Here is a 57,671-nt window from a genome sequence, read left to right as displayed (position 1 = left end):
CCCGGACGAGTGTGAGACCACGACGGCCAACCTATAGGGTCGGTGACCATGAGCGCGGTTCTCGACCTGAAGGGCGTCACCGTCCGACGCCACCCCAAGACCATCCTCGACGCGGTGGACTGGCAGGTGAACGAGGGCGAGCGGTGGGTCGTGCTGGGCCGCAACGGCGCCGGCAAGACGACGCTCCTGCAGATCGCGTCCGCACGCATGCACCCCACGGCCGGCACGGCCGACGTCCTCGGCGAGCGGCTCGGCCGCGTCGACGTGTTCGAGCTGCGCCCGCGCGTCGGGCTCGCGTCCGCGGCCCTGGCCGACCGCATCCCCGGCGACGAGACCGTGCGCGACGTCGTGCTCACCGCCGCCTACGGCGTCACCGGCCGGTGGCGCGAGGAGTACGAGGAGTTCGACGCGCAGCGCGCGGACGACCTGCTCGCCGCGTTCGGCGTCGACCACCTCGCGGACCGCACCTTCGGCACGCTGTCCGAGGGGGAGCGCAAGCGCACGCAGATCGCGCGCGCCCTCATGACGGACCCGGAGCTCCTGCTGCTCGACGAGCCCGCCGCGGGCCTCGACCTCGGGGGCCGGGAGGAGCTCGTGGGCGCGCTCGCGGAGCTCGCCGGACACCCGGCGTCGCCGGTCCTCGTGCTCGTCACGCACCACGTCGAGGAGATCCCGCCGGGCTTCACGCACGTCCTGCTGCTCAAGGACGGCGTCGTGCACACCGCCGGCCCGATCCGCGAGGTGCTCACCGCGGAGAACCTCAGCGACGCGTTCGGCGTGCCGCTGCTCGTCGCGCACGGCGGCGGCCGGTGGATGGCGCGCGCCGCGCGGGCGTGACCTCCGCGCGCGGCAAGCGCCCGGGGCGTGCACCGCGGGCGGAAATTCGGTAAAGTACACGTAAAGCGCGCACGTGGGAACGGGGGTCGAGATGGACTGGCTGTGGTGGGTCGGAGCGGCACTGCTCCTCGGTCTCGTGGAGATCATCTCGCTCGACCTCGTGCTCATCATGCTCGCCGGGGGATCGCTCGCCGCGGCCGGCGTCAACGCCGCCGGCGGGCCGCTCTGGCTCCAGATCGTCGCGTTCGCGGTCGTGAGCGTCATCCTGCTGCTCACGCTGCGCCCGTGGCTCCTGCGGCACCTGCGCTCGCGCGTCCCGCTCACGGAGACGAACGTCGCGGCGCACGTCGGCCGCACGGCGCTCGCCGTCGACCGCGTGAGCGAGTTCGGCGGCCGCGTGAAGCTCGTCGGCGAGGTCTGGACCGCGCGGACCGAGCCCGACGCGCCGCAGATCCCCGTGGGCACGGAGGTGCGCGTCGTCCGGATCGACGGTGCGACGGCCGTCGTCGCGCCGCTGCCCGCCCAGCACCCCACCGGGTCGTGACCAGCCGGCACACCCGCACCGCGCCGCCGGGCGACCGGTCGCGCGACCGACGACCAGGAGGCAGTCGATGAACGACCCCAGTCCCGGAACGATCCTCGCGTACGTCGTCCTCGCGCTGATCCTGATCTTCGTGATCGTCGCGCTCGTCAAGGCGGTGCGCATCGTGCCGCAGGCGGTCGCGATCATCGTCGAGCGCCTGGGCCGGTACTCGCGCACGCTCGAGCCGGGCCTGCACCTCCTGGTGCCGTTCATCGACCGCGTCCGCGCCTCGGTGGACCTGCGCGAGCAGGTCGTGTCGTTCCCGCCGCAGCCGGTCATCACGTCCGACAACCTCGTGGTGAGCATCGACACGGTGATCTACTTCCAGGTCACCGAGCCGAAGTCCGCGGTCTACGAGATCGCGAACTACATCACCGCGATCGAGCAGCTCACCGTCACGACCCTGCGCAACGTCATCGGCTCGATGGACCTCGAGCAGACGCTCACGAGCCGCGACCAGATCAACGGCCAGCTCCGCGGCGTCCTCGACGAGGCGACCGGCCGCTGGGGCATCCGCGTGAACCGCGTCGAGCTCAAGTCGATCGACCCGCCCCCCAGCGTGCAGGGCTCGATGGAGCAGCAGATGCGCGCCGAGCGTGACCGCCGCGCCGCGATCCTCACCGCGGAGGGTGTCAAGCAGTCGCAGATCCTCACGGCAGAGGGTGAGAAGCAGGCGGCGATCCTCCGGGCCGAGGGTGACGCGCAGTCCCAGATCCTCCGGGCCGAGGGCGAGGCGCGCGCGATCCTCCAGGTCTTCGACGCCATCCACGAGGGCGACGCGGACCCGAAGCTGCTCGCCTACCAGTACCTCCAGATGCTCCCGCAGATCGCGAACGGCACGGCGAGCAAGCTGTGGGTCGTGCCGACGGAGTTCACCGCGGCGCTCGGCTCGATCGCCAAGGGATTCGGCGGCGTGCCGGGGATCGACGGCGGAGGAGTGCCGAGCGGGGGCCCCGCCGAGGACGCGGAGGCGGCCGAGGCGAGCGCCGAGGCGCGTCGCGAGCGCGACCGCGACCGCGTGAGGTTCGGCGTCCCGTCGCTGACCGACCCCGCCGAGGCCCTGGCCGAGGCGCGGCGTCAGGCGGAGGCCGCGACCGCGGACGCGACGAGCTCGGGCACCCGGTCCGGCCTGCCGTTCGACCCGCAGACCGAGCGGGGCCAGCACCCGGGCGGCCCCGGCGAGCACCACGCGGCCGCGCCGGAGCCCGGGACCGCCACGCCGCGTCCGCTGGGCGGGCCGTCGCAGTACGCGCCGCCGCCTCCGCAGCCGATCGTCGAGGACGCGCCGACCACGGACGAGCCCCCGCGCGACGAGCCGCCCGCCGGCGGCCCGCCGCCGTCCTTCTCGCCGCGGCACTGACGGGGCGCCACCGCGCAGCCCGAGCGGCCGCGGCGGCCCCGGCCACGCACGACGACGCCCCTGCGCCCACCCGGTTGCGGGGGCGTCGTCGTGCCGCGCGCGGGAGGTTCGCCGGGAGCGGACGACCTTGAGAGTGAGTGCTCACTCAGTTACCGTCGAGGCGTGGTCCCCGTCTCCGTGCCCTCGGACGCCCCGCCCGACGCTCCTCTCGACGCGCCCTCGGGCGCGCGGTCCGAGGCGTCCGCCACGGAGCGCACCCGCGCACGGCCGCTCTCGCGCGAGGAGCGCCGCGACGCGATCGCCGCCGCGACGATCCCGCTGCTCGTCCAGCACGGCGCCGCCGTGACGACGCGCCAGATCGCCGACGCCGCGGGCGTCGCGGAGGGCACGCTGTTCCGCGCGTTCGCGGACAAGGACGAGATCCTGCACGCCGCGGTCGTGCGCTCGCTCGACCCGGCGCCCGCCGTCGCCGCGATCGGCACGCTCCCGGACGACGACGGCCTGCGCCCGCTCGTCGTGAGCATCGTCGAGTTCCTGCTCGAGGCGCAGCGCGTCGGGATGCGGATCTTCGCCGCGGCGCACCAGGTGCTCGACCCGCACCGCGCGACGGCGGACCGCGCCGAGGCCGTGCGCCGGATGCGGGCCGGGGGCAGCCGGGACGCTCGTCGGGCCGGGTTCGACGCCCGGGAGCGCTCGGCGCGCGAGATCGTCGCGGCGATCGAGAGCAAGCTCGCGGCGCACCGGACGCAGCTGCGCGTGGACCCGGCGCTGGCCGCGCGGGCGCTGTTCTCGCTCGTCTTCGGAAACGCCTTGCCGCACCTCTCGGGCGGTGACAGGCTCGACGCCGTGCAGCTCGCCGACCTCATCCTCGGCGGCATCGGGGCGGACGTCACGACCGACCCGTCGCCCTGACCGGCGGCCCGTCCACGACGCGCGCGCACCCTCGCCCGGTGCCGCCCGCCCCGCGCACCCGCGTCCCGCGGCTCGCGCCCTCGTCCCGCAGCCCCCTCCCGGACAGGAAGCCCATGCTCGTCAGCCTCTTGCGGACGCGACTGCGTCCCTACCGGACGCCTATCGTCGTCCTCCTCGTGCTCCAGCTCCTCGCGACGCTCGCGTCGCTCTACCTGCCGAGCCTCAACGCCGACATCATCGACCAGGGCGTCACGCAGGGCGACACCGCCTACATCATGCGGACCGGCGGCCTCATGCTCCTCGTGAGCCTGGGCCAGGTCGTGTGCGCGGTCGCGGCCGTCTACTTCGGCGCGCGGGTCGCCATGTCGTTCGGCCGCGACGTGCGCGCCGGGCTGTTCACCAACGTGCAGCGCTTCTCGGCCCAGGAGATGGGCCAGTTCGGGGCGCCGTCCCTCATCACCCGCACGACGAACGACGTGCAGCAGGTGCAGATGCTCGTGCTGCTCTCGCTGACCATCATGGTCATGGCGCCGATCATGCTGGTCGGCGGCGTCGTCATGGCGCTGCAGGAGAACGTCGAGCTCTCCGGCCTGCTGCTCGTCATCGTGCCGGTCCTCGGGGTGAGCGTCGGGCTCATCATCTGGCGGATGGTCCCCTACTTCCGGCAGATGCAGAAGAAGATCGACGGCATCAATGCCGTGCTGCGCGAGCAGATCACCGGCATCCGCGTGATCCGCGCGTTCGTGCGCGAGCGTCGCGAGGCCGAGCGGTTCGACGTCGCGAACGACGCCCTGTTCGACGTCTCGCTCAAGGCGGGCAAGCTCATGGCGCTCATGTTCCCGACGGTCATGCTCGTCATGAACGCGTCGAGCATCGCGGTGCTGTGGTTCGGCGGGCGCCAGATCGACGCCGGCGACATGGAGGTCGGCGCGCTCACCGCGTTCCTGTCGTACCTCATGTACATCCTCATGGCCGTGATGATGTCGACGATGATGTTCATGATGGTGCCGCGCGCGGCCGTCTCCGCGGAGCGCATCACCGACGTCATGCAGACCCGCGCGACGGTCGTCGAGCCCGAGCGGCCGGTCGCCCTCACCACGCGGACGGGCCGTGTCGAGCTCGACGGCGTCGAGTTCCGCTACCCGGGGGCCGAGGAGCCCGTGCTCCACGACGTGTCGTTCGTCGCCGAGCCCGGGCGGACGACGGCGATCATCGGCTCGACCGGCTCCGGCAAAACCACGCTGCTCAACCTCGTCCCGCGGCTGTTCGACGTGACGGGCGGCGCCGTGCGGATCGACGGGACCGACGTGCGCGACCTCACCGGCGCAGACCTCGGCTCCCTCCTCGGCCTCGTGCCGCAGAAGGCCTACCTGTTCTCCGGGACGGTCGCCGACAACCTCCGCTACGGCCGACCGGACGCCACCGAGGAGCAGATGTGGGAGGCCCTCGAGGTGGCGCAGGCGCGCGACTTCGTCGAGGCGCTCGACGGCGGCCTCGACGCACCGGTCGCGCAGGGCGGCACGAACTTCTCGGGCGGGCAGCGTCAGCGGCTCGCCATCGCCCGCGCGATCGTGCGCGACCCGGCGGTCTACCTGTTCGACGACTCGTTCTCCGCGCTCGACTACGCGACGGACGCCCGCCTGCGCGCGGCGCTCGCGCCCCGCACCCGGCGCTCGACCGTGATCGTCGTGGCGCAGCGCGTCGCGACGATCCGGGGCGCCGACCAGATCCTCGTGCTCGACCACGGCCGCATCGTCGGTCGCGGCACGCACGCCGAGCTCCTCGAGTCCAACGAGACGTACCAGGAGATCGTCTACTCCCAGCTCTCGATCGAGGAGGCAGCATGAGCGGCGAGCAGGACGCCTCGCGCACGCCCGCGACGTCGGGCGACGGCACTCCCGAGACCGGCGCACCCGCGGCGGCCGGCGGGCGCGACGTCGCCGCGACCCGGCTCGCGGGCCGACCCCGCGGTGGCGGCGGGCACGGCCCCATGGGCGGCATGGGCGTCCCCGGGGAGAAGGCGCTCGACTTCAAGGGCTCCTTGCGCCGGTTCGTGGGATCGCTGCGCCCCGAGCGCGTGCCGATCGTCGCCGTCGTGATCCTCGGCGTGGTGTCCGTGGCGCTCGCGGTCGCCGGCCCGAAGCTCCTCGGCAACGCGACGAACATCATCTTCGCGGGCGTGGTCGGCTCGCAGCTCCCGGCCGGCGTCACCCAGCAGCAGGCCGTCGAGGCGCTGCGGGCGCAGGGCCAGGACCAGGTCGCCGACCTCGTCTCGGGCGTACCGGGGCTCGTGCCGGGAGAGGGCATCGACTTCACCGCGCTCGCGACCGTGCTCGCGTGGGTGCTCGCCGTGTACGTCGGCTCGTTCCTCTTCGGCTGGCTCCAGGGGCGCATCACGGCGATCGTCGTGCAGCGCACGGTCTACCGGCTGCGGGGCGAGGTGCAGGCCAAGCTGGCGCGCCTGCCGCTGTCGTACTTCGACCGCAACGCGCGCGGCGAGATCCTCTCGCGCGTGACGAACGACATCGACAACATCTCCCAGACGCTCACCCAGACGCTGTCGCAGCTCGTGACGTCGGTGCTCACGGTGGTGGGCGTGCTGGGCGTGATGTTCTGGATCTCGCCGCTGCTCGCGGTCGTCGCGCTCGTGACCGTGCCGCTGTCCGTCCTGGTCACGGCGCAGATCGCGAAGCGCTCCCAGCCGCAGTTCATCCGGCAGTGGGCCGCGACGGGCCGCCTCAACGCGCACATCGAGGAGATGTACACCGGCCACACGCTCGTCAAGGTGTACGGCCACCAGCAGGCCGCGATCGACGACTTCGAGCGGGAGAACGCGGCGCTCTACGACGCGAGCTTCCGCGCGCAGTTCATCTCGGGCACCATCCAGCCCGCGATGGGCTTCCTCGCGAACCTCAACTACGTGATCGTCGCGGTCGTGGGCGGCCTGCGGGTCGCGTCGGGCACGATGACCCTCGGTGACGTGCAGGCGTTCATCCAGTACTCGCGGCAGTTCACGCAGCCCATCACTCAGATCGCGTCGATGATGAACCTGCTCCAGTCGGGCGTCGCGTCGGCGGAGCGCGTGTACGACCTGCTCGACGCGCAGGAGCAGACGCCGGACCCGTCGCCCGCGAAGACGGTCGAGCCGGTGCGCGGCCGCGTCGCGTTCGAGGACGTCTCGTTCTCCTACGACCCGGACGTCCCGCTCATCGAGCACCTCGACCTCGTGGTGGAGCCGGGGCAGACGATCGCGATCGTCGGGCCGACGGGTGCGGGCAAGACGACGCTCGTCAACCTGCTCATGCGGTTCTACGACGTGGACGGGGGCCGGATCACGCTCGACGGCGTGGACACGCGGGACATGACGCGCGACGACCTGCGCTCCGACATCGGGATGGTCCTGCAGGACACGTGGCTGTTCCAGGGCACGATCGAGGAGAACCTGCGCTACGGCGTCCGCGACGGTCGCACCGTGGACGACGAGGCGTTCCTCGCCGCGACGCGCGCGACGCACGTCGACCCGTTCGTGCGCACGCTGCCCGACGGGTACGCCACGGTGATCGACGACGAGGGCTCGAGCGTGAGCGCGGGGGAGAAGCAGCTCCTCACCATCGCGCGTGCCTTCCTCGCCGACCCGGCGATCCTCGTGCTCGACGAGGCGACGAGCTCCGTCGACACGCGCACGGAGGTGCTCGTGCAGCAGGCGATGAACGCGCTGCGCGAGGGCCGCACGTCGTTCGTCATCGCGCACCGCCTGTCGACGATCCGCGACGCGGACACGATCCTCGTCATGGAGCACGGCTCGATCGTCGAGCAGGGGTCCCACGACGAGCTGCTCGCGGCCGGCGGCGCGTACGCCCGGCTGTACGAGAGCCAGTTCGCGGCGCCGCTCGACGCCGAGGCGGAGGACCCGGAGGGCGTGGGCGCTCCCGCGGGACGCTGACACGCCGCGGCCCGCACCACGCCCACCCCGAGGGGTGAGGCGAGGTGCGGGCCGCGTGCGTCCCGGTGCCGTCGCGCTCAGGCGAGCGAGAGGAAGAGCTTCTCGAGCTTGGCCACGTCGAGCGTCGGGTCCTCGCCGTCCTCGGTCGGCTCGGTGAGGCACTGGCGCATGCCGGACGCGATGATCGCGAACCCGGCCCGGTCCAGGGCGCGCGAGACGGCGGAGAGCTGCGTGACGACGTCCTCGCAGTCCCGCCCTTCGTCGAGCATGCGCACGACGGCCGCGAGCTGGCCCTGGGCGCGCTTGAGCCGGTTGGCGACCTTGCTCATGTCGGTGGGGTCGAGCTCCACGGTCGTCCTCCTGCGTTCGTCGGTGTTCTTGTCGGTGGTCGTCGCGGCGCGCCTGGTCAGGCGCAGGTGCAGCGCTGCTCGGGCGGCACCTCGGCCATGACCTCGTCGGCGTGCATGCCGCAGCCGGTCCAGGTGGTCTTGCCGCAGGTGCGGCACAGGGCGGGACTGCACATGGTGGGTCTCCTCGGGTGTGGGGGTCGATCGGGGGTGCGAGGGTCGGGGCTCGGCGGGGCCGGGGCGGCCCGTGCGTGGTGGCGCAGGATCAGCGTCGCACGGCTCCGCCCGCGGCCTGCCACGCGCCGAGCCCGCCGGACAGGCTCGTCGCGGCGTAGCCGAGCGAGCGGAGCTGGCGCGCCGCGGTGCGCGAGCGCATCCCCGACGCGCACACGACGACGACGGTCGCGCCGTCCTTCAGCCGCCGCGGCGCGGCGGAGGGGACGTCGGCGAGCGGCACGTGCACGGCCTGGGGCGCGTGCCCGGCGCGCCACTCGTCGCGCTCGCGCACGTCGAGGAGCGTCGCGCCGTCGCGGACGAGCTGCACCGCGGTGGCGGCGTCGACGGTCGGGCGCACGCCGCCGTCGTCGGACGAGCGGGAGAACAGACGGCGGAGACGGTCGATCATGCGGGGACTCCTTCGAGGGTGCGCGCGGCGCGCGGCGTGGTGGTCAGGGTGAGCCAGCCGCCGGAGAGGTTGCGCGCGTCGAGCCCGGCGGCGAGCAGGACACGGGTCGCGAGGTAGGAGCGCACACCGCTCGCGCAGTGCACGGCGACCGGGCGCCCCGCCGCGGCGGCGCGCACCTCGTCGAGCCGTTCGCGCAGCTCGGTGTGCGGCACGTTGAGGGCGCCGTCGAGGTGGCCGCCGGCGTGCTCGGCGCGCGACCGGACGTCGAGCACGAGGGAGGTCGCGACGACCTCGTCGAGGTCGGCCGCGTGCCACTGCGGCATGGTGCCGTCGAGCACGTTCTGGGCGACGAAGCCCAGCATGTTGACGACGTCCTTGGCGGCGCCGTAGGGCGGGGCGTACGCGAGCTCGAGCTCCGCGAGGTCGTCGGCCGTGAGCCCGGCGCGCAGCGCGGTCGCGAGCACGTCGATGCGCTTGTCCACCCCCGCGCGGCCCACGGCCTGCGCGCCGAGCAGGCGGCCGTCGGGCGCGAAGCTCGCCGTCACGTGGACCGGCTCGGCGCCGGGGAACCAGCCCGCGTGGTGGGCCGCGTGGACGCGGACCTGCTCGTGGGCGACGTCGGCCGCCGCCAGGGTCGCGTGGCTCGGCCCGGTCACGGCGGCGGTGAGGCCGAACACGCGCACGATCGCCGTCCCGAGCACGGGCGCCTGCGGTGTGGTGCGGTGCCCGGTCATCGCGTCCGCGGCGCGCCGCCCTTGGCGGTTGGCCGGGCCGGCGAGCGGGACGGGGCCTGTCGCGCCGGTGACCGCGTGCACGACCTCGACGGCGTCGCCGACGGCCCACACGTGCGGGTCGGACGTGCGCTGGTCGGCGTCGACGCGGATCGCTCCGCGCTCGCCGAGCGCGAGCCCGGCCGCCGCCGCGAGGTCGCTCGCGGGCCGCACCCCGACGCTCACGAGCACCACGTCGGCGTCGAGGACGGTGCCGTCCGCGAGCTCGAGCGCGACGGCGTGGTCCGCGCCCTCGGGCTGCGGCACGACGGCGCTCGCGGAGGTCCCGAGGTGGAGACCGACGCCGTGGTCGCGGAGCTCGTCCGCGAGCAGCGGCGCGAGGTCGGGCTCCAGCGGCGGGAGCACCTGGTCGGCGCGCTCGACGACGTCGACCGTGAGACCGCGGCCGACGAGCGCCTCCACGGCCTCGAGCCCGATGAAGCCCGCGCCGACGACGACGGCCCGCAGCGGGGCCGTGCGGCCAGCGACGACCTCCGCCTCGAGCTGCGCGAGCCGGGCCGCCAGGGCGTCGAGGTCCGCCATGGTCCGCAGCGTGTGCACGGCCGGGTGGTCGAGGCCCGCGACGGGCGGGAGGACGGTGGTCGCGCCGGGCGCGAGGAGGAGCGCGTCGTAACCGAGCTCGTACGTGCCGTCCTCGGCGGCGACGGTGACCGTGCGCGCCGCGCGGTCGACCGCGGTGACGCGGTGGCGCGTCCGCACGTCGAGGTCGAGGCTCGCGCGGAGCGAGGCGGGCGTGTGCAGCAGGAGGGCGTCGCGCTCCGCGATCTCGCCCGCCACCTGGTACGGCAGGCCGCAGCCCGCGAACGAGACGTGGTCGGACTGCTCGAGCACGATGATCGACGCGCGCTCGTCGAGACGGCGGGCGCGCGCGGCGGCGCTCATGCCGCCCGCGACGCCGCCGACGACGACGATGCGGCGGGCGCCGTCGGGGTCGGACGGGTGGGTCGTCGAGCCGGGGGTCGAGGGGATCATGCTCTGACGATACCCCCCGGGGTATCGGTCGACGCAAGCCGACGGGCTGAGAGGTCGGTCACGGGACGCCCCGGGCGCCGCGCGGCCGCTCACAGCGGACGGACAGCCGTGGCATCCGGACAGCACACGCCCGCTCCGTAGACACGGCCCATGAGCACCCCTGCCCCGCACCCCGCCCCTCCCGCCTCGTCCCCGCCGCCCGTGTCCCGACGCCGACGACGGTGGCGTGCCGCGATCGTCACGGCCTTGCCGTGCTGCTCCCGCTGGGTGGCGCCACGGCGTGGGCGCTGGACCGGTTCGTCGTCGAGCACGTCGAGATCGCCGACGTGTCGGCGTACGAGGCCTCGCAGGGTCTCGACGCGAGCGGGGCGTCGGGCCAGGGGGCGACCGCGGACGACGGCGCGGGCGCCTCGACCGGGACCTCGGCGGGCACCTCCGCGGGCACCGGGACGGTCGACGGCGACACGTACACGTCCGACAGCACGAGCATCACGGTCTCCCGGGTGACCACCGGGTCGGGGGACGACACCCTGACGTACTACGTGGCCGACGTCGTGCTCTCCGACATGACGGACCTGCGCTCCGCGTTCGCGCAGGACGCGTTCGGCACGAACATCACGGAGACGACGTCGGACATCGCTGCCGACAACGGCGCCGTCCTCGCGGTCAACGGCGACTACTACGGGTTCCGTGACACCGGCATCGTCATCCGCAACGGCGTCGTGTACCGGGACGAGGGCGCGCGCGAGGGCCTCGCGATCTACCGCGACGGCCACGTCGAGGTCTACGACGAGACGACGACGGACGCGCAGAGCCTCGTCGACGCCGGGGTGTGGAACACGCTGTCGTTCGGGCCCGCGCTCGTCGAGGACGGCGAGGTCGTGGCCGGGATCGACGACGTCGAGGTCGACACGAACGTCGGGAACCACTCGATCCAGGGCGAGCAGCCGCGCACGGCGATCGGGGTCGTCGACGAGAACCACCTCGTCCTCGTCGTCGTGGACGGCCGTCAGGAGGGCTACTCGCGCGGCGCGACGACGACCGAGCTCGCCGGGATCCTGCAGGACCTCGGCGCGACGACCGCCTACAACATCGACGGCGGCGGGTCCTCGACCCTCTGGTTCGACGGCGAGGTCGTCAACAGCCCGTCGCAGGGTCGTGAGCGGGGCACGTCCGACGTCCTCTACGTCGCGGACGGTGCCTGATGGCCGCCGCGACCACGCGCGAGCAGCCCGCGGACCCGGCGACGAGCGTCGCGCGGACCGCCGTCGTGGTGCCTGCGTACCAGCCCGACGCGTGGCTCGTCGCACTCGTCGACGCGCTGCGGGCGGCCGTCCCCGAGTCCCCGGTCGTGGTGGTCGACGACGGCAGCGACCGGCGGTGCGGGGGAGTGTTCCGCGCGGTGCGGGCGCTGGGCGCCGTGGTGCTCACCGTCCCGGTGAACCGTGGGAAGGGCTACGCGCTGCGGACCGGGATCCGGTGGGTGCGCGACCGGCTGCCCGGCCGCGGCGTGGTGTGCGCCGACGCGGACGGGCAGCACACCGTGGTCGACGTGCTGCGGGTCGCTGCGCGCTCGCAGGCCGAGCCCGAGGCCGTCGTGCTCGGCGCGCGGCGCTTCGCGGGCGACGTGCCGGTGCGCAGCCGCATCGGCAACGCCGCGACCCGCTGGGCGTTCGCCGCGACGACCGGCACGCGTGTCCGGGACACCCAGACCGGGCTGCGCGCCTACGGGCCGGGCCTGCTCGGCGACCTCCTCGCCGTGCGCGGGGACCGGTACGAGTACGAGCTGCGCGCGCTCCTCGAGGCGACCCGCACGGGCCGCCGGATCGTCGAGGTGGACGTCGCGACGGTGTACCTCGACGACAACGCGTCCTCGCACTTCCGGCCCGTCGCCGACTCGCTGCGCGTGTGGGCGCCGCTGCTGCGGTTCGCGGCGTCGTCGCTCGGTTCGGCCGCGGTCGACGTCGTCGCGCTGCTCGCGCTGCACGCGGTCACCGGGTCGCTCCTCGCGGCCGTGGTGGGCGCGCGCCTGCTCAGCGCGGGCGTGAACTTCGCCGTGAACCGCCGCCTGGTGTTCCCGGGCGGGCGCGATCTCCCGCTGCGCGTCGCGGCGGCCCGGTACGTGGCGCTCGCGGCCGTGCTGCTCGCGGCGAGCTACGGGCTGCTCGCGCTGCTGACCGGGATCGGCCTGCCGCTCCTCGCGGCCAAGGTCGGCACCGACGCCGTGCTCGTCGCGACGAGCTACGAGGTGCAACGGCGCGTGGTGTTCGCGCCTCTCAGCGCTGAACGGCGTCCCGCTCGACGAGGGCGGGCACGTGGTCGCGCGCCGTCCAGCGCCGGCCGACCCACTTGATGACCTCGACGAGCAGGAAGACGACGAGCGCGAGCCCGAGCGTCTTGCCCCACTCCGCGAGCGCGATGGGCGCCGAGTCGAACCACGAGTGCATGAACGGCGCGTAGACGAAGACGGCCTGCAGCGCGAGCAGCGTCGCCGCCGAGACCCAGACCACCCGGTTGCCGCGCAGCACGTCGAGCGTGAGGCTCGACCGGTCGAGGAACCGGCAGTTGAACAGGTAGGCGAGCTGGCCCAGCGCGAGCATCGTGACCGCCGTCGTCTGCGCCTCGGCGAGCGGGACGCCCTGCGCCCGCTCGACGTAGAACAGCAGGATGGTCGCGCCGCCGATGAGGAGCGACACGAGCAGGATGCGGCGCACGTACGCGCCGTCGAGGATCGACGCCTTCGGGTCGCGCGGGGCGCGGCGCATGACGTCGGGCTCCGCCTTCTCGTACGCGAGCGCGAGCGACAGCGTGACCGCGGTGATCATGTTGATCCACAGCACCTGGACCGGCTGGAGCGGCAGGGTGAGGCCGAACAGGACCGCGACGAGGATGACGAGCGACTGCGCGCCGTTGGTCGGGAGCAGGAACAGGACGGACTTGCGGATGTTGTCGTAGATCCGCCGGCCCTCCTTGACGGCCCGCTCGATGGTCGCGAAGTTGTCGTCGGCGAGCACGACCTCCGCGGCCTCCTTGGTCGCCTCGGTGCCCTTGATGCCCATCGCGACGCCGACGTCCGCCTGGGTGAGCGCGGGGGCGTCGTTGACGCCGTCGCCCGTCATCGCGACGACCTCGCCGTGCGACTGGAGCGCGGACACGATCCGGATCTTGTGCTCGGGGCTCGTTCGCGCGTACACGTCGACGTCGCGCACCACCTGGCGCAGCTTCTCCGTGCTCATCTCCTCGAGCTCGGGGCCGGTGAGCACGGCCGGCGCGGACGAGCCGTCGTGGGCGTCGACGATGCCCATCTCGCGGCCGATCGCGAGCGCGGTTCCCGCGTGGTCGCCGGTGATCATCTTCACGCGGATGCCCGCGTCGCGGCACTCGGCGATGGCCTCGATCGCCTCGGGGCGCGGCGGGTCCACGATGCCGACGAGCCCGCACAGCTCCAGGCCGTCCGCGACGTCGGCGACGTCGAGGTCCGCCGTGTCGTCGGTGGTCGGGCGTCGCGCGGCCGCCAGCACGCGCAGACCCTGCCCGCCGAGCGCGTCGATCTGCGCGTCCCAGAACGAGCGGTCGAGCGGCTCGCTGCCGCCGTCCGGGCCGAGCTGGGTCGCGCAGCGGTCGAGGACGCGGTCCGGTGCGCCCTTGACGTGCACGTGCAGGCCGCCGTCGGGGTCGGCGTCGAGCGTCGCCATGAACTTGTTCTCGGACTCGAACGGCACGACGGCGACGCGCCGCCACCCCGTCGGGTCGACGCCGGCCTTCATGCCGAGCGTGCGCAGCGCGCCCTCCGTCGGCTCGCCGACGAGCCGCCATCCGTCGGTGTCCTCGCCGTCGGGCACGATCCGCGCGTCGTTGCACAGCATCATGACCGTCGCGAGGGCCGCGAGGTCGCGGTCGTCGGCGAGGTCCGCGTGCCGGGTGCCCGACGCCGGTCCCTCGCCCGCGCCGTCCACCTCGCCGGGTGCGCCGGTCGCCCCGGGGCGGGGTGCGTCGTCGGGCACGGTCACGTCTCCCACGGGCGCGTACCCCGCGCCTGCGACCGCGAACGTGCGCCCGCTCGTGCGGACCGTGCGCGCCGTCATCTCGTTCTTGGTGAGCGTGCCGGTCTTGTCCGAGCAGATCGTGGTCACCGAGCCGAGCGTCTCGACCGCGGGGAGCTTGCGCGTGATCGCGCGACGCCGGGCCATCTGCTGCACCCCGAGCGCGAGGGTGATCGTCACGAGCGCGGGCAGGCCCTCCGGCACCGCGGCGACCGCGAAGCCGATGGACGCCGAGATGAGCTCCGGGACGGTGAAGTCGTGGAAGACGCGGCCGATGATCACCATGACGACGGCCATCGCGAGGATGAGCACCGCGAGCAGCTTGCCGAACCGGTCGAGCTGGCGCGTCAACGGCGTCGCGAGGCTGCGGACCTCGGAGATCATCGTCTGGATCCGGCCGATCTCGGTCGCCGTCCCGGTCGCGGTGACGACGCCCACGCCCTGTCCGGCGGCCACGAGCGTGCTCGAGAAGAGCATGCTCGACCGGTCGCCCACGCCCGCGTCCGCACCGACGGCGTCGACCTTTTTCGCCGCGGCCACCGACTCCCCGGTGAGCGCCGACTCCTCGACGCGCAGGTTCGTCGCCTGGATCAGCCGCACGTCCGCGGGCACGCGGTCGCCCGAACGCACGCGCACGACGTCGCCGGGCACCACGTCGTCGGCGTCCACGCGGGCCCACGCACCGTCGCGCCGCACCTCGGCGTTGACTGACAGCATGTTCCGGATGCCCTCGAGCGCGCTCTCCGCGCGCCCCTCCTGGATGAACCCGATCGCCGCGTTGATCACCGCGACCGCGAGGATCACCGTGAAGTCGACCCAGTCGCCGAGGATCGCCTTGAGCACCGCCGAGACGAGCAGGATGTAGATGAGGATGTCGTCGAAGTGGACGAGGATCCGCTTCCACAGCGGGTCGCGCTGCGGCGGCGGCAGCCGGTTGGGCCCCACCTCTGTGAGCCGCGTCGCGGCGTCGGCGCTGGAGAGGCCGCCCGCGTCCGTGCCGAGCTCGGCGAGGACGGCGTCGGGCGGGCGCGACCACGGCGCGTCGAGCGAGCGTTCGGTCGCGCTCGCCGAGGTCGAGGAGGCCGCCGAGGCGGGGGTCGGTGCAGCGTCCGGCGCGGATCCCATGCCCCTATTCGACCCCCGATGCCCGGATCGCGCGAGGGGCGAAGGACCGTGACCCGCGACACGCCAGCGGCCGGCGGTCAGCGGTCAGGGCGAGGAGAACGGGTTCACGACCGGGACGCCGCTGTCGACGAAGGCCCGGGTGTTCCGTGTCGCCACCGTGAGCCCGTGGGCGAGCGCGGTCGCCGCGAGCAGGGAGTCGACGACGGGCAGCGGGCGCGCCGCGTGCACGGCCGGCCATCGCTGCGCGATCTCGAGCGTCACGGGGAGGATGCGGTCCCCGTACGTCTCCTCGAGACCGTGGACCCACGTCTCGAGCGCGGTCGCCCGCGCGGCGTCGCGGGGCACGAGGCGCTGGACCCCGGTGCGGATCTCGCCGACGGTCAGCACCGAGAGGTAGATCTGGTGCGTCCGCAGCCCGCGGAGCCAGGTGACGACCTGCTCGTCCGGTCGGGTTCGGACGAGCTCGGAGACGACGTTCGTGTCGAGCAGGTACCTCACGCGTCGACCCCGAGATCGAGCTCGCGCAACGGAGTCCGGTCACGGGTGAGGTCGAGGTCGTCCGCCGTGGGTGCCTGAAGGAGGTAGTCGGCGAGCTCCACCCGGACCCCGGCGAGCTCGTGGTAGAGGTCGATCCCGACGACGACGGCGATCTCCTTGCCGTGCCGGGTGATGACCTGTGGACCGTTCTCGGCCTCTCGCAAGACCTCGCTCAGGCGTTGCTTCGCGTCCTGCACCTGCCAGCTCATGGGACCCCCGCTCCTCGTCCTGTCTGGACAGACTAGACAGGACGGAGCCGGGGATCAAGGCGCGTGGCATGCCTGGGAGAATCGACGACGTGAGCGAGACCAGCACCCGAGCCGGCCTGCGGGTCGTGCACGTCACCGACCCCGCCGACGGCCGCCTCGCGGACTACAACCGCCTGACCGACGTCGCGCTGCGGTCCAAGCACGAGCCGGAGAAGGGGCTGTACATCGCCGAGAGCTCGACGGTGATCCGGCGGGCGCTCGCCGCCGGGCACCGGCCCCGGTCGTTCCTCATGGCCGAGCGCTGGCTCGACGACCTCGCCGACGACATCGCCGCGCTGCCGGTCGACGACGCCCCGGGCGGCACGGGCGAGCAGGTCCCGGTGTACGTCGGTGCGCCCGACGTGCTCGAGGCGATCACCGGGTTCCACCTGCACCGCGGGGCGCTCGCGGCGATGCACCGCCCGCCGCTGGTCCCCGTGCGCGACCTGCTCTCCGCGGCGCGCGGCGGGACGGGTGCGCGGCGGGTCGCGGTGCTGGAGGACATCGTGGACCACACGAACGTCGGGGCGATCTTCCGCTCCGCCGCTGCGCTCGGCGTGGACGCGGTGCTCGTCTCGCCGCGCTGCGCCGACCCGCTCTACCGCCGCTCGGTGCGCGTGAGCATGGGCACGGTGTTCCAGGTGCCGTGGACGCGGTTCGAGACGTGGCCGGGCGGCCTCGACCTGCTGCGTGACGAGGGCTTCGTCGTCGCCGCGCTCGCCCTCGCCGACGACGCGGTGAGCCTCGACGACATCGTGGCCGACCCGCCCGAGCGGCTCGCGCTCGTGCTCGGCACGGAGGGCGACGGCCTGTCGCACGGTGCGATCGAGGCGGCGGACCGGGTCGTCACGATCCCCATGGCGGGGGGAGTGGACTCGCTCAACGTCGCCGCGGCGTCGGCTGTCGCGTTCTGGGCGACGCGCGTCCCCTGACTCGTCGGTCGCGGCGGGAGCGACGGGAACAACGGTGCTCCCCGACGCGTTGGGCCCGTGTCCGTACGTCGTACGAGAAGAGGTCCCGTGCCGGTCCAGCCCTCCCCGTCCCTGCGTGCCACCACCCGTCCTGACCGCCTGCGCGACGCCGCGGCGCATGCCGTCGCCGAGGAGCAGCAGCACCTCGACGCCGCGCTCGCCCGCCGCGCGGAGCTCCTCGCGGAGCTCGACGCGCAGCTCGCCGCCCCTGCCGACGACGTCGCCGACCGGGTCCCGGCCGCGGGCCCGCCCGGGGCCGAGGCCGTCGTCGAGCGCGCGCGGCACGCCGGGCTGCGCCGCCGTCGCACGGAGCTCGAGCGCGCGGAGAGCGGGCTCGTCTTCGGCCGCGTCGACACCGTCGACGGGGTCACGCGCCACGTCGGGCGCGTCGGGATCACTGCGCCCGAGGACGACGCGGACCCGCTCGTGCTCGACTGGCGTGCTGACGGTGCACGCGCCTTCTACACCGCGACAGCGCGCGAACCGCAGGGTCTCGCGCGGCGTCGGCACGTGCGGACCGCGGGGGACCGGGTCACCGGCGTGGACGACGAGCCGCTCGACGGCTCGGCGACCGGGGCGGAGCAGGAGGACGGGCTCGTCGGCGAGGGCGCGCTGCTCGCGGCGCTGTCGGAGCGCCGTACCGGGCGCATGGGCACCGCCGTCGCGACCCTCCAGACGGAGCAGGACGCGATCGTGCGCGCCCCGGCGGACCAGGTGCTCGTCGTGCAGGGCGGCCCGGGGACGGGCAAGACCGTCGTCGCGCTGCACCGCGTCGCATACCTGCTGTTCACCCACCCGCACCTCGCGGAGCGGGGCGTCCTCCTGCTCGGGCCGTCGTCGCGCTTCCTCGAGTACGTGGCGCAGGTGCTGCCCGCGCTCGGGGAGACGGCGGTCGTCTCGGCGACGTGCGACACGCTCGTGCCCGGCGTCGCGCCGGAGCGTGACGAGGCGCGCGACGTCGCGGAGATCAAGGGGCGCGCGCTGTGGCAGGGCGTCGTCGCCCGGTACGCGGACTCCCTCGTCCCGGACGCGCGAGCCCTGACGGTCCGCCTCGACGGCGAGCCGCTCACGCTCGACGCGGCCCGCGTCGCCCAGGTCCTGCGTGCCTCTCGCGCGGGAGGCCGCAGCGTGCTGGCCGCGCGGGGCCGGGCCGTGGACCTGCTGCTCGACGCTCTCGTGGACGAGGCCGCGGCACGCCACGCCGAGCTGCTCGAACGGGTCGAGGAGGGGTTTGAGGACGTGCTCGGGAAGCTCGACGCCGGGCTCGCCGCGCGCGACGACCGCGCCCCCACGACCGGCGCGCGCGGCGGCGACGTCGACGGCGAGCTCACTGAGGAGGACCTCGACCGGCTCCGGGAGGACCTCGCGCGCGACGCCGGGTTCGCGGCCGCCGTCGACGCCTGGTGGCCCGTCACGGACGTCCGCACCGCGCTCGCGCACCTGCTGGGCGACGCCGCGCTCCTCGCGCGCCACGCGCCCGACCTGACGGCGGCCGAGGTGCGTCGCGTCACGAGCGGGCCGCCCGCGCTCGCACCGAGCGACGTGCCGCTGCTCGACGCGCTCGCCGACGCGCTGGGGGCTCCCGACGCGCCCGGCGAGCAGGGCGAGTTCCTCGCGCAGCGGGCGGCCGCGCGTCGCGACTGGGTCTACGGGCACGTCGTGGTCGACGAGGCGCAGGAGCTCTCGCCCATGCAGTGGCACATGGTGCTGCGCCGCTGCCCGACGCGGTCCGTGACGGCCGTCGGGGACGTCGACCAGACCGAGGCGCCGCACCGTCACACGGACTGGGCGGACGCCGTCGGCCCCGTTCTCGGTGAGCGTTGGCGGCGCGCGGACCTCACCATCTGCTACCGCACCCCGCGCGAGGTCATGGCGCTCGTCGGGCCGGTGCTGCGCGCCGCGGGCAGCCGGAACGACCCGCCGCGCGCGGTGCGGGACGCGGGGGTCGAGCCGCGGGACGTCGTCGTGCCGGGCGGTACGCCGGGACGACTGGATGAGGCGGTCGCCGCCGAGGTCGCACGCCTCGCGGCCCGGTACGACGGCGGGACCGTGGGCGTCGTGGCGCCGCTCGCGCGCCTCGCGACGCTGCGCGCGGCGGTCCAGGGCGTGCCCGTCCTCGGGACGTCCGAGGCGAAGGGCCTCGAGTGGGACGCGGTCGTCGTCGTGGACCCCGACGGCGTCGCCGCCGAGCCGCGCGGGTGGAACGGGCTGTACGTGGCGATGACCCGGTGCACGCAGGAGCTCGTCCGCGTCGCGGTGGGCGAGCCCGCCCGCTCGGCCTGAGGGCCGCGCTCAGTCCGAGGGCGCCGACCGGGCGAACCGGTCGACCTCCCGCACCACGACCTCGACGAGCGCCGGGTCGCCGAGCGGGAGGAAGTGCCCGGCGAGCGGCAGCTCGACGTTCCGTCCGCCCTCGAGGCGGCCGGTCTCGGGGATGTGGGGGTCGAAGCGCGGGTAGACGGCCGTGATACGGGCGTCGACCCCGCGCTCGGCGGCGAGCGCGACCAGCGCGGCGTCGCGCGGCGAGAACGCGCGCAGCGTGCGCCCGAGCAGGTACTGCGCGTAGCGCGAGCCGCGGAACGGCGTCGCCACGGCGACCATGCCGGCGACGCGCGGCCCGGCGGTCGACAGCATGACGCGCTTGCCGACGAGGCCGCCCTTGCTGTGGGCGACGAGGACGACGTCGTGCAGGTCGGACCGCTCGAGGAACGCCGCCGTGCGGTCGGCAGCCTCGGCGAACGGGCGCCGGTTGTAGCCGAGGCCGGGCACGGCGTGCACGGGGTGCCCGGCCCGGGCGAGGGCCGTCGCGATCGGCCCGAGGAGCTGCCACGTCTCGTAGACGCCGGGAAGGAGCACGACGGGGCTCGCACCGCCGGGGCCGGTCGGGACGGGTCGGCGCGCGCGCAGGGCGCCCTGGACCTGGCGCGCGGCGACGTACGCGTAGTCCACCGCGCGGTCGCGCAGCCGCAGCGAGCGGGGCCAGCGGGGCGCCCTCACGGCAGGTCCCGGGGCAGTCCGCGCGGCAGTCCACCGGCAGCACGCACGGCCGCGACGATCCCCTCCGGGTCGGCGTCCATCGCGTGGTGGCGTCCCCGGACCTCGCGGAACATGCCGCGCGGCGCGGCGAGCGCGAGCTCGCGGCACCACCGGCGCGGAGCGATCGGGTCGTGCGCGCCCCGCACGACGACGAGACGCCCCGGCACGTGCGGCACGACGTCCTCGAGCCGGTGCGCCAGCATGTGCCGGACCTGGCGCGCGTAGTGCGGCAGCGAGCATCGCAGCACGTAGTCGACGGCGAGCGTCGCGAGCGCGCGCGGCCGCTCGCCCACCGCGTCGCGCGCGAGCCGCAGCGCCTGGCGCGGCGCGCTGCGGGCGTGGCGGTCCGCCGTCGGCCCGACGAGCACCCCGGCGGGCGCCTCGCGGGGGTGGTCGGCCATGGCCTGGGCGACGACCTGCGCGCCCATCGAGTGGCCGACGAGCACGACGACGGGGCGCGGGGCGCCGTCGGGCAGGTCGAGCACGTGGCGGCGCACGTGCTCCGCGACGACGGCCGCGTGCTCCTCGATCGACACGTCGCGCGGCGCGCGGGTCGCCGCGCCGAAGCCGGGCAGGTCGATCGCGTGCACCGCGACCCGGGGGAGCGCGCCCGGCCGCAGGAGCGCGCGCCGCACCGGGTCGAACGCGCGCGCCGACGACCCGACGCCGTGCACGAGCACGACCACGACGTCGGGCGCGTCCGCCCCGGACACGTGCACGACGGCGGTGAGATCGCCGACCGCGCAGCGCACCTCCGCGGTGCCCGCCGACGCTGCCGCCGAGGGCGTCGACGGCGCGGGCGACGCGCCGGAGCGGGCCCGGGCGAACCGGACCCGCTCCGTGACGTGCTGGGTGTCGTCGCCGGCCGTGGCCGGCGACGTGCTCCGGGTCGTCAGCTGACGTCTCCTCGCCACGCGCCCGTCTCAGCCCCGCGGGACTCGATGAACTCCTTGAACCGGGCGAGGTCGCCCTTGACGCGGCGCTCGTCGAGCTGGAGGACGTCGCCCACCTTCTCCACGACCCCCTCCGGCGTCCAGTCGAGCTGGACCGTGACGCGGGTCTGCGTGTCGTTCAGCCGGTGGAAGGTCACGACGCCCGCGTGGTCGGGGCCCGACGTGCTGTTCCACGCCACCCGCTCGTCGGGGTGCTGCTCGGTGATCTCCGCGTCGAACTCGCGCTCGACGCCGCCGATCTTCGTCTTCCAGTGCGTGTGCGTCGCGTCGAGCTGGCGGATCTCCTCGACGCCCTCCATGAAGCGGGGGAACTCCTCGAACTGGGTCCACTGGTCGTAGGCCGTGCGGACGGGGACGTCGACGTCGATCGACTGGGTGACCGTGCTCATCGGTGATACCTCCTGTGGTTGGCGGGCGGTACGACCACACCCTTCCCGGGGTCCGTCCCGCTCGCGCGGCGAACGGGGGTCGGGCTCACTCCAGCGCGCTCGACGGGTCCCCGGACGCCGGCTCGGCCGCGTCGGTGCGCGAGCCGAGGGAGTCGTCGCCCATGTCCTGCGCGTCCACGACGGCGAGCTCGTCGAGGAGGAACAGGAACGCGCGGGCGTACGGGTTGTCGTCCACGCGCTCCCGGACGTCGGACCAGTCGATCTGCTCGCGCATCGCCCGCGCGACCGGCAGGAGCCGCGAGAAGTCGCAGTAGTGCTCGCCGAGGACGCGCAGCTTCGACGCCATGATCTCGGTCGCGGACAGCACGGGCATGCGGACCGCGAGGACCTCGAGCTCGTCGGTGCGCGCGAGCAGGTCGTCGTCGATCGGCTCGCCGACCATCCGGTACAGGACGTCGATGAGCTCGCCCCCGTGGTACGCCTTGAAGAGCCAGTTCTCCGTCGGCTCCGTGATCTCGAGCCCCGCCTCGCGCAGCACCTCGCGCGCCCGGTCCACGTCGACCTCGCGGATCGCGAAGTCGGCGTCGTGGCTCGGCTCCGGCGCCCCGCGCGCCCACGCCGCGTAGCCGCCGACGAGCGCGTGCGGGATCTCGGCCTCGGCCAGCGCCGCGGCGGTCATCCGGAGGCCGTCGTGCAGTGCGTCCCTGTCGTCCACCATGCCCAGGGTCTACACCACCCCGGGGGTGCTGGCACGTCGCCACGGGGGAGCTGTCGCCCCGCGGAGCGCGTGCGGCGTCGGGCCGTGGTCCCCACAATCGGGAGGGTGCGCCTCGCGACGTTCAACATCCTGCACGGGCGGTCGCTCGTCGACGACCGCGTCGACGTCGACCGCTTCGCCGGTGCCGTCCGGGCCCTCGACGCGGACGTCCTCGCGCTCCAGGAGGTGGACCGGGACCAGCCCCGCTCGCACCGCGCCGACCTCACCGCGGTCGCGGCCGAGGCGGCGGGCGCCGTGGACCACCGGTTCGTCGCCACGCTCGTCGGCGAGCCGGGCGTGTGGACCGCGCCGACGGGGGAGCACCAGCCGGGCCGCGCCGCCTACGGGATCGCCGTCGTGAGCCGATACCCGGTCACCGCGTGGCGCACCGTCCTGCTGCCCGCGCCGCGCACGCGCGTGCCCGTGCGCTTCCCCGGGCGCCGGCTGCCGACGCTCGTGCGCGACGAGCCGCGCGCGGCGCTCGTCGCGCGCGTCGAGGCGCCGGGCGGGCCGGTGACGGTCGTGTGCACGCACCTGACCTTCGTGCCGGGGCGCAACCTCACGCAGCTCGTGCGGCTCACCCGGGAGCTCGCCGCCGACGTGCCCGACGGCGAGCCCGTCGTCCTGCTCGGCGACCTCAACATCGAGGCGCCCCAGGCGGCGCGCACGAGCGGGTGGCGCCCGCTCGCCTCCGCGCCGACGTTCCCCGTCGGCGAGCCCGCGCGCCAGCTCGACCACGTGCTCGCCCACGGCCCGGTCCGGGCGACGGCGCCCGCTGTCGCGGTCGACACGGGGCTGTCGGACCACCGGGCGCTCGTCGTGCCCGTCGTGCTCGGCGGGGAGCGGCACGCGTCCCCGACCCGCGCGCACGCGGCGGACGAGGACCACGCGCCGCCCACCGCGGGCGCGGGAGAGCCGCGACGGCGGACCGGCCGGGCCGCCGAGGGCTGACCGCGCGGCCGTTCGTGAGCCCCGTCACACGGACGTGAGGGGCTGGTTCCGGGCGGGCGACATAGATTAGCCTCACCTTTGTGAGTGGAACCTCAGCTGCCTCGGTCGCGCCGGGCCTGCCCGACGCCCCGGCGCTCGCGGGTCACGACCTGCGGCTGTCCTACGACGACCGCACCGTGGTCCACGGCGCCGCGCTCGAGCTCGCCCCGGGGGCCGTCACGGCCCTCATCGGGCCCAACGGCTCGGGCAAGTCGACCCTCCTGCGCTCGCTCGCGCGCCTGCACCGGCCCGACGCCGGGACCGTCGCCCTGGACGACGAGCCCGACGCGCTCGCGCTCCACGCCAAGGACTTCGCGCGGCGCGTGACGCTCCTGTCGCAGAGCCGGCCCACGCCGTCGGGCGTGAGCGTGCGCGACGTCGTCGCCTACGGACGTCACCCCTACCGCGGCCGGTTCCGCTCGAACGACCCCGACGGCCCGCGCGCGATCGCGCACGCCATGGACGTCACCGGCATCACCGCGATGGCCGACCGCGGCGTCGACGAGCTCTCCGGCGGCGAGCTGCAGCGCGTGTGGCTCGCGACGTGCCTCGCGCAGGACACGAAGGTGCTCCTGCTCGACGAGCCGACGACGTACCTCGACCTGCGCTACCAGGTCGAGCTGCTCGACCTGGTCCGCGACCTGGCGAGCGAGCACGGCGTGGCCGTGGGGGTCGTCCTGCACGACCTCAACCAGGCCGCCGCGGTGGCCGACCACGTCGTCCTGCTCCACGGCGGCGTCGTGCGCGCCACGGGCCGGGCCGAGGACGTGCTCACGACCGAGCTCCTCACCGAGGTCTACGGCATCCACGTCGACGTCTACACGCACCCCCTCACGGGGCGCACGTGCTGCGAGCCGCTCGGTCGGCACGCCGCCCGGCTGGACGCGGCCGTCCTCGTCTGACCGCGGCGTCCGGCCGCCGGGCCGCGACTCTCCGCGCCTCTTCGTACTCCTCCGCACCGTCTCCGCACCGAACCCGAAGGACACCCATGCGCTCGACCACCCGTTCCCTCGCCGTGGGCGCCGTCGCGCTCGCGACCGCGCTCGCGCTCACCGCGTGCGGCACGACCGAGGAGCCCGCGACCGGCGGCTCGTCCGACGGCGCGACGACCGACGCCGCGTCCGGCCCGGTCACCGTCACCGACGAGCGCGGCGAGGTCACCCTCGACGCCCCGGCCACCGACATCGTCTCGCTCGAGTGGGGCCTCACGGAGAACCTCGTGGCGCTGGGCGTCGAGCCCGTCGGCCAGGCGGACGTCGAGGGTTACAACACGTGGGACACCGTCGCGCCGATCGACGCGAGCACGCCCGACGTCGGCACGCGCGGCGAGCCGAGCCTCGACGCGATCTCCGCTCTCGAGCCGGACCTCGTCGTGACGACCACGGACCTGCCCGAGAACGTCATCGCGCAGATCGAGGAGGTCGCGCCGGTGCTCGCGCTGCGCGGCTCCGACGGCGAGGACCCCATCGGCTACATGCGCTCCACGGTCGAGACGCTCGGCACCGTGACGGGCCGCGAGGACGAGGCGGCCGCCGCGCTCGAGGAGTACGACGCGAAGATCGCCGAGGCCACCACCGCTCTCGACGAGGCGGGCCTCGCCGGGGCCGAGTTCACGATGGCCGACGGCTGGGTGACGAACGGCGCCGTCTCGATCCGCATGTACACGCCGGGCTCGTTCTTCGGCGCCATCGGCGAGGAGATCGGCCTCGTCAACGCCTGGACCGAGGGCGGCGACCCCGACTACGGCCTCGCGCAGACCGACGTCGAGGGCCTCACCCAGCTCGGCGACGTGCAGTTCCTCTACGTCGCGAGCGACTCCGAGGCGAACCCGTTCGAGGAGGGCCTCGCCGGCAACGCCGTGTGGGAGCAGCTCCCGTTCGTCACGGCCGGCGACGTGCACCGTCTGCCCGACGGCATCTGGATGTTCGGCGGCCCGCTGTCCGCCGCGGCCTACGCCGACGCGGTCGTCGAGGCCCTGACGGCCTGACGCGGCACCCCCGGGCGCGTACCACGCCAGGACGACGAGAAGGCTGACGAGACCCACTGTGAGCAGGCGAGAGCAGCGCACCGCGCCGGAGCCGGACACCCTCCTCCTGGAGGACCCGGCTCCGGCCGTCGTCCCCGGCGCGGACGGCCCGGAGGGCGGCGTCCCTCCGGGCACCGGCACCGCCCCGGGCCCGACGGCGGCCGCCCCCCGCGCGCGGACGTCGCGCCTCGGGGTCGCGGGCGCGTTCCTCGCGGTGGTCGTCGCCGCGCTCGTGCTCGCCGCCGTGCACCTCACGCAGGGCACGGCCGACGTCGGCCCGCTCGACCTGCTGCGCCTCGCGACCGGGGGAGACGGGGTCGACCAGACGGTCGCGGTCCTCGTCGCGTCGCGCGTGCCACGGCTCCTCGCCGGCCTGCTGCTGGGCGTCGCGCTCGGCGTCGCCGGCGCGGTGCTGCAGTCGGTCGCGCGCAACCCGCTCGCGTCGCCCGACACGCTCGCGGTCAACGCGGGCGCCTACCTCACGGTCGTCGTGGTCGCCGCGTTCGGCCTCTCCGTCCCGTTCTACCTCCAGGGCGGCCTCGCGTTCCTCGGCGGGCTCGCCGCGGCCGGGCTCGTGCTCGTCCTGGCGCGCGGCGGCGCCGACGGGCCGACCCGGCTCGTGCTCGCCGGCTCGGCCATCATGCTCGCGCTCCACTCGCTGACGACGGTCCTCCTCGTGCTGTTCGAGCAGGAGACGATGGGCCTGTTCGCGTGGGGGAGCGGCTCGATCGTCCAGTCGGGCACGCGCACGGTCACGCTGGCGACCCCCGTCGTCGTGGTCGGCGTCCTCGCCGCGCTCGTCCTCGCGCGCCGGCTCGACCTCCTCGGGCTCGGGGACGACGCCGCGACCGTCCTCGGCGTCGACGTGCGCCGCACGCGCGTCGCCTCGGTGCTCGTCGCCGTCCTGCTCGCCTCGATCGCCGTGACCGTCGCCGGTCCGGTCGGGTTCGTCGGTCTCGCGGCGCCCGTCGTGGCCCGCCTCGTCGCGCGTCGCGTGCCCGGGCTCGGGCGGCACGTGCTCCTCCTGCCCTTCGCGGCCCTCGTCGGCGTGGTCGTCGTGCTCGGCGCCGACGTCCTGCTCCGCCTCCTGCTGCCCGGGACGCTCTCGATCGCGGTGCCGACGGGCATCGTCACGACCGTCCTCGGCGCGATCCTGCTCGTGTGGCTCGCGCGCCGCCTGCGCGACTCGGGGCCCGCGTCGTCGCGCGGCGGGCACGGTGCGCTGAGCCGGCCGCGCTCGCGGCGCGCGGTCGTCGTGGTCGTGGTCGTCCTGTCGCTCGCCGTCGCCGCGGCCGCCGTCGCGGGCCTCCTGCTCGGCGACCGGGTCGTGCTGCTGGGCGACGTCGCCAACTGGTGGGCCGGCGTCGCCGGCCGGCACGTGACGTTCGTGCTCGACCAGCGCGTCCCGCGCGTGCTCGCAGCCCTCCTCGCGGGCGCCGCGCTCGCGCTCGCCGGCACGATCGTGCAGGCCGTGTGCCGCAACCCGCTCGCGGAGCCGAGCCTGCTCGGCGTGACGTCGGGCGCCGGCCTCGGTGCCGTGACGATGATCCTGCTCGTCCCCGGCGTCGGGATCTGGCCGATGTCCGCCGCCGCCGCGGTCGGGGCCTTCGCCGTGTTCGGGCTCGTCTACGGGCTCTCCTACCGGGGCGGGCTGAGCTCCGACCGGCTCGTGCTCATCGGCATCGGCGCCCAGGCCGGGGTGATGGCGATCATCACGCTGCTCGTCGTCGTCGTCGCGCCGTGGGACGTGAACCTCGCGCTCACGTGGCTGTCGGGCTCCACGTACGGGCGCACGCTCGAGCAGCTGATCCCCGTCGCGCTCGCGCTGCTCGTGCTCACCCCGCTCACCGCGGTGTTCCGGCGCGACCTCGACGTCGTGGCGCTCGACGACGACACGCCGCGCGTCCTCGGCGTCGCGCTCGACCGCACGCGGCTGCTCCTGCTCGGCGTCGCCGCGCTGCTCACCGCCGCGGCCGTGTGCGCCATCGGGGCGCTCGCGTTCGTCGGCCTCGTCGCGCCGCACGCCGCCCGCGCGCTCGTCGGGTCGCGGCACTCCCGGGTCGTGCCCGTCGCGATGCTGCTCGGGGCCCTCCTCGTGTCCGTCGCGGACACGCTCGGCCGCGTCGTCATCGCGCCCGGGCAGATCCCCGCGGGTCTCGGCACCGCGCTGCTGGGCGCGCCGTACTTCGTCTACCTGCTCTGGCGCAGCCGCGGCCGCGGAGCGTGACGTGTCTCACCCCGCCAGGCGCAGGTCCGCGTCCCGGACGGGTTGACCCCGCCGTGGGCGCGTAGGTTAGCCTCACCTGTGTGAGCCAGACCGTCGTCGCACCCCGCACCCGCGCTCGTCGTCCCGTCGCCCGTGCGACCGCCCCCTGGCGCTTCTTCGACGTCGAGGTGGCGCGGGTCGAGCAGCTCTCGCCGAGCTTCCGTCGCTTCACCTTCACCGGCCCGGAGCTCGACCTCTTCGGCGACCCGGGTCTCGACGTCCGGATCAAGTTCGTGCTCCCCGCGCCTGACGGCGGCTACGCGCACCTCGTGCGCGACGCCGAGTCCTGGTACGCCGCGTGGCGCGACCAGCCCGAGGAGCGCCGCAACCCGCTGCGCACCTACACGACCGTCGCGGTGCGCCCCGAGGCGCGCGAGGTCGACGTCGACGTCGTGCTGCACGGCGACGCCGGCCCCGCGTCGCGCTGGGCGCTCGCCGCCGAGGTCGGCACGCCGCTCGTCCTGCTCGGCCCCGACGCCACGTTCGACGGCCCGGCCGGCGGCATCGAGTTCCGGCCGCCCACCCGCCCGCACGCGCTCCTGCTCGCGGGCGACGAGACCGCGCTGCCCGCCCTCGCGGCGATCTGCGAGGACCTGCCCGCCGACGCGTGGGGCGAGGTCTACGTCGAGGTCCCGCACGTGGGCGACGCGCGCGACCTCGTGACCCCGCCCGGGGTGCGCGTGACGTTCCTCGCGCGCGACGACGTCCCCGGCGGGCCCCACGACGCTCACGGCGCGCGCCTCGTGCCGGCCGTCAAGGAGGCCGCCGCGCGCATGCTCGGTGCGGGCGTCCTCGGGACGGACCCGCCCGTCCAGTGCCGCACCGCGGAGGACCTCGAGGACGTCGACGTCGACGCGTCGATCCTCTGGGAGGTCCCGGGGCTCCTCGACGAGGAGACCGTCCTCTACGCGTGGCTCGCGGGCGAGGCGAGCGCCATCAAGACGCTGCGCCGCCACCTCGTGGCCGACCTCGGCGTCGACCGCCGCGCCGTCGCGTTCATGGGCTACTGGCGCGAGGGCCGCGCCGAGAGCTGAGGCGTTCCCGGGATACTGTCGAGGGTCCCGTCGAGACACGAGAAGTGGCCCCCACCGAGCACGGTAGGGGGCCACTTCTCGCATCTCGGCTGTGCGGCGCCGCACAGATGCTGCGCGGTCGACGTCGGTACCCAGAGCGTCGGCACCGAGCGCACCGGCACGACGTCGGGCAACGAGAGAGGGAGGCTCGACCGGCCTCCCTCTTCAACGTATAGCGCACCGGGGGTCTTGCGGCAAGGCCCCCTCGGGGGCGCAGAATCTCCGCTCGTGCGCGGGTCGTCGTGGCCCGTGCGTCCCTCCGCAGGACCCGGACCGGAGCTGATGACGTTGCCCGACGCCCCCGTGACCGCCACCACCGACCCGTCCCGCCGCCCGTCGGCCCGCCCGACCGCGGACCAGGACCCGCGGCCCGCGCCGTTCTTCGACCTGCCCGCGCGGCTGGCCGCGAAGGCCGACCCGGCGCTCGTCGACCCCGACGAGCGCCACTTCGCCGCGATCGCCGCGAGCCTCGAGCACTCCGTCGCCGACCTCGCGCAGCGTCTCGACGCGGCCCGGCGCGCGCCGGGCGGGAGCGGCACCGAGGCGCTCGAGCGCGACCAGGAGATCCACCGCCTCAGCAGCCGGCTGCGCCTGCTCCAGCGCTACGGCGTCGACCTGTGCCTGGGCCGCATGACCTTCACCGACGGCTCCGCCCCGGTGTACGTGGGCCGCGTGGGCCTCACCGACCCGGCGGGGGAGCGCCTGCTGGTCGACTGGCGCTCGCGCGCCGCCGAGCCGTACTTCGCGGCCACGCCCGCGCAGCCGCTCGGCCTCGCGGCGCGGCGCCGGTACCGGTGGGCGCGCGGGCGCGTCACCGACTACTGGGACGAGGAGCTCGTGCCCGACGGCGCCGGGTCGAGCGCGGCGCTCGACGACCAGTCGGCGTTCGTCGCGAGCCTCGGCGCGAGCAGGTCCCCGCGGATGCGCGACGTCCTCGGCACGATCCAGGCCGACCAGGACGCGATCGTGCGCGCGGGCTCGCGCGGCGCGCTCGTCGTCGACGGCGGCCCCGGCACGGGCAAGACGGTCGTGGCGCTGCACCGCGCGGCCTACCTGCTGTACGCCGACCCGCACGTGGGCGGCGGGCACGGGGGCCGACACGGTGGTGGGCACGCTGGCGGGCATGGCGGCGGGCACGGTGGTGGGCGCGGCGGCGTGCTCGTCGTCGGGCCCAGCCGTCCCTACCTCGCGTACGTGGCCGACGTGCTGCCCGGCCTCGGCGAGGAGGGCGTGCAGACCTGCACGCTGCGCGACCTCGTCCCCGAGGGCGCGACGGCGCGCGGGGAGGCCGACCCCGAGGTGGCCCGGCTCAAGGCGTCCGCCGAGCTCGTCGCCGCGATCGAGCCCGCCGTGCGGTTCTCCGAACGCCCGCCCGCCGAGGGCAGGGAGGTCGAGACGCCGTGGGCCGACGTCTGGCTTTCCCCGGCCGACTGGGCCGAGGCGTTCGAGTCCGTGGACCCGGGCACCCCGCACAACGAGGCGCGCGACGACGTCTGGGCCGCGCTCGTCGAGATCCTCGTGGACAAGGCCTGCGGGGGAGCCGCGGAGGACGGCGTCGACGTCGAGGCCGGCGACGTGCGCCGCGCCCTGCGCGGCCACCGCGGGCTCGGTGCCGCGTTCGACCGCGCGTGGCCGCTCGTCGAGCCGACGGACCTCGTGGCCGACCTGTGGTCCGTGCCCGCCTACCTGCGGCTGTGCGCGCCGTCGCTCACGCCCGAGCAGGTGCGCGCGCTCCAGCGCCCGGACGCGCACGCGTGGACGACGGCGGACCTCCCGCTGCTCGACGCCGCGCGCCGTCGGCTCGGCGACCCGGAGGCGTCGCGCCGACGCCGCCGCAACGAGGCCGCCGTGGCGGCGGAGCGCGCGCGCATGGACGACGTCGTCGACCACCTCGTGGCGACCGACGACAGCGAGCTCGGGGTCATGCAGATGCTCCGCGGCCAGGACCTGCGCGACGCGCTCGTGGACGACGGCGCGCTCGTCGTCGCGACGCCGGACCGCCTCGCGGGGCCCTTCGCGCACGTCGTCGTCGACGAGGCGCAGGAGCTCACCGACGCCGAGTGGCAGATGGTCCTCAGCCGCTGCCCGTCGCGCAGCGTCACGGTCGTCGGGGACCGGGCCCAGGCCCGCCACGGCTTCCCCGAGGGCTGGCGCGAGCGGCTCGCGCGCGTGGGCTTCGCCCGCGTCGAGGAGGCGTCGCTGAGCGTCAACTACCGCACGCCGCGGGAGGTCATGGCCGAGGCGGAGCCCGTCGTCCGGGCCGCGATCCCGGACGCGAACGTCCCGACGTCGGTGCGCAGCACGGGCGTGCCCGTCGCCCACGGGGCGGTCGCGGACCTCGACGCGGTCCTCGGCGCGTGGCTCGCCGAGCACGCGGACGGCACGGCGTGCGTCATCGGTGCCACCGAGCCGTCCCGGCCGTCCGGGCCGTCCGGCGAGGAGTCGGACGGCAGGGTCGGTGGCGTCGGTGGCGTCGGTGGCGAGGGCGAGGGGTCCGCGCGGGTGCGGTGGCTCACGCCCGAGACGGCGAAGGGCCTCGAGTTCGACCTCGTGGTGCTCGTCGAGCCGCAAGCGTTCGGCGACGGCGTCGAGGGCGCCGTGGACCGCTACGTCGCGATGACGCGCGCGACGCAGCGGCTCGTCGTCCTGGATCGCTGACCGCCGGGCGTCGAGCACGACCTGGCGGTCGTCAGGCCGCCCGTGGCGACCGCCAGGGCGTGCTCGGCAGGGGGACGGGTCAGGCGACCGGGACGGCCAGGTCCTCGACGACCTCGACACCGGGCAGGCGGCCCAGCAGGTCGCCGGGGAGCAGCAGCTTCGAGCGCCGCACGCCGCTGCCGATCAGCGCGAGCGCGCCGTCGGTCACGACGCGGGAGTCGACGAGCACGCGCCACCCCTCGGGCAGCCCGACGGGCGTGATGCCGCCGTACTCCATCCCGGACTCGGCCGTCGCGCGGTCGGTCGGCAGGAACGACGCCTTGCGCACGTCGAGCAGCTTGCGGACGCGCGTGTTGACGTCGGCGCGCGTGTGGGCCCGCACGACGGCGGCGGCGATGCGCTCGTCGCCCGCCCGGGTGCCGCCCACGACGACGCAGTTCGCCGACGCCTCGACCGGCAGGTCGAACGCGGCGTTGAGCGTCGCGGTGTCGGCGAGGTCGGGGTCGATCTCCGTCACGGCGACGAGCGTCGCGACGTCCGGGTCGGCGTCGGCCCACCGGCGCAGCGCGTCGGCGGTCACGGGGGCGACGAGGTCGAGGTGGTCGAGCGCCGGCTCCCAGGTGAGCGAGCCGAGCGTGGGCAGGGTCGTGCGGGCGTCCATGGCGTCAGCCTGCCACCCCGGCGGGCCGCCGCGCGGGAGAGGCCGGATGCCGAACACGCCCCCGGAGCCCCTCGAGCCCGCCGAGCATGCGGTCGCGGCCCGTGCCGCCCGCCGGACGGGCGACAGCTGCATGGTCGGCGGGGGAGGAGGGTCAGGTAGAGGTCGAGGGTTTCGGGCAAGTCTCCAGTGGTGGTCGAAGGTTGGGGTGGGCATCTCGGACGAAGCAGGCGCCTCCGACCTGCGGAGTTGACACCTCGGAGCGGCGGTCGTTCACTGGAAGTGTTCGAACGTTTGTTCGAACAGCCAGCGGGTGCAGCACACCGCCCGCAGCAGTCGACGCGCGGTGCGCGTCCCGTCCGAGCAGCATCCCGGGAGGCGAGATGACCCTTCTCGCCGACCCCGCCGAACGGGCGGGGGCACCAGGCCCGACGGCTGCGGCCGTCGACAAGGCCGAGCGCGCCCGTGCCGTCCTGCGCCGTGCGGAGGAGCGTACGGGGGTCCGCCGACACCGTCCCGTCGTCGCCCCCGCGGCCCCGGAACCGCTCACCGCCCCGGCGGCACCGACCGTCGTCCCGCGCACCGACACCGTCCCGCGCACCGACACCGTCCCGCGCGCCGGCACCGCCCTCCTCGCCGAGGTCGCCCCGCTCGCGGGCGCCGCCGCCTCGTCGGTCGTGCGGCCCGCCCCCGCGCCGCCCGACCCTCCGGCACGCGCCCGCACCCGCCACGTCCGGACCTCGGGCGCGAGCCGGGACGCGGGCACGGACGAGCGGGTGTGGCCGGTGCACGACGCGCTCGCGCCGCTCCTCCCGCTCGGCGCCCTCCAGCGCGGCACCGTGCTGGCGGTGCGCGGCTCGACGAGCCTCCTGCTCGCGCTCGTCGCGCGGCCGTCGCGGGCCGGGGCGTGGACCGCCGCCGTCGGGTTCCCCGCCGTCGGGCTGCTCGCGGCCGCCGACGCCGGCGCGGACCTCGACCGCGTCGTGCTCGTCCCGCGGCCCGGCCCGGACGCGGCGCTCGCGATCTCGGCGCTCGTCGACGGCCTGGACGTCGTGGTCGTCGGGCCCGACGCCGCCCTCACCGACCCCGACCGACGACGCCTGGCCGCGCGGGCACGCGAGCGCGGGGCGCTGCTCGTCGCCGCGGGGACGTGGCCGGGCGCGCACGTCGCGCTCACCGTGACGGGTGGCGGCTGGTCCGGGGCGGACCGCGGCGCGGGCTGGCTGCGCCGTCGCACCCTCGTCGTCGAGCGCGCGGGCCGCGGGGGAGCCGCGCGCCCCGCGCGGCTCGAGGTCGAGCTCCCGCTCGTCCACGAGGACTGGCCCGCGTTCCTCGCCGAGGACGCCCGGGGCACCCGGCCCGCGGCCGGGACCGGCGCCACCGTGGCCGGGGCCGCCGTGACCGCCCACGAGGCCGCCCGGGCCGACGACCCCGACCGGCCCTCCCGGCTCCGGCTCGTCGGATGACCACGAGCCCGACCCGCACGGCGGCCCTGTGGGTGCCGGACTGGCCGGTGCTCGCGGCGATGGCGGTGCGCGACGTCCCCGCGCACGTCCCCGCCGCGACGCACGACGGCCGCCGCGTCGTCGCCGTCTCCGCGACCGCGCGCGCCCACGGCGTGCGCCGGGGCATGCGCCGCCGTCGGGCCCGCGAGTGCTGCCCCGAGCTCGAGCTGCTCGACGTCGACGACGCGCGCGACGCCCGCGAGTTCGAGCCCGTCGCGCTCGCGGCCGAGACCGTCGTCGCGGGGCTGGAGATCACCCGGCCCGGCCTGCTGCTCCTGCCCGCCGCCGGGGCGAGCCGGTACCACGGGTCCGACGCCGCGCTCGCGGAGGCGCTCGTCGCGCGCGTCGCCGAGCGCACCGGCCACGAGAGCCAGGTGGGCGTCGCCGACGGCATCCTCGCCGCCGTGCTCGCCGCGCGGGACGCCGCCGTCGTCCCGCCCGGCCGCTCCGCCGCGTTCCTCGCGCCGAGGCCCGCGCGCGACCTCGTGCACGTCACCGCCCGGCCGGACGCCGCCGTCGCGGTCGACGAGCTCGTGGACCTCCTGGGCCGGCTCGGCGTGCGCACCCTCGGGGCGCTCGCGGCCCTGCCGTCCGCGACCGTCGAGGGGCGTTTCGGCGACCTCGGCGCGTGGGCGCACCGGCTCGCGCGCGGCGAGGACCTGCGCCCGCCCGCGCGGCGCCGCGTCGAGCCCGACGTCGCGGTGAGCGCCGAGCTCGACCCGCCCGCCGAGCGCGTCGACGTCGCGACCTTCGCCGCGCGTCGGCTCTCCGAGGACCTGCACGACCAGCTCGTCGCGCGCTCGCTCGTCGCCGGGCGCCTGCGCATCACCGCACGGACCGTCGAGGGCGACGACCTCGAGCGCACCTGGCGGCTCGACGGGCCGGGCGCGATGAGCCCGGCGCGCCTCACGGACAAGGTCCGGTGGCAGCTCGAGGGCTGGCTCACCACCACGTCCGTCCGCGCCGGGCGCGCGGCCCGGGCCGGGCGTCGTGGCGGCGAGCACGGTTCGCCCGGCGGGGCCGACGTCGTCCCGGGCGTCGCGCCGCTGGCCCGCCTGTCCCTCACGGCCGAGGAGGTCGTGCCCGCGGGGGCGGAGCAGCCGCGCCTGTGGGGCGCGTCGAGCGGCGAGGACGCGCGGGCCCACCGCGCGCTCGGGCGCGTGCAGGGCATCCTCGGCGGCGACGCCGTCCTGCGCGTCCAGGTCCAGGGCGGCCGCGACGCGACCGACCGCGTGCACCTCGTGCCGTTCGGGGAGGACGTCGTGCGCCCGCGCGACCCGGCCCTGCCGTGGCCCGGCGCGCTGCCGAGCCCGGCCCCCGCGCTCGTGCCCGTCGAGCCGCAGGACGTCGTCGTGCTCGACGACGCCGGGCGGCCCGTCGTCGTCGACGCGCGCCTCGCGATGAGCGGCGAGCCCGCGACCGTGCGGTGGCCGGCCCCCGCGCCGGAGGAGGGCCCGCGCCGTGCGGTGCCGCCCCGGGACGAGACGGCGCTGCCCGGGCCCGGGTCCGCGCGCGCCGTCGTGGACTGGGCCGGGCCGTGGCCGCTCGCCGAGCGCTGGTGGACGCCCGCGCCCCGGCGCCGCGTGCACGTGCAGGTCCTGCTCGACGACGGCCGCGGCCTGCTCCTCGCGAGCGCGCGCGGGCGGTGGACCGTGGAGGGCCTGTATGACTGACCGGACCACCGGCCCGCGCTACGCCGAGCTCCACGCGCACTCCGCGTTCAGCTTCCTCGACGGCGCGTCCCACCCCGAGGAGCTCGCCGCCGAGGGCGCGCGGCTCGGGCTGTCGGCGCTCGCCGTCACCGACCACGACGGCCTGTACGGCGTCGTGCGCTTCGCCGAGGCCGCGCGCAAGGTCAATCTCCCCACCGTCTTCGGGTCCGAGCTGCACCTGCCCGCGCCGACCACGACCGGCGCGCCCGTGCTCGACCCGCCCACCGGCGTCCCCGACCCGCGCTCGACCCACCTGCTCGTGCTCGCGCGCGGCACGCAGGGCTACCGCAACCTGTCGCGCGCGATCGCGACCGCGCACCTCGCGACGGGCACCAAGGGCGCCGCCGACTACCGCCTCGAGCAGCTCGCGGCGGAGGCCGCCGGGCAGTGGCTCGTGCTCACCGGGTGCCGCAAGGGCGCGGTGCGGCGCGCGCTCGTCACGTCCGGGCGCGCCGCGGCCCGCCGCGAGCTCGACCGTCTCGTCGCCCTCTTCGGCGCCGACAACGTGGCCGTCGAGATCACCACGACCGACGACCCGCGCGACGCCGACCTCCACGCGGCGCTCGCCGACCTCGCCGCCGACGCCCGGCTGCCGCTCGTCGCGACGACCGCCGCGCACTACGCCCACCCGCGCGACGCCGACCTCGCGGGGGCGCTCGCGGCCGTGCGCGCGCGCTCGTCGCTCGACGACCTCGACGGCTGGCTGCCCGGTGCCCCGACGACCCACCTGCGCTCCGCGGCGGAGATGCTCGCGCGCCACCCCCGGCACCCGCAGGCCGTCGCGACCGCGGCCGCGCTGGGGGACGAGTGCGCGTTCGACCTGCACCTCGTCGCACCCGACCTGCCGCCCTACCCGGTGCCGGACGGGCACACCGAGGCGACCTGGCTGCGCGAGCTCGTGCGGCGCGGCGGCGAGGACCGGTACGGGCCGCGCGGCCAGGAGAAGATCACGGGCGCGTGGGCGCAGATCGACCACGAGCTGCGCGTCATCGAGGACCTGCACTTCCCGGGGTACTTCCTCGTGGTCTACGACCTCGTCGAGTTCTGCCGCAGGAACGGGATCCTCGCCCAGGGGCGCGGCTCGGCCGCGAACTCCGCGGTCTGCTACGCGCTCGGCATCACGGCCGTCGACGCGGTGAAGCACGGCCTGCTGTTCGAGCGCTTCCTCGCGCCCGAGCGCGACGGCCCGCCGGACATCGACATCGACATCGAGTCGGCGCGGCGCGAGGAGGTCATCCAGCACGTCTACGAGACGTTCGGGCGCACGCACGCCGCGCAGGTCGCGAACGTCATCTCCTACCGGCCGAAGTCGGCGGTGCGCGACGCGGCCCGGGCGCTGGGGTACGACGTCGGGCAGGCCGACGCGTGGAGCAAGTCGATCGAGCGGTGGGGGTCGCTGCGCGGTCCCGACCCGTCGTCGCCCGCGGCCGACCGGGCGGCGAAGGAGCGGGCGATCGCGGCGAAGACCCCGGTTTCCACCGGCCCGGCCGCGCCGCGGGTCACGACGCGCACCGCCCGGAAGGACGCCGCGACGTCGCGCCTGTGGGGGAGCCGGGACTGGTCGCCCGACCTCACCGGCCGGGGCGCGCGCGTCGTCGACCCGCTCGCGGTGGACGAGGGCGACGTCCTGCGCGCGGACGACACGCACGACGTCGTGCCCGCGCACCGGCCGCCGTCGGCCGCGCAGGAGGGCGAGATCCCGGACGCGGTGCTCGACCTCGCCGACCGGATGCTGCGCCTCCCGCGGCACCTGGGCATCCACTCGGGCGGGATGGTCATGTGCGACCGCCCCGTCATCGAGGTGTGCCCCGTCGAGTGGGCGCGCATGGAGGGCCGCACCGTCCTGCAGTGGGACAAGGAGGACTGCGCGGACGCGGGGCTCGTGAAGTTCGACCTCCTCGGCCTCGGGATGCTCACGGCGCTGCGCATCGGGTTCGACCTCGTGGAACGGCACGAGGGCGGCCCGCGCCTCGCGCTGCACACGCTGCCCGAGGACGACCCGGCGGTGTACGACCTGCTGTGCGCGGCCGACACCGTCGGCGTGTTCCAGGTCGAGTCGCGCGCGCAGATGGCGACGCTCCCGCGCCTGCGGCCCCGGACGTTCTACGACATCGTCATCGAGGTCGCGCTCATCCGCCCGGGTCCCATCCAGGGCGGCTCCGTGCACCCGTACATCAACCGGGCGCGGGGCCGGGAGGAGGTGACGTTCCTGCACCCGCTGCTGGAGAAGTCGCTCGGCAAGACGAAGGGCGTGCCGCTGTTCCAGGAGCAGCTCATGCAGATGGCGATCGACGTCGCGGGCTTCTCCCCGAAGGAGTCCGACCAGCTCCGGCGCGCGATGGGGTCCAAGCGGTCGGTCGAGCGCATGGAGGAGCTGCGGGGCCGGCTCATGGACGGGATGCGGGAGAAGGGCGTCACCGACCCGGCCGTGCGCGAGGAGATCTACGACAAGCTCAAGGCGTTCGCCGACTTCGGGTTCCCCGAGTCGCACGCGTACTCGTTCGCGTTCCTCGTCTACGCGAGCTCGTGGCTCAAGGTGCACCACCCCGCGGCGTTCTACGCGGGGCTGCTCGCGGCGCAGCCCATGGGGTTCTACTCGCCGCAGTCTCTCGTGGCGGACGCGCGCCGCCACGGCGTCACCGTGCTGCGCCCCGACGTCAACGCGTCCGACGTCGAGGCGACGGTCGAGCGGCTGCCCGCCGACCATGCGGCTGCGCCCGCCGAGCATGCGGGTGAGGACCGTCATGGCGCCCGGACGGGCGACAGCCGCATGCTCGGCGGGAAGGTAGGGGTCGATACCCGCTACGGGCCGGAGCCCGACCTCGGGCTCGCGGTGCGGCTCGGGCTCGCGAGTGTGCGCGGGCTCGGGAAGGACGCGGCCGAGCGCGTCGTCGCGGCGCGCGGGGCACCGGGGGAGGGGCGGGCCTTCAGCGACCTGCGCGACCTCGTGCGGCGTGTCGACCTCACGACCGCCCAGCTCGAGGGGCTCGCGACCGCCGGCGCGACCGACGGCCTCGGCGTGACGCGACGCGAGGCGCTGTGGGCGGCCGGCGCGCTCGCGCAGGAGGGTCCGGGGACGCTGCCGGGCGTGAGCGTCGGCGTCGAGGCGCCGGCGCTGCCCGGCATGACCGACGTCGAGACCGCCGTCGCCGACGTCTGGGCCACGGGCGTGTCGACCGACTCCTACCCGACGCAGTACGTGCGCGACGGCCTCACCGCGGCCGGGGTGCTCACCGTCGTCGGCGCCGTGGCGGTGTCGCGCGAGATCGAGGAGGTCGACGCGGCGGAGCGCGCGGCGGGCGAAGTGCCGGGCACGCGCCCGCACCCGCCGTCGCGCGTCGCCGTGGGCGGCGTCGTCACGCACCGGCAACGGCCCGGGACCGCCGGAGGCGTGACGTTCCTGTCGCTCGAGGACGAGACGGGCATCCTCAACGTCGTGTGCTCGCCCGGGCTGTGGCAGCGGTTCCGGAAGGTCGCGCGCGGGTCCGCGGCGCTCGTCGTGCGCGGGCGGCTCGAGCGGGCCGACGGCGCCACGAACCTCGTCGCGGAGCACCTCGCGCCGCTCTCGCTCCAGGTCGGCACGACCTCGCGCGACTTCCGCTGACGCGGGAGGCGGGGACCGCGGCGCCGCGGGCGGCGTGGTAGGAACGGACCGGGTGCCGCGCGTCCGCCGACGTCCGGGCCCGGACCGTCTCGCCGACGAGAGGAACCCGTGATGCCGCCCCGTCTCACCGCCCGCACGATGCTCTGGACCGGCCTCGGCCTGACCGTCGGGAGCGCGCTCGTCCAGAACATCGGGCTCATGAACGTCACCTACGCGTTCGTCGGCACCTGGTTCGTGGGCGTGCTGCTCACCGTGCTGCAGGTCGCGTTCACCGGGGGCGTCGTGCTCGCCGCGGCGTCGTTCGTCGTGCGGGCGCTCCAGCCCGACGACGTCGCCTCCCCCGGGCGGTCGCCCGCCGCGTCGCCGTGGGAGGACCGGGACAACCGGCTGTCCTGACCCGGGCGCTCGCGGCCGGTGGACGGGCACGGTCGTGCGGGGGTCGGTCGTGCCGGGGTTGGTCGTGCGGGGGCTGGTCGTGCGGGCGCGGTCGGCGCGGCCTACGGGCCGACCGGCACCGCGACGCACACTTCGAACGTGTCCCGTGCGCGGCGCAGCAGGTACCGCACCTCCTGCGCCTCCTGCTCGTTCGCGTACTCGTCGCGGTAGCTCCAGCGCGCGTGCGCCCAGACGAGCGCGTCGCCGACCTCCTCGACCCTGACGAGGTACGCGACCACGCCGACGAGCCCGCGCTCGCGGAACCCCCGGGCGAGCTCGGTCGTCGACGCGCGCACGTCCTCGGGGTCGCCGAGGAGCACCGAGCCCGTCGTGCCGACGACGAGCGCCGGGAAGGCGTAGCTCTCGCCGATCGTGTCGAGGTCGCCCGTCGAGAGCGCGACGCCGTAGGTCGTGAGGAACGTGCGGACGTCGTCGGCGTCGAAGGACTCGGTGGAGGGCTCCATGGTCCCGTTCTACCCCGTCCGCCGCGCCCCGGCGCGGGCGGCGCGGGCCGCGGTCCCCGGGGTCAGGGCCGCAGAGCCGCCCCGACCTGCTCGAGGAGCGCGAGGTCGGCGAGGATCGTCGCGTGCTCGGCGGCGACCCGGCCCGCGTCGTCGGCGGGGTACGCCGTCGTGCGCGCCGCGGTAGGCGTCGTCGTGGTGGTCCCGGGCGCGAGGACCGCGAGCCCGTGCTCGACCACCGGGGCGAGGTAGTCGGCGTCGAGCACGATCTCCGAGCGCTCGACGCCGCGGGGCGTGCGCACCGCGACCGCGAACCCCGCGGTGGGGTGGGCGCCCGGGTCCAGGAGGAGCAGCCGGACGTCGACACCGCCCAGCCGCGTCGTGGCGACGATCCCGTCCGCCGAGCGCGTCACGACGGGCGGCGACCACGCCGCCCCGGGCGGCGCACCGACGACGGCGCGCGCCGCCTCGACGACGTGGATGCCGAGGAAGAACAGCCCGTCGCGCTCGTCGTGCGGGTCCGCCGGGCCGGACACCTCGACGGCGGGTCCGGGCGGCGACGCCGCTGGCCCGGGTGGCGACGCCGGTGCTGCGGTGACGAGCGGCGCGACGGGATCTTCGGCAACGGTCACGAGGGTGGCGCGCGCCGCCGCGACCTCGGGCGCGAACCGCAGCGCGGACGCCGTCGTCACGGCCGTGCCGTGCGCGTGCGCCACGTCGAGCGTCGCCCGCGCGTCGGCCACCGACGCGGCGAACGGCTTGTCCACGAGCACCGGGACGCCCGCCGCGAGGAGCGCACGGGTCGCGACGCCGTGCCGCCGCCCCGCGCGGTGGGCGACGATCGCGGCGTCGACGCGCCCGACGACGTCGGGCACGGTGGCGTCGCCCGCGTCCAGGAGCAGCCCCCCGGCCGCGGCGAGCTCCGCGCGGCGGCCGGGCTCCCCGTCGACGAGCGCCACGAGCCGCACGCCCGGCCAGCGCCGCTCGGCGGCCACGAGCCGCACGTAGTGGTCGGCGTGGGACGAGTCGAGACCGACGAGGGCGAGGCGCAGCACGCGGTCGATCGTCGCACGCTGGTCCGGGCGCGGTCGTCACCACGCCTGGGCGAGCAGCACCGCGAAGAGCTCGTCGGCGTCCGTCTCGAGCCCGCGCGAGGCGAACCACGCGGCCATGGTGCGGCAGTCGCGCAGCAGGAGCTCGGTGCCGAACGGGTTCGCCACGAGGTCCACGACCTGCGGCAGGTCGATGACGACGATCCGCTCGCCGTCCGCCAGGACGTTGTACGGCGACAGGTCGCCGTGCGCGTAGCCGAGCCGGGCGAGCACGGCCATGGCGTCGCGGACCTGGTCCCACCACGACGCGAGGAGGTCGCGGTCGGGCCGCGTGCGCGCGAGCCGGGGCGCGGCCTCGTGCGAGACGCCGTCGGACGTGCCGACGAACTCCATGAGGATCTCGTCGCCGTCGATCTGGACGGGGTACGGGACGGGCGCACCGGCCGACCACAGCTCGCACAGCGCGGTGAACTCGGCGGCGGCCCACTGCCCGGCCGCGACCTGGCGGCCGTAGCGCGACTTGCGGTCGAGGGCGCGACGGTCGCGCGTCCGGCGCACGCGGCGGTCCTCGGTGTAGACGGTGTCGCGCCGGAACGAGCGGTGGTCGAGGTCGCGGTAGCGCTTCGCGGCGAGCAGGCTGCGGCGCGCGGGGTCGCCGGGGACGGCCCGCTCCAGGAGGAAAACGTCCGCCTCCTTGCCGGTCTTGAGCAGGCCGAGCTCGGTGTCGAGGGCCGCGTCGGCCGTCACCACCCAGTCGGGACGCGGCTCCGGCCCGCGCTGTCCCTTCTCGACGGCGGACCACGTGGACCAGCGCTGGTCGTCGCCGAGCGCCGCGTCGAGGACACCGGCCTCGGCCTCGGCGTCGGCCAGGTCGGCGAGGCGCCGCAGACGGCGCGGCGGGGGAGTGCGGGGGTCGCGCGCCAGGGCGGGCGGGAGGGAGAGGTCGGGGTACGGCAGGTCGTGCTCGGGCACGGGGGCTCCTCGGGGGAGGGGAGCGCGCGTCGCCGTGGCCGCCGGGTGGGCGGTCGGGGACGGTCGTCGCGAGCGGTCGTGGACCGGTCAGCGGCGGTGGGTGCTCCCGGGGGTGGTGGACACGCGAGCGGGGGTCGTCCAGCTCATGGCGTTCCTCCTCTCCTCCGGTGCCCGACGACGCGGGCGACGTGCTGCGACCGTCTCATCGCCGCGCGGCCCGGCGCAACGGAATTACGGCGGATACGATCGCGCCCATGACGGCGCCGTCGACGAGGGCTGCGGGACTGACGTCGCGGGACGTCGCGGAGCGCGTCGCCGACGGCAGGGTCAACCGGTTGCCGCCCCGTTCGGGGCGCACGACCTGGGACGTCGTCCGGGCCAACACCGCGACGCGGATCAACGCCCTGCTCGGGGTGCTCCTCGTGCTGGCGCTGAGCACGGGCTCGCTCATCAACAGCCTCTTCGGTCTCGCGATCCTCGCCAACGCCGGCATCGGGATCGTCCAGGAGCTGCGCGCGAAGCGCACCCTGGACGCGCTGGCGATCGTGGGGCGGGCGCCCGTGCGCGTGCGCCGCGACGGGGCGGTGACGGAGGTCGACCAGGCGGACGTCGTCGTCGACGACGTCGTCGAGCTCGGTGCCGGGGACCAGGTCGTGGTCGACGGCCCGGTGGTCGAGTCCGCCTCGCTCGAGGTCGACGAGTCCCTCCTCACGGGCGAGGCCGACCCCGTCGTGAAGAGGCCCGGGGACTGGCTCCTGTCCGGGAGCTTCGTGGTGGCCGGCTCGGGCGCCTACCGGGCGACGGACGTCGGCCCGGCCGCGTACGCCGCGCGGCTCGCGCACGAGGCGAGCGCGTTCACGCTCGTGCGCTCGGAGCTGCGGTCCGGCATCGACTCGATCCTGCGGGTCATCACGTGGCTGCTGGTGCCCGCGGGCGTCCTCACGGTGGTGAACCAGCTCGTCATCTCGCGGCAGGGGTTCCGGCAGTCCGTGCTCGGCATGGTCGCCGCCCTCGTGCCCATGGTCCCCGAGGGCCTCGTGCTCCTGACCTCCGTCGCCTTCGCGATCGGGGTGGTCCGGCTCGGCCGGCGTCGGTGCCTCGTCCAGGAGCTGCCGGCCATCGAGGGGCTGGCGCGCGTCGACGTGGTGTGCGCGGACAAGACGGGCACGCTCACGGAGAACGGGATGCGCCTCGCCCGGGTGGACGTGCTCGACGGCCCCCGGGACGAGGTGGAGCGCGCCCTGGCGGCGCTCGCCGCCCTCGATCCGCGGCCCAACGCGTCCGTCGCCGCGGTCGCGGAGGCGTTCCCGGACGCACCGGGCTGGCGGGCGACCGCCGTCGTCCCGTTCTCGTCGGCCACGAAGTGGTCCGGCATGTCCTTCGCGGACGCCGACGGCCCGCAGGGGAGCTGGGTGCTCGGCGCGGCCGACGTGCTGCTGGACCCCCGGTCCGCCGTGGCGCAGCAGGCGACGGCCCTCGGCGCCGACGGCCTGCGGGTGCTGCTCCTCGCGTCGACCGACGCCCCGGTCGACGCCGCCGCCCCGGACGGAGGCGCCCCGGGGCACCTCGCCCCGCGGGCGCTCGTCGCGCTCGAGCAGCGGGTGCGCGCGGACGCCCGGCAGACGCTGGACTACTTCGACACCCAGGGCGTCACGGTGAAGGTCGTCTCGGGCGACAACCCGGTGTCCGTCGCTGCGGTCGCGCGGTCCCTCGGCCTGGGCGGTCCCGAGACGTCGGTCGACGCCCGGACCCTGCCCGCCGATCGCGAGGAGCTCGCGACGGTCGTCGAGGGCGCCACGACGTTCGGCCGGGTGCGACCGGACCAGAAGCGGGCCGTCGTCGGGGCGCTGCAGGCGCGCGGGCACACCGTCGCCATGACGGGGGACGGCGTGAACGACGTGCTGGCTCTCAAGGACGCGGACATCGGCGTGGCGATGGGGTCGGGGAGCCCGGCCGCGCGGTCCGTGGCGCAGATCGTCCTGCTGGACGACCGCTTCGCGACGCTGCCGTCCGTCGTCGGGGAAGGGCGCCGGGTGATCGGGAACATCGAACGGGTCGCGCACCTCTTCCTCACCAAGACCGTGTACGCGGTGGTGCTGGCCGTCCTCGTCGGCCTCGCCGGGGTCGGCGCGTGGCTCCTCGGGGCTGCGCCCGTCTCCTACCCGTTCCTGCCGATCCACGTGACCGTCGCGGCGTGGTTCACCATCGGGGTCCCCGCGTTCGTCATGTCCCTGGCGCCGAACGACGAGCGGGCGCGCCCGGGCTTCGTGCCGAGGGTGCTCCGGCTCGCGGTGCCCGCGGGCGTGTCGATCGGCGTCATGACCTTCCTGTGCTACCTCGTGGTGGACCCGGGCGCGGGCGGGGCGTCGTTGGGCGGCCCGACGGACACGCTTGCCCCGGCGGAGGTGCGGGCGTCGACCGCGGCCCTGGTCACCCTGCTCGTGGGCGCCCTGTGGGTGCTCGCTGTCGTGGCGCGCCCGTACACGGGGTGGAAGGTGCTCCTGGTCGGCTTCTGCGCGGTGTTCTACGTGGCGCTCTTCAGCGTCCCCGCGGCGCGCGAGCTCCTGTCGCTCGACGTCTCCGACCCCGCGACGCTCGGCGTCGGCCTGGCGTGCGGCGCGCTCGCGATCCTCCTCACCGAGGCGCTGCGGTGGTCGACGGCGCGCGTCCCCCGCGCCCGCGCCGCCGGCTGAGGACGGGCTCAGGCCGCCCCGGACGCGAGGACCTGGATCGCCGCCACCACGCGCTCGTACGTGCCCAGGGTGTCGAAGCCCATCTGGTCGAGCGCCGACCACACGAACCCGACCGTCGCGTACATCCCGACGGCCGTCGCGAGGATCCACTCGCGCACCGACCCCGTGGAGCCGAGCAGGGGGAGGGCGAAGCTCCCGCTCGGGCGCCACACGTCGTCGACGACGAGCGAGCGCCGCACCCAGCGCGGCGAGCGGATCTTCACCGGCCACAGCAGGGGCGCGCCGTTGGTCGTGAGCACGTCGCCGAGGATGTGGATCGTGACGCCGAGCCCGACCGCGACGGGGAGCCAGTTCCACTCCTCCGGGGAGAACAGGGCGACGAGCACGGCGACGGTGAGCGACGTCACCCACGGCACGAGCTTGCCGCGCCGCGTGAGCTTGAGCGCCTTGAGCGCGAGCGCGACGAGCAGCACGGCGAGCAGACCGCCGCCGACGTAGACCGTGCCGAAGCTCCCCGTCTCGACCGTGACGAGCCCGGCGAGCCAGGCGAGCGCGGTGAACACCGCGATGCCGAGGAACGAGTGCGTGCCCTGGCGGTGCCCGCCCGCGACCGTCTCCACGGCGTCGGACACCCACTCGCTCACGGGCGGCAGCGAGTGCGCGAACGTGCCGTTGTGATGGTCGGCGTCGGGGAGGAGCGCGGCCCCGGCGCACACGACCGCACCCGTCATGACCCCGACCGACGACACGGGGTGCCAGCCGAGGGCGAACGGGGCCGTCGACGTCACGGCGATCCACGCCGCCGCACCGGTCGCGGCGTGGTTGGCACCCATCATGGCGGCGCATCTCCTGTCGTCGGGCCCGCGCGCGGTTCGTCGGCGTCGGGAGGTCTGTCCGGAACGTCCGGAACCCTACCCGGTGCCGCCGACAGTCCCGGTCGACCGCCCGGAAGGCCGGGAGCCAGGACCTTCGGCCGGGAGAAAAGTGTGCCAAGCGCCGACGTGCCCGGCGCGGGTGCGAGCTCGTCCGCGGGCAGGAAAGGCCGCCCGTGGGGGCAGGAAAGACTGCCGGCCGGGGGGTGCTCCGGGCGGTGCGGCGGCCCTCGGTCGGAGAATTCCTCCACGAATTCGAGAAATGGGGTTGTGTCGACCAGGAAAGGCGCGTACGGTCTTCCTCGGTCGACCACATTCCGGTGCGTGGGCCACCCGACACGACCGAGAGGAGCAGTGCCGTGCGCGAACCCGTCCAGCAGGACCGGCGACGTCCCGTCCTGCCCTGCGAGCAGCCGCGCGTCGTGCTGCCCGTGGCGTATCTCAGCGTGTCCTCGTTCCTCGTCGGGGACCCCGGCGGTCCTGTCGTCTGACCACAGCGTCGTCACGACAGGCCGTCCCGGACATCGCCGGGGCGGCCTTTTTTCTTGTGCGGGAATGCACCCGGTCGGGGTGCATTTCTCGTGCTGTCTTTCTCTTCTCTCCGCCGTCGGCGCGCATTTGTCGTGCGCCTGCGGTGAAAAGCACTGCCTTCGTGGTCCAACGGACACGACGCCGCTCTACGGAAGCGGAGACGGGGGTTCGACTCCCTCCGAGGGCACCTGGACGCCTGGCGTCCCGTCTGCTCGACGTTAAGGAGCACCAGCGCGCGTAGCTCAGCGGACAGAGCGCCGGCTTCCGGAGCCGGGCGGCGGGGGTTCGAGTCCTCCCGCGCGCACCTCGCCGCCCCTGCCGGGGCGGCGTCATGATCGTCAGGACGACCCGAGGAGGTCAGCATCGTGAGCACCGAGGCCCACACGTTCCCCGTCCCGCTGTCGGGCGCGAAGGCACCCACCCTCATGTGGGCGCACGAGCACGCCGTCGAGCCGGCCGCGCTGCAGCAGCTGCGCAACATCGCCGCGCTGCCGTGGGTCGAGGGCGTGCGCGTCATGCCCGACGTCCACCTCGGCAAGGGCGCGACCGTCGGCTCGGTCATCGCGATGCGCGACGCCGTGTCGCCCAACGCCGTCGGCGTCGACATCGGGTGCGGGATGATCGGCGTCCGCACGTCCCTCACGGCGGAGGACCTGCCCGACGACCTCGGACCGGTCCGCGCGCGCATCGAGGCCGCGATCCCCGTCGGCTTCCACGCGCACGACGAGCCGGTCGACCCGCACCGGCTGCGCTCGATCTCCGGCCGCGGCCCGGCCGAGGTCGCGCGCGGCGCGGACGCGTTCTGGTCGCGGTTCTCCGGGCTGCACGGGCGCGTGTCGGACATCGAGGGCCGCGCGCGCCGTCAGCTCGGAACCCTGGGCGGGGGAAATCACTTCGTCGAGCTGTGCACGGACACCGACGGGCAGGTCTGGCTCCAGCTGCACTCGGGGTCGCGCAACATCGGCAAGACGCTCGCGGAGCAGCACGTCGCGGTCGCGAAGCGCCTGGAGCACAACCAGGGGCTCGTCGACCGCGAGCTCGCCGTGTTCCTCGGCGGCACGCCGGAGATGGACGCGTACCTCTCCGACCTGTGGTGGGCGCAGGAGTACGCGGCGCGCTCGCGAGCGGTCATGATGACGCTCGTCGTCGACGCCGTGCGCGCGTCGTTCCCCGGCCGCGAGATCGCGTTCGACGAGGCCGTGAACGTCCACCACAACTACGTCGCGGTCGAGCACGTCGACGGCCAGGAGCTCGTCGTGACCCGCAAGGGCGCGATCCGGGCCGGGAAGGGCGACCTCGGGCTCATCCCGGGGTCCATGGGCACCGGCTCGTACATCGTGCGCGGGCTCGGGAACCCGGAGTCGTACTGGTCGGCGTCGCACGGCGCGGGCCGTCGCATGTCGCGCACGAAGGCGAAGAAGACCTTCACGCTCGACGACCTCGCCGCCCAGACGACCGGCGTGGAGTGCCGCAAGGACGCCGGGGTGCTCGACGAGATCCCGGCCGCCTACAAGGACCTCGACGAGGTCGTCCGCGCCCAGTCCGACCTCGTCGAGGTCGTCGCCCGGCTCACGACGCTCCTCTGCGTCAAGGGCTGACCTGGCGGTCCGGGCGCGGCGAGCAGGTGGTTCTGGCGCGTCCCGAGGTCCGGACGAGCCAGGACCACCTGCTCGGCGCCGGAGGGGTGTCAGAGGCGGGTTCGGGGGAGGCGGACCGCGACGGTGGTGCCGGTGGGGCCGGGCTCGTCCGCCGTCGCGGACGTCACCGTGATCGTGCCGCCGTGGGCGGTGACGATCGCGTCGACGATCGCGAGCCCGAGGCCCGTGGAGCCGCCGGTGCGGTTGCGGGCGTCGTCGCCGCGCGAGAATCGACGCAGGAGCGTCGGCCGCAGGGGCGCGGGGATGCCGGGCCCGTCGTCGGCGACGGCGAGCACGACGGCGTCGGCGTCCGCGGTGAGCCGGACGTCCACGTGCGTGCCGGGCGGGGTGTGCGTGCGGGCGTTGGCGAGGAGGTTGGCGAGGACCTGGCGCAGGCTGGCCTCGTCGCCGGTCACCTCGAGGTCGACGGCGTCGTCCGGCAGGTCGTCCGGGTCCGGGGCGCCGGACGCCGGGTCGACGTCGAGGTCGTCCGCGCCGGGCAGGTCGAGCGCCCAGTCGTGGTCGGGTCCCGCGGCGTGCGCGTCCGTGACGGCGTCGACGGCGAGCACGGCGAGGTCGACGGGCGCGCGGTCGAGCGGGCGTCCGGCGTCGAGCCGGGCGAGGAGCAGCAGGTCCTCGACGAGGCCGGTCATGCGCACGGCCTCGGCCTCGATGCGGTCGAGCGAGCGCGCGGTCGCGGGCGGTACGTCGTCGGGGGAGCGGCGCACGAGCTCGGCGTACCCGCGGATGGAGGCGAGCGGCGTGCGCAGCTCGTGGCTCGCGTCGGCGACGAACCGCCGCACCTGGGTCTCGGAGTCGTGGCGCGCCTGGAGCGAGGTCTCGACGTTCTCGAGCATCCGGTTGAGCGCGGCGCCCACCTGGCCGACCTCCGTGCGCTCGTCGGTGAGGTCGTCCGGGACGCGCGGGATGGCGTCGATCTCGCCCTGCGCGAGCTCGAGCTCGGAGACGCGGCCCGCGGCGGCGGCGACGTCGTCGAGCGGGCGCAGCGAGCGCCGCACGAGCCAGGTGCCGAGAAGTACGGCCGCGAGTACTCCGGCCGCGCCGAGCGCGGCCTCGACGAGCACGTACCTCTCGACGGTCGCATCGACCTGGGCGGTGCTCGACGCGACGACGACGGGCTGCCCGTCCGCGGTGGTGCGGTGCACGGCGCGGAACGACCCGAGGTCGGGGAGGTCGACGTCGTGCGCGGCGCCGTCGACGGGGACGGCCTCGAGCGCCGCGACCTGGGCGTCGTCGAGCGCCACGCGCCGGAGGTCCGGGGTGACGTACTCCGCGAGGACGAGAGCGCCGCCGTCGTACCGCAGCACGGCGCTGCCGGGGCCGGTGCCCGCGGGGAAGCGTGACGGGTCGTCGGGCCCGCCGGGCTCCGGCCCGGACGCGTCGCCGGTGCCGTCCGGGGGCTGCGCGGGGCCGTCGCCGCGGGCGAGCCGGTCGCTCGCCTGGCGCAGCTCGTGGTCGACCTGGGCGACGAGCTGGGTGCGCAGCACGACGGCGGACGCGACGGCGAGCCCGACGGTGACGAGCAGCACGACGGCCGCGAGCACGAGCACGAGGCGCCGGCGCAGCGCGGTGGGCCGCCGCTCCCTGCCGGTGGCCGTCGGGCGGGTCGTGCCGAGGTCAGGCACGGGCGCTCTCCGCGTCGGCGGCGGGCTTGAGCACGTACCCGACCCCGCGCAGCGTGTGGATCATGGGCGCGCGGCCCTTGTCGATCTTGCGGCGCAGGTAGGAGACGTAGAGCTCGACGATGTTGGCCTGGCCGCCGAAGTCGTAGTTCCAGACGCGGTCGAGGATCTGCGCCTTGGACAGCACGCGGCGCGGGTTGCGCATGAGGTACCGCAGGAGCTCGAACTCGGTCGCGGTGAGCCGGATCTCCTCGCCCCCGCGCCGCACCTCGTGCGCGTCCTCGTCGAGCTCGAGGTCGCCGACGACGAGCACCGAGTCCTCGCGCTGGGCGGTCGCACCGCCGCGGCGCAGCAGCCCGCGCAGCCGGGCGACGACCTCCTCCAGGCTGAACGGCTTGGTCACGTAGTCGTCGCCGCCCGCGGTGAGCCCGGCGACGCGGTCCTCGACGGCGTCGCGCGCGGTGAGGAACAGCACGGGCACGTCGGCGTCGCGCTCGCGCAGGCGGCGCAGGACGGTGAGCCCGTCCATGTCGGGGAGCATGACGTCGAGCACGACGACGTCCGGCCCGGTCTCCCGCGCGGTGCGGATCGCGGTGTGACCGTCGAGCGCGGTGGAGACGTCCCAGCCCTCGTACCGCAGCGCCGAGGTGAGCAGCTCGGCGAGGTTCGGCTCGTCGTCGACCACGAGCACGCGGACGGGGGAGCCGTCCGGGCGCGTGAGGCGCGGCTGGTCCGGGCGGCCGACGGGGGCGGGGGCTGTGGTCATGCTCCCAGGGTCGCGCGCGACGCGGAGGCGTGCCTGTGGTGACCCTGTGCGCTCGCTGTGCCCCGAGGCCGGCCCGGCCGCCGCCCGACGCGCGCCGCGGGCCGGGGTGAGAAACCGCAGTCGCGAGTCGTTGAAACCTTGACTTTTGTGCGCCTGCCGTCAAAACTCGCTGCATCGGCAGCAGCCGACGTCCACGCACGCAGGAGTGCGCGCGTCGCCCCGTGGGGTCGCCGTCGGCGACCCTCCGGCTCGCGCTCTCGACGACGAGGGAGAAGCACGCATGGATTTGTTCAGCGGCATGACGTTCCGGCGGGCGGTGGCTGCGGCCGCCGCGCTGCCGCTCGTGGGCGGTGCCACGCTCATGACCGCGGGCCCGGCGGCCGCCGACGAGGAGGACTACAAGATCCTCGTCGTGGGGGAGACGCTCGGCTTCCGCCACTCGCACATCGACGACACCACGCGCGCGCTCATCGAGCTCGGCGCCGACAACGGCTTCACGGTCGACGTGTGGGACCCGCCGAACAGCTCGGCGGGGTGGTGGGGCAGCGGTTCGCCCGGCCAGCCCGACCTGACGATGGACTCCTCGCCGTTCACGAGCGCCGAGGACCTCGCGCAGTACGCGACCATCGTCTTCGCGTCGCCGGTCGACAACACCAACTCCCTCAACCCGGCCACGCCGCGCCTCCTGGACGACGCCGAGCTCGCCGCGTTCCAGGGCTACATCCGGGGCGGCGGCGGGTTCGTGGGCCTGCACGCGGCGACGGACACGATGCACACCGTGCCCTGGTACAGCCAGCTCACGGGCGGCGGCGCGCGGTTCGTCAGCCACCCGCAGCAGCAGACGGCGACGATGCGCGTCGAGAGCCCGGGTCACCCCTCGACGGCGCACCTGCCGGCCGTCTGGGAGCGGTTCGACGAGTGGTACAACTACACGACCAACCCGCGCGAGGACGTCCACGTCCTCATCACGCTCGACGAGTCGACGTACAACCCGGGCAACAACGCGATGGGCGAGGACCACCCGATCGCGTGGTGCCAGAACTTCGAGGGCGGTCGCTCCTGGTACGAGGGCGCCGGGCACACCGACGCCTCGTGGACCGACCCGCTGTTCCTCGAGCACGTCCTCAAGGGCGTCGAGTGGACCGCGGGCGTCGTCGAGGGCGGCGGCAACTGCGTCACCTTCGGCGAGGTCGACGAGCTCGTGGCGGGCCTGAACACCTCCGCGGTGGGCGACGGCGTCATCGCCGGCGCGATCTCGTCGCTGCTCGGCAGCGCGCGCAGCGCGGCCGACGCGGACGACCCCGCGACGGCCGTCCAGGTGCTCGGCGGCGCGCGGTCGCTCGTCGACCACCTGTCGGCGGCGGCGGGCGACCGCGCGCTGCTCGGCACGAAGATCGACGACCTCGTCGACTGGCAGTCGGCGCTCGTCGACGACGGCCCCGCACTCGACCTCTCGGCCGAGGCCGAGCTGCGCACCATGGGCGGCAAGCAGTACCTCGCGGTCCGGGTGGTCAACCAGGACGACACGGCCGTGGACCTCACGGTCACCACGCCGTACGGGACCAAGGAGTTCGCGGCCGTCGCGCCGACCAAGAACGCCTACCAGGCCTTCGCGACGCGCCTCGTCGAGGTGCCCGCGGGGCAGGTGACGGTCACCGCCACCGCCGAGCGTGACGGCGAGACGGTCACCGAGGAGCTCGTGGTCGACTTCAGCGGCACCGCCTGACGCCTCCCTGGCCCAGCAGGCACGACGCCCGTCGCACCCCGGTGCGGCGGGCGTCGTCGTGCGCGGGGCGGGCGGTGCGCGAGGTGTGATCTCGCGCACGCCGCGTGATGATCCGGGGCGCACCGCGTCCTCACTCCTGGACGACCGTCCAGGAGTAAAGGAGAGACCCGTGCCCCCCACCGCCCGACCCCCGCGCCACCGCGGCCGACCCGTGCGCCGCGCCCTCGCGGCCGCCGTCACGCTGCTGCTGGCCGTGCTCGGCCTCGCCGCCGTCCCCACGACCGCGAGCGCCGCCGAGCTCGACGCCATCACCGGCGTCGAGATCACCCGTCCCACCGGTGCGATCCACCAGGGGGACTCGATCCGTCTCGACGCCACGTGGGCGGTGTCCGACGACGCGCGCCCGGGCGACACGTTCCGTCTCGCGCTGCCCACGAGCCCGCGCGTCGCCGGGTTCGCCGACACGTTCGAGCTGACGGACCCGGCGGGCGCCGTGGTCGGCACGTGCACCGTCGACGAGACGCAGTTCCTGTGCACGCTCGGCGACTACGTCCTCGACCACACGGGCGTCGGCGGGACGGTGTACTTCTGGGCCCAGGTGACGGAGACGAGCGACGCGGAGGTGCTCGTGTTCACCACCGGCGGCGGCGTGGAGCTCCGCGTCGACGTCCCCGGCGGCATCGGGGAGGGCGAGGGTGGTGGCGGCTGGCAGCCGCCCACCTCGCCGGTCAAGGGCGGCTGGTACGACCGCGCCGCGGGCGTCGTGCGCTGGGACGTGTACGTGCCCGGGCAGTTCCTCACGGGCCCGGACGGGTCCCCGGTCGTGCTCACGGACACGTTCGACCCCCGCCTGACGCTCGTCGAGGACAGCGTCGGCGTGCTCGCGGTGCCCGTCGACAGCTGGGACGACGGCGACTTCTGGGGCTCGGGATTCTGGCTGGACCCGGCGGACTACGTCGTCGAGGCGGGGCCGGGCGCGAACCAGTTCCGGTTCAGCGTGCCGGACGCCCACGGCGCCGACCACGTCTACGTGCTGTCCTACGCGACGACGGTCCCGGCCGACGCGCGCGACGGCGACCGCTACGAGAACACCGTCACCGGCCTGGCGTCCGGCGACGTCGTGGCGTCGGCGGAGTACGCGGGCGCCGGCGGCACGGGCGGGGGCGAGGGCGTGCGCACGATCTGGCTCGCCAAGCGCGTCGACGGCGACGCGGCGCAGGGCGTGACGGGACCGTTCGCGTTCGAGCTCGTCTGCACGGGCGCGCAGGGCGAGGCGCTCGCCGGCTTCCCGCGCTCGGCCACCGTCTCGGCGGGGGCGAGCACGACGTTCGCGGGCGTGCCGGTCGGGTCCGTGTGCTCCCTGACCGAGATCGACGACGGCGGCGCGGACCGCGTGGCCTTCGCCCCCGCGGGGCCGATCGAGGTGACGGCGGCGTCGCCCGCGACGATCGACGTCGTCGCGACGAACACCTTCGACGCGCACGTCGGCGAGGTGGCCGTGACCAAGCGCGTGACGGGGCCCGCCGCGTCGGGGGTGCCGACGGGGACCACGTACCCGGTCGGCTACGCGTACGACGGGCCCGAGGGCGAGGTGACCGGGGAGCTCGTGCTCACGGACGGTGGCACCGAGGTGCTCCCGGACCTGCCGGCCGGGACGGTCGTGACGCTCACCGAGGCGGCTCCCGCGGCCCTCGACGGCGTCGCGTGGCGGGCGCCGGCGTTCGCGGGCGACGGGGTCGAGGTGCTCGACGACGGCTCCGCGCGCGTCGTCGTCGGGGACGGGACGACGGTCGAGGTCGTGCTGACGAACACCGCGGACGTGCCCGTCGTCCCCGACGGGCCCGGTGCCGAGGGGCAGCGGCCGGGCACCGCGGCGACGCCACCGAGCGGTGGCCTGGCGACGACCGGAGCCGGGCTCGGCGCCGCCGTCCTCCTCGCGGCGCTGCTCGTGGCGGCCGGCACCGTCGTCGTGCGGCGCCACGCCCGCGGCTGAGGCGACCGTGGCGCCCCCGCGGCGTCACGGCGAGCACGCCTCGCCGTGACGGCGCGGGGGGCGCGTGGGCCTCGTCAGGCGAGCTGGAGGGTCGTGAGGCAGGTGGGGTCGTCGTCGCGCGTCGAGACGGTCGTGGTGCCGACCCGGCCGTCGTGCTCGACGCGCAGCTCCGCGTCGACGTCGCGCGGGAGCCAGTAGCCCACGAAGCCGTTGGCCCCGAGCGTCGTGTCCTCCTCGACGAGCACGTCGCCGGTGGCCGCGTCGACCACGGTCACCGAGACCGGCTCGCCCGCGAGCTCGCCCTGGCACGTGGTGAGCGAGTGGTAGAAGCACTCGTGCGTCTCGTCCACGAAGGGCGCGACGGAGAGATAGAACGTGTCCTCGGGCAGCGGGACCGTGGTCTCGTACGACTCGTCGGCGAGCACGAGCTCCGCTGCGCGGACGGAGGCCACGAGGTCGGTCGGCCGGTCGGCCGTCTCGAGTCCTTCGAGCCGGTCGACGACCTCCTGGCCGCTGAGCCCGGTGAGGTCGTGGCGGTCGAGCAGGGCGTCCAGCGCGGAGGGCTCCGGGGACCCGCCGGAGCAGCCGGCGAGCACGAGGGCCGTGGCGGCCACGGCGGCCACGAGGGTCGGGAGGGCACGTCGTCTCATGCGCCGATCCTCTCAGAGCGCGACGCCCTGACCAGGGCCGGAGGTCCCGGACGCGCCGACGGCCGGGACCCTGGCGGGCCCCGGCCGTGCGGGTGGCGGACGGCGTCGCGTCACGCGGTGAGCATCGCCACCGGGTTGTCGTGCGTGAGGCGCGCGAGCACGTCGCGCGGCACCCCGCGCGCGGCGAGCATCTCGGTGAACACCGTCGGGACGTAGGCGAACCCGTTGCCGCCGTGCTGCACCCACATCTGCTTGAGGAACACGTCGTGGCTGAGCAGCACCTGGCCCGCGTGGCCGGCCTCGACGAGGCGCTGCACCGCGGTCGCGGTCGTGTGCGGGTCGGGGGACACGCCCTCCTTCGGGAAGGTGATGTCCATGCCGACCATGTCGAACTCGAGCCAGACGCCGCGCTCGGCCACGGACCGCTGGTAGCCCGGGTCGTCGGCGGACGGGTCCATGTGGCACAGCACGACCTTCTCCGGGCGCACGCCCACCTCGTCGAGCACGAGGTCGAGCACCTCGTGCGCGCGGCGCTGCCAGCCGGGCAGGTGCACCTGGAGCGCGACGTGCGGGTGCTCGCGCTGCGCGAGGGCCGCGGCGCGCAGCGACGCCGCCTCGCCCGGCGTGAACGACGGCGAGACGCCGATCTCGCCGATGATGCCGGGCCGCACGCCGGTCCCGCCGATCCCGTCGGCGAGCTCCGCGACGATCGCGGACGCCTGGGCGTCCACGGCCGCGGCGGCGATGCGGTCGCCCTCGAACTTCTCGAGGTACGCACCGCAGCCCGCGACCACGTGCAGGCCCGTACGGCGCGCGACCTCCGCGAGGCGCTCGGGGTTGCGCCCGATCGCGGCGCTCGACGTCGCGTCGACGATCGTGCGCCCGCCCAGCGCGGCGAAGCTCTCGAGCTCCGCCGCGACCGCGGCGACCGGCTTGTCCGCGATGTTGTCCGCGCAGCAGTACGGGTCCTGGCGCAGCGCCCACGCGACCGACGCGGAGACCGGTGCCTCGACGACCGCCTCGGAGAAGCGGTAGCTCGGCGGGTCGAGCACCCCGGACAGGTCGTTGAAGAGGTGCTCGTGGGGGAGCGTGAGGCCGAGGTCCGCAGCCGCGGCGCGGCCGGTGACCGTCTGGACGTGACCGGCGGGCGTGACGCTCATCGCGCGCTCGTCTCGCCGGCCTCGCCGCCCGCGACGGCCGCCGCGACGCCCGCGTCGGAGCCGTCCGGGCCGGGTCCGTCCGGGCCGTCGGAGTGCGCCGCCTTGCCGGACGGGATCATGCCGATCCCGGCGGCGACGAGCGCGATGACCGTGCCGACGACGGTCGCGACGTGCACGGTGTGGCCGAGCGCCGGGATCGCGGCGTCGAGGACGAGCGAGCCGACGAGCTGGCCCGCGACCGAGGCGAGGCCGAGCAGGAGCAGGCCGAGGCCGCGCACGAGGAGCGCCATGAGCGCGATCGACAGCAGGCCGAGCGGGCCGCCCAGGTACATCCACCACTCGCTCGGGAGCTGGAAGTCGACGCCGCCCACGGCCGCGCGCACGAGGTAGGCGATCAGCAGGGCGGTGAAGCCGACGAGGAAGTTCCAGCCGATCGAGACGAGCATCGACCCGGTGACGTCGGCGACGGCCGCGTTCCCGGCAGGCTGCCAGCCCGCGAGCAGACCGCCCACGAACGGCATGATCGCGAGCACGATCGTGTGCGGCACGGAGAAGCTCGGCGAGATGACGACGACGGTCGCCGCGATGGCGAGCGCCGCGCCCAGCAGGCGCGTGGTGGTGAGCGGCTGCTTGACGGACGCCGTGACGCCCAGGCGGTCGCAGATGACGCCCGAGATGACGAGGCCGGAGATGAGCGAGATCTGGAACGTCGCGACGCCGAGGACGCCGACGGTCACGCCCTCGGACAGGACGATGACGGCCCCGCACAGGCCCGCGAGGTAGTTCCACCACGGGATGGTGCGCGAGCGGATCAGGCCGGGGATCGCGAGCGCCTCGCGTCGGGTCGCGGGGCGCGCGAACACGACGACGAACATGAGGACCAGGCCGGTCCCGAACGAGATGAGGGCGGCGGCGTGCCCGTCGCCGATCGTCTTGCCCAGCTGGCCGTTGACGGCCGCCTGCATGGGGCCGAGGGCCCCCGCGAGGACGGTCGCGACGACGAGCAGGGCGGTCGCGGTGTCCTTGACCCTGTTGCGGCGGGCTGACGGGCTCACAGCACCTCCCTGAGTGCCGGACGGGGAACCGGTGGTCGCCGGCGTGGTGTGCTTCATTGCGTGACCGTGCCTTCCTCCGACGGTACGTCGGACTTAGCTGTGGAGCGGAATCCTGGTGCCCTCGGGGGCCAGGTCGGTGGCGCGCGGCAGGGAGTCGACGGCGCCGTGGCGGGTGGTGGTGGAGGCGGCGACGTGCGCCGCCCAGCGGGCGGACTCGACGAGGTCGCCGCCGTGGAGGAGGCCGTCCGCGAGCGCCGCGCAGAACGAGTCGCCGGCGGCGGTCGTGTCGACGGCGTCGACGCGCTCCGCCGGGACGGTGACGGGTGCGCCTCCCGCGGGGACGACGAGCGCGCCGTCGGCCCCGAGGGTGACGACGACGTCCCCGGGGTGGTCGAGCGCGCGGACCATGGCGAGCACGGCGTCGGTGCCGACGGGCTCGTCGCTCGCGCCGACGAGGGTCGCGAGCTCGAACCGGTTGGGCACGAGCACGCGGAACGCGGCGCGCACGGGGGCGGGCAGCGGGACGGCGGGCGCCGGGTTGAGCACCGTGGTGCCCGTCGCGGTGGCGGCGACGGCGCGCAGGGCGCCGAGCGGCGTCTCGCACTGGCACAGGACGGCGGCCGCGTCGCGGACGAGGTCGGCGCGCTCGGTGACGAACGCCTCGTCGACGACGGCGTTCGCGCCGGGCTCGATGACGATCGTCGACTCGGGCTGCTCCCACAGCACGACGGCGACGCCGGTGGGGCGGTCCGCCGTCGCGAGCCCGTCGAGGACGAGGCCCTCGACGGCGAGGCGGCGGCGGATCGCGCGGCCGTCGTCGTCGTCGCCGACGGCGCCGACCATGGCGACGCGGCGGCCGAGCCGGGCGGCGGCGACCGCCTGGTTGGCGCCCTTGCCGCCGGGGGAGCGGACGAGGCCCGTCGCGGAGACGGTCTCGCCCGAGCGGGGCAGGCGGTCGACGGTCAGCCTGAGGTCCATGTTCAGGCTGCCGACGACCACCACCTCGGGCGTCATCAGCCCGCGAGCCAGGTGACGGCCTGGCCGAACAGCGGGCCGTAGCCGGACCAGTCCATGAACTCGCGCGGGGCCCAGTGCGGGGAGATG

The 57,671-nt window shown here is 75.4% G+C and carries 48 protein-coding genes and 2 tRNA genes (2 of these 50 only partly in view); 27 read left to right on the top strand and 23 right to left on the bottom strand.

What is annotated here, in order from left to right:
• Positions 1-21: the 5' portion of a hypothetical protein gene (locus tag RDI86_RS10635; protein ID WP_308821365.1), read on the bottom strand. The gene continues 816 nt to the left of window position 1, outside the view; the window shows 21 of its 837 coding nt (coding positions 1-21); it begins with the start codon at positions 19-21; its stop codon lies beyond the left edge, outside the window.
• A 27-nt stretch (positions 22-48) separates the two neighbouring features.
• Between RDI86_RS10635 and RDI86_RS10630 the strand changes: the two genes are divergently transcribed.
• From RDI86_RS10630 to RDI86_RS10605, 6 genes are all read left to right on the top strand, one after another.
• Positions 49-837: an ABC transporter ATP-binding protein gene (locus RDI86_RS10630; RefSeq protein WP_308821364.1), complete on the top strand. Its 789-nt coding sequence runs from the start codon at positions 49-51 to the stop codon at positions 835-837.
• Positions 838-910: 73 nt separating this feature from the next.
• A complete protein-coding gene (locus RDI86_RS10625; RefSeq protein WP_306303300.1) occupies positions 911-1,381 on the top strand; it encodes an NfeD family protein in 471 nt (156 codons plus the stop codon).
• Positions 1,382-1,448: 67 nt separating this feature from the next.
• Positions 1,449-2,780 carry an SPFH domain-containing protein gene (locus RDI86_RS10620; RefSeq protein ID WP_061267369.1) on the top strand — a complete coding sequence of 444 codons (1,332 nt, stop codon included), beginning with the start codon at positions 1,449-1,451 and terminating at the stop codon, positions 2,778-2,780.
• 162 nt (positions 2,781-2,942) lie between these two features.
• A complete protein-coding gene (locus tag RDI86_RS10615) occupies positions 2,943-3,692 on the top strand; it encodes a helix-turn-helix domain-containing protein (protein ID WP_308821363.1) in 750 nt (249 codons plus the stop codon).
• A gap of 113 nt (positions 3,693-3,805) precedes the next feature.
• Positions 3,806-5,539: an ABC transporter ATP-binding protein gene (locus RDI86_RS10610; protein ID WP_021483161.1), complete on the top strand. Its 1,734-nt coding sequence runs from the start codon at positions 3,806-3,808 to the stop codon at positions 5,537-5,539.
• Positions 5,536-7,635, top strand: coding sequence for an ABC transporter ATP-binding protein (locus tag RDI86_RS10605; protein ID WP_374990530.1), 2,100 nt, complete (start codon positions 5,536-5,538; stop codon positions 7,633-7,635). Before RDI86_RS10610 ends, RDI86_RS10605 begins: the two co-directional genes overlap by 4 nt.
• Before the next feature lie 77 nt (positions 7,636-7,712).
• On the opposite strand, the gene RDI86_RS10600 is transcribed toward RDI86_RS10605, so the two are convergent.
• The 3 genes from RDI86_RS10600 to RDI86_RS10590 all read right to left on the bottom strand — a co-directional run bounded on the left by RDI86_RS10600 (position 7,713) and on the right by RDI86_RS10590 (position 10,370).
• On the bottom strand, positions 7,713-7,985 hold the full coding sequence (locus RDI86_RS10600; protein ID WP_021482683.1) for a metal-sensitive transcriptional regulator: 273 nt from the start codon (positions 7,983-7,985) through the stop codon (positions 7,713-7,715).
• A 262-nt stretch (positions 7,986-8,247) separates the two neighbouring features.
• Positions 8,248-8,607, bottom strand: a complete 360-nt coding sequence (locus RDI86_RS10595) for a rhodanese-like domain-containing protein (RefSeq protein ID WP_076404703.1) — start codon at positions 8,605-8,607, stop codon at positions 8,248-8,250.
• Positions 8,604-10,370, bottom strand: coding sequence for an FAD-dependent oxidoreductase (locus RDI86_RS10590; RefSeq protein WP_308821362.1), 1,767 nt, complete (start codon positions 10,368-10,370; stop codon positions 8,604-8,606). The genes RDI86_RS10595 and RDI86_RS10590 overlap by 4 nt, the downstream gene beginning before the upstream one ends.
• A gap of 251 nt (positions 10,371-10,621) precedes the next feature.
• On the opposite strand from RDI86_RS10590, the gene RDI86_RS10585 reads away from it, so the two are divergent.
• Both RDI86_RS10585 and RDI86_RS10580 read left to right on the top strand, forming a co-directional pair.
• A complete protein-coding gene (locus tag RDI86_RS10585) occupies positions 10,622-11,575 on the top strand; it encodes a phosphodiester glycosidase family protein (protein ID WP_308821361.1) in 954 nt (317 codons plus the stop codon).
• Positions 11,575-12,723: a glycosyltransferase gene (locus RDI86_RS10580; RefSeq protein ID WP_308821360.1), complete on the top strand. Its 1,149-nt coding sequence runs from the start codon at positions 11,575-11,577 to the stop codon at positions 12,721-12,723. Before RDI86_RS10585 ends, RDI86_RS10580 begins: the two co-directional genes overlap by 1 nt.
• On the opposite strand, the gene RDI86_RS10575 is transcribed toward RDI86_RS10580, so the two are convergent.
• From RDI86_RS10575 to RDI86_RS10565, 3 genes are all read right to left on the bottom strand, one after another.
• Positions 12,647-15,538 carry a cation-transporting P-type ATPase gene (locus tag RDI86_RS10575; protein WP_308821359.1) on the bottom strand — a complete coding sequence of 964 codons (2,892 nt, stop codon included), beginning with the start codon at positions 15,536-15,538 and terminating at the stop codon, positions 12,647-12,649. The two genes, RDI86_RS10580 and RDI86_RS10575, sit on opposite strands and share 77 nt — an antisense overlap.
• 84 nt (positions 15,539-15,622) lie before the next feature.
• Complete coding sequence (locus RDI86_RS10570; RefSeq protein ID WP_308821358.1) at positions 15,623-16,036, bottom strand: type II toxin-antitoxin system VapC family toxin; 414 nt, start codon at positions 16,034-16,036, stop codon at positions 15,623-15,625.
• The gene (locus RDI86_RS10565; RefSeq protein ID WP_171467993.1) at positions 16,033-16,284 is read right to left on the bottom strand and encodes a type II toxin-antitoxin system Phd/YefM family antitoxin; all 252 of its coding nucleotides are present in this window, start codon (positions 16,282-16,284) and stop codon (positions 16,033-16,035) included. The genes RDI86_RS10570 and RDI86_RS10565 overlap by 4 nt, the downstream gene beginning before the upstream one ends.
• 89 nt (positions 16,285-16,373) lie before the next feature.
• On the opposite strand from RDI86_RS10565, the gene RDI86_RS10560 reads away from it, so the two are divergent.
• Both RDI86_RS10560 and RDI86_RS10555 read left to right on the top strand, forming a co-directional pair.
• Positions 16,374-17,255 carry an RNA methyltransferase gene (locus RDI86_RS10560; protein WP_308821357.1) on the top strand — a complete coding sequence of 294 codons (882 nt, stop codon included), beginning with the start codon at positions 16,374-16,376 and terminating at the stop codon, positions 17,253-17,255.
• Between the two features lie 87 nt (positions 17,256-17,342).
• Positions 17,343-19,577: an ATP-binding domain-containing protein gene (locus tag RDI86_RS10555; RefSeq protein WP_308821356.1), complete on the top strand. Its 2,235-nt coding sequence runs from the start codon at positions 17,343-17,345 to the stop codon at positions 19,575-19,577.
• A gap of 9 nt (positions 19,578-19,586) precedes the next feature.
• Here RDI86_RS10555 and RDI86_RS10550 read toward each other — a convergent pair whose 3' ends face one another.
• The 4 genes from RDI86_RS10550 to RDI86_RS10535 form a co-directional block, all read right to left on the bottom strand.
• Positions 19,587-20,291, bottom strand: a complete 705-nt coding sequence (locus tag RDI86_RS10550) for an alpha/beta hydrolase (RefSeq protein ID WP_168945948.1) — start codon at positions 20,289-20,291, stop codon at positions 19,587-19,589.
• Positions 20,288-21,244 (bottom strand): alpha/beta fold hydrolase, encoded by a 957-nt coding sequence (locus RDI86_RS10545; RefSeq protein WP_308821355.1) that lies wholly within the window; start codon positions 21,242-21,244, stop codon positions 20,288-20,290. The genes RDI86_RS10550 and RDI86_RS10545 overlap by 4 nt, the downstream gene beginning before the upstream one ends.
• Positions 21,223-21,672, bottom strand: coding sequence for an SRPBCC family protein (locus RDI86_RS10540; RefSeq protein WP_021483430.1), 450 nt, complete (start codon positions 21,670-21,672; stop codon positions 21,223-21,225). Before RDI86_RS10540 ends, RDI86_RS10545 begins: the two co-directional genes overlap by 22 nt.
• Before the next feature lie 85 nt (positions 21,673-21,757).
• Complete coding sequence (locus RDI86_RS10535; RefSeq protein ID WP_076404711.1) at positions 21,758-22,390, bottom strand: nucleotidyltransferase family protein; 633 nt, start codon at positions 22,388-22,390, stop codon at positions 21,758-21,760.
• Positions 22,391-22,495: 105 nt separating this feature from the next.
• Between RDI86_RS10535 and RDI86_RS10530 the strand changes: the two genes are divergently transcribed.
• The 6 genes from RDI86_RS10530 (at position 22,496) to helR (ending at position 31,442) form a co-directional block, all read left to right on the top strand.
• Complete coding sequence (locus RDI86_RS10530) at positions 22,496-23,380, top strand: endonuclease/exonuclease/phosphatase family protein (protein ID WP_076404712.1); 885 nt, start codon at positions 22,496-22,498, stop codon at positions 23,378-23,380.
• Between the two features lie 80 nt (positions 23,381-23,460).
• Complete coding sequence (locus tag RDI86_RS10525; RefSeq protein ID WP_308821354.1) at positions 23,461-24,321, top strand: ABC transporter ATP-binding protein; 861 nt, start codon at positions 23,461-23,463, stop codon at positions 24,319-24,321.
• An 86-nt stretch (positions 24,322-24,407) separates the two neighbouring features.
• Positions 24,408-25,406: an iron-siderophore ABC transporter substrate-binding protein gene (locus RDI86_RS10520; protein ID WP_043656895.1), complete on the top strand. Its 999-nt coding sequence runs from the start codon at positions 24,408-24,410 to the stop codon at positions 25,404-25,406.
• 106 nt (positions 25,407-25,512) lie between these two features.
• Complete coding sequence (locus tag RDI86_RS10515) at positions 25,513-27,672, top strand: iron ABC transporter permease (RefSeq protein WP_374990532.1); 2,160 nt, start codon at positions 25,513-25,515, stop codon at positions 27,670-27,672.
• An 80-nt stretch (positions 27,673-27,752) separates the two neighbouring features.
• Positions 27,753-28,745, top strand: coding sequence for a siderophore-interacting protein (locus tag RDI86_RS10510; protein ID WP_163187366.1), 993 nt, complete (start codon positions 27,753-27,755; stop codon positions 28,743-28,745).
• 426 nt (positions 28,746-29,171) lie between these two features.
• Positions 29,172-31,442 (top strand): RNA polymerase recycling motor ATPase HelR, encoded by a 2,271-nt coding sequence (helR, locus tag RDI86_RS10505; protein WP_308821386.1) that lies wholly within the window; start codon positions 29,172-29,174, stop codon positions 31,440-31,442.
• 79 nt (positions 31,443-31,521) lie between these two features.
• Here helR and RDI86_RS10500 read toward each other — a convergent pair whose 3' ends face one another.
• A complete protein-coding gene (locus RDI86_RS10500) occupies positions 31,522-32,103 on the bottom strand; it encodes a YbaK/EbsC family protein (RefSeq protein WP_211933389.1) in 582 nt (193 codons plus the stop codon).
• 380 nt (positions 32,104-32,483) lie between these two features.
• On the opposite strand from RDI86_RS10500, the gene RDI86_RS10495 reads away from it, so the two are divergent.
• From RDI86_RS10495 to RDI86_RS10480, 4 genes are all read left to right on the top strand, one after another.
• The gene (locus RDI86_RS10495; RefSeq protein WP_168945953.1) at positions 32,484-33,566 is read left to right on the top strand and encodes a hypothetical protein; all 1,083 of its coding nucleotides are present in this window, start codon (positions 32,484-32,486) and stop codon (positions 33,564-33,566) included.
• Complete coding sequence (locus RDI86_RS10490; RefSeq protein ID WP_076404717.1) at positions 33,563-35,278, top strand: DNA polymerase Y family protein; 1,716 nt, start codon at positions 33,563-33,565, stop codon at positions 35,276-35,278. Before RDI86_RS10495 ends, RDI86_RS10490 begins: the two co-directional genes overlap by 4 nt.
• Positions 35,271-38,921, top strand: a complete 3,651-nt coding sequence (locus tag RDI86_RS10485; RefSeq protein ID WP_308821352.1) for an error-prone DNA polymerase — start codon at positions 35,271-35,273, stop codon at positions 38,919-38,921. The genes RDI86_RS10490 and RDI86_RS10485 overlap by 8 nt, the downstream gene beginning before the upstream one ends.
• Before the next feature lie 111 nt (positions 38,922-39,032).
• Entirely contained in the window at positions 39,033-39,317 is a 285-nt protein-coding gene (locus RDI86_RS10480; protein ID WP_308821351.1) for a hypothetical protein, read from the top strand.
• Positions 39,318-39,418: 101 nt separating this feature from the next.
• Here the strand turns inward: RDI86_RS10480 and RDI86_RS10475 are convergent, their stop codons facing one another.
• From RDI86_RS10475 to RDI86_RS10465, 3 genes are all read right to left on the bottom strand, one after another.
• The gene (locus tag RDI86_RS10475; protein WP_308821350.1) at positions 39,419-39,820 is read right to left on the bottom strand and encodes a hypothetical protein; all 402 of its coding nucleotides are present in this window, start codon (positions 39,818-39,820) and stop codon (positions 39,419-39,421) included.
• A gap of 62 nt (positions 39,821-39,882) precedes the next feature.
• On the bottom strand, positions 39,883-40,872 hold the full coding sequence (locus RDI86_RS10470) for a Gfo/Idh/MocA family oxidoreductase (RefSeq protein WP_308821349.1): 990 nt from the start codon (positions 40,870-40,872) through the stop codon (positions 39,883-39,885).
• 36 nt (positions 40,873-40,908) lie between these two features.
• Positions 40,909-41,739, bottom strand: a complete 831-nt coding sequence (locus RDI86_RS10465; RefSeq protein ID WP_308821384.1) for an RIO1 family regulatory kinase/ATPase — start codon at positions 41,737-41,739, stop codon at positions 40,909-40,911.
• Between the two features lie 356 nt (positions 41,740-42,095).
• Between RDI86_RS10465 and RDI86_RS10460 the strand changes: the two genes are divergently transcribed.
• Complete coding sequence (locus RDI86_RS10460) at positions 42,096-44,534, top strand: HAD-IC family P-type ATPase (RefSeq protein WP_308821348.1); 2,439 nt, start codon at positions 42,096-42,098, stop codon at positions 44,532-44,534.
• A gap of 8 nt (positions 44,535-44,542) precedes the next feature.
• On the opposite strand, the gene RDI86_RS10455 is transcribed toward RDI86_RS10460, so the two are convergent.
• Entirely contained in the window at positions 44,543-45,367 is an 825-nt protein-coding gene (locus RDI86_RS10455; protein ID WP_308821347.1) for a metal-dependent hydrolase, read from the bottom strand.
• Between the two features lie 398 nt (positions 45,368-45,765).
• On the opposite strand from RDI86_RS10455, the gene RDI86_RS10450 reads away from it, so the two are divergent.
• The 4 genes from RDI86_RS10450 (at position 45,766) to RDI86_RS10435 (ending at position 47,535) form a co-directional block, all read left to right on the top strand.
• Positions 45,766-45,897: a hypothetical protein gene (locus RDI86_RS10450; RefSeq protein ID WP_308821346.1), complete on the top strand. Its 132-nt coding sequence runs from the start codon at positions 45,766-45,768 to the stop codon at positions 45,895-45,897.
• Between the two features lie 155 nt (positions 45,898-46,052).
• Positions 46,053-46,124, top strand: a tRNA-Arg gene (locus tag RDI86_RS10445).
• A 44-nt stretch (positions 46,125-46,168) separates the two neighbouring features.
• Positions 46,169-46,241, top strand: a tRNA-Arg gene (locus tag RDI86_RS10440).
• A 121-nt stretch (positions 46,242-46,362) separates the two neighbouring features.
• On the top strand, positions 46,363-47,535 hold the full coding sequence (locus RDI86_RS10435; protein WP_076404994.1) for an RtcB family protein: 1,173 nt from the start codon (positions 46,363-46,365) through the stop codon (positions 47,533-47,535).
• Positions 47,536-47,624: 89 nt separating this feature from the next.
• Here the strand turns inward: RDI86_RS10435 and RDI86_RS10430 are convergent, their stop codons facing one another.
• Both RDI86_RS10430 and RDI86_RS10425 read right to left on the bottom strand, forming a co-directional pair.
• Positions 47,625-49,220, bottom strand: a complete 1,596-nt coding sequence (locus RDI86_RS10430; RefSeq protein WP_308821345.1) for a HAMP domain-containing sensor histidine kinase — start codon at positions 49,218-49,220, stop codon at positions 47,625-47,627.
• Positions 49,213-49,983: a response regulator transcription factor gene (locus RDI86_RS10425; protein ID WP_211933397.1), complete on the bottom strand. Its 771-nt coding sequence runs from the start codon at positions 49,981-49,983 to the stop codon at positions 49,213-49,215. Before RDI86_RS10425 ends, RDI86_RS10430 begins: the two co-directional genes overlap by 8 nt.
• Positions 49,984-50,263: 280 nt before the next feature.
• Between RDI86_RS10425 and RDI86_RS10420 the strand changes: the two genes are divergently transcribed.
• On the top strand, positions 50,264-51,709 hold the full coding sequence (locus RDI86_RS10420; RefSeq protein ID WP_081599940.1) for a ThuA domain-containing protein: 1,446 nt from the start codon (positions 50,264-50,266) through the stop codon (positions 51,707-51,709).
• A gap of 169 nt (positions 51,710-51,878) precedes the next feature.
• Positions 51,879-53,702, top strand: a complete 1,824-nt coding sequence (locus RDI86_RS10415; RefSeq protein WP_308821344.1) for a DUF5979 domain-containing protein — start codon at positions 51,879-51,881, stop codon at positions 53,700-53,702.
• A 74-nt stretch (positions 53,703-53,776) separates the two neighbouring features.
• On the opposite strand, the gene RDI86_RS10410 is transcribed toward RDI86_RS10415, so the two are convergent.
• From RDI86_RS10410 to RDI86_RS10390, 5 genes are all read right to left on the bottom strand, one after another.
• Positions 53,777-54,352, bottom strand: coding sequence for a CueP family metal-binding protein (locus tag RDI86_RS10410; protein WP_021483840.1), 576 nt, complete (start codon positions 54,350-54,352; stop codon positions 53,777-53,779).
• A 110-nt stretch (positions 54,353-54,462) separates the two neighbouring features.
• Complete coding sequence (locus tag RDI86_RS10405; RefSeq protein WP_043653986.1) at positions 54,463-55,512, bottom strand: phosphotriesterase; 1,050 nt, start codon at positions 55,510-55,512, stop codon at positions 54,463-54,465.
• Positions 55,509-56,567 (bottom strand): DMT family transporter, encoded by a 1,059-nt coding sequence (locus RDI86_RS10400; protein ID WP_308821343.1) that lies wholly within the window; start codon positions 56,565-56,567, stop codon positions 55,509-55,511. Before RDI86_RS10400 ends, RDI86_RS10405 begins: the two co-directional genes overlap by 4 nt.
• Before the next feature lie 93 nt (positions 56,568-56,660).
• The gene (locus tag RDI86_RS10395; protein ID WP_043653989.1) at positions 56,661-57,581 is read right to left on the bottom strand and encodes a ribokinase; all 921 of its coding nucleotides are present in this window, start codon (positions 57,579-57,581) and stop codon (positions 56,661-56,663) included.
• Positions 57,581-57,671 carry the final stretch of a glutamine amidotransferase gene (locus RDI86_RS10390; RefSeq protein ID WP_043653991.1) on the bottom strand. It continues 653 nt past the right edge of the window, so the window shows 91 of its 744 coding nt (coding positions 654-744); its start codon lies off the right edge, out of view; it ends in the stop codon at positions 57,581-57,583. The genes RDI86_RS10395 and RDI86_RS10390 overlap by 1 nt, the downstream gene beginning before the upstream one ends.

Origin of the sequence: Cellulosimicrobium sp. XJ-DQ-B-000, assembly GCF_031119065.1 — a bacterium.
Taxonomy (GTDB): domain Bacteria; phylum Actinomycetota; class Actinomycetes; order Actinomycetales; family Cellulomonadaceae; genus Cellulosimicrobium; species Cellulosimicrobium funkei.
This window is presented reverse-complemented; position numbering and strand designations above follow the sequence as displayed.

Coding starts and splice junctions, on each gene's coding strand:
- RDI86_RS10630 (WP_308821364.1), top strand. CDS start 49: ATGAGCGCGGTTCTCGACCTGAAGGGCGTCACCGTCCGACGCCACCCC.
- RDI86_RS10620 (WP_061267369.1), top strand. CDS start 1,449: ATGAACGACCCCAGTCCCGGAACGATCCTCGCGTACGTCGTCCTCGCG.
- RDI86_RS10610 (WP_021483161.1), top strand. CDS start 3,806: ATGCTCGTCAGCCTCTTGCGGACGCGACTGCGTCCCTACCGGACGCCT.
- RDI86_RS10605 (WP_374990530.1), top strand. CDS start 5,536: ATGAGCGGCGAGCAGGACGCCTCGCGCACGCCCGCGACGTCGGGCGAC.
- RDI86_RS10595 (WP_076404703.1), bottom strand. CDS start 8,607: ATGATCGACCGTCTCCGCCGTCTGTTCTCCCGCTCGTCCGACGACGGC.
- RDI86_RS10590 (WP_308821362.1), bottom strand. CDS start 10,370: ATGATCCCCTCGACCCCCGGCTCGACGACCCACCCGTCCGACCCCGAC.
- RDI86_RS10580 (WP_308821360.1), top strand. CDS start 11,575: ATGGCCGCCGCGACCACGCGCGAGCAGCCCGCGGACCCGGCGACGAGC.
- RDI86_RS10575 (WP_308821359.1), bottom strand. CDS start 15,538: ATGGGATCCGCGCCGGACGCTGCACCGACCCCCGCCTCGGCGGCCTCC.
- RDI86_RS10565 (WP_171467993.1), bottom strand. CDS start 16,284: ATGAGCTGGCAGGTGCAGGACGCGAAGCAACGCCTGAGCGAGGTCTTG.
- RDI86_RS10540 (WP_021483430.1), bottom strand. CDS start 21,672: ATGAGCACGGTCACCCAGTCGATCGACGTCGACGTCCCCGTCCGCACG.
- RDI86_RS10535 (WP_076404711.1), bottom strand. CDS start 22,390: ATGGTGGACGACAGGGACGCACTGCACGACGGCCTCCGGATGACCGCC.
- RDI86_RS10520 (WP_043656895.1), top strand. CDS start 24,408: ATGCGCTCGACCACCCGTTCCCTCGCCGTGGGCGCCGTCGCGCTCGCG.
- RDI86_RS10500 (WP_211933389.1), bottom strand. CDS start 32,103: ATGGACGCCCGCACGACCCTGCCCACGCTCGGCTCGCTCACCTGGGAG.
- RDI86_RS10495 (WP_168945953.1), top strand. CDS start 32,484: ATGACCCTTCTCGCCGACCCCGCCGAACGGGCGGGGGCACCAGGCCCG.
- RDI86_RS10490 (WP_076404717.1), top strand. CDS start 33,563: ATGACCACGAGCCCGACCCGCACGGCGGCCCTGTGGGTGCCGGACTGG.
- RDI86_RS10485 (WP_308821352.1), top strand. CDS start 35,271: ATGACTGACCGGACCACCGGCCCGCGCTACGCCGAGCTCCACGCGCAC.
- RDI86_RS10480 (WP_308821351.1), top strand. CDS start 39,033: ATGCCGCCCCGTCTCACCGCCCGCACGATGCTCTGGACCGGCCTCGGC.
- RDI86_RS10475 (WP_308821350.1), bottom strand. CDS start 39,820: ATGGAGCCCTCCACCGAGTCCTTCGACGCCGACGACGTCCGCACGTTC.
- RDI86_RS10460 (WP_308821348.1), top strand. CDS start 42,096: ATGACGGCGCCGTCGACGAGGGCTGCGGGACTGACGTCGCGGGACGTC.
- RDI86_RS10455 (WP_308821347.1), bottom strand. CDS start 45,367: ATGGGTGCCAACCACGCCGCGACCGGTGCGGCGGCGTGGATCGCCGTG.
- RDI86_RS10435 (WP_076404994.1), top strand. CDS start 46,363: ATGTGGGCGCACGAGCACGCCGTCGAGCCGGCCGCGCTGCAGCAGCTG.
- RDI86_RS10425 (WP_211933397.1), bottom strand. CDS start 49,983: ATGACCACAGCCCCCGCCCCCGTCGGCCGCCCGGACCAGCCGCGCCTC.
- RDI86_RS10420 (WP_081599940.1), top strand. CDS start 50,264: ATGGATTTGTTCAGCGGCATGACGTTCCGGCGGGCGGTGGCTGCGGCC.
- RDI86_RS10410 (WP_021483840.1), bottom strand. CDS start 54,352: ATGAGACGACGTGCCCTCCCGACCCTCGTGGCCGCCGTGGCCGCCACG.
- RDI86_RS10405 (WP_043653986.1), bottom strand. CDS start 55,512: ATGAGCGTCACGCCCGCCGGTCACGTCCAGACGGTCACCGGCCGCGCC.
- RDI86_RS10395 (WP_043653989.1), bottom strand. CDS start 57,581: ATGACGCCCGAGGTGGTGGTCGTCGGCAGCCTGAACATGGACCTCAGG.